Below are 57,671 nucleotides of genomic sequence, written 5' to 3'. Positions count from 1 at the left end.
TGAGTACAAACCAGACAAATAAGCAAGAGTCAAAAGAACAAGAAAAGGATCATATGATTGAAAATTTATCTTTTGAAATCAAAGAATTGATTTTAGAAAATGAGCAACTACAGGAAGAAAAAAATCAGTTAAAAAAACAGCAGAAGGTAGTGGCTCAACAAGAAACAGAGGCAAAAGAATTAAAAGCTTCGCTAGTAGAAGCGAATAAGAAAGTCAAAGACCTAGAAGAGCAGCTTGCAAAAGAAGATACAGAAAAACTTGAAGTAAAAATCCAGCAATTAGAAGCCAAGTTAGCTGTTCAGCAAGAAAAAGAGCAACAAGAGAAACAAACTTACGAAAAGGAACGCGCTGAATGGACCTTGAAGCGGCAAGAAATCCAGCAGCTGCAAGAGGTAATTGCTGATTTGAAACAGCAATTGGCAGAAAAAGAAGAGCTTGCTGCAAATGTATCAGCTAGCGAATCAAATGAAGAAGTCGCAGAGCTTCAGGCGACAATCGAAGCATTAAGGGAAGAAAATGCAGCCCTACAAATCGAAAACGAGCAGTTCCAAACAGAAATCAGTGAGGTCTTAGTCTTTGCTAGAAGAAAAGCGAATCGCACAATTCAGGAAGCGAAAATCGAATCTGAACGAATGATCCGTACAACAGAAATGCGGATCGATGGGATTCATGATCGTGCCAAAGAGATTCTTTTTGAAGTGAACGAGACGAAAGAAAATGTGATTCATTTATTTGACGATCTGCATAATCAAGTTTATCAGCTTTCCGATAAAAAATTGCTGTTTGAAGAGCTTGAAAAGTAAGCTTCTACATTTATATGGCAGGAATTAAAAAAAACAGTAGATCAGATTTTGATCTACTGTTTTTTTGCGATTCTCCATTATTCGACACTATCATCGTTTGGTTCCGGCGGGTCCGGTGGTGAGGAAGGATTTTCTTCGCTGCTGGAAGGTGTTGTTGAACCGGGATCCTGACTAGAAGCAGGAGGCGTAACGACCGATGATGAATCATCCTCATCAGGTGTTGTCACTGGTGGTGTCACTTCGCTTGATGATTCTGTTGTACTTGATGGTGTTGATTCGCTACTTTCTGTAGAAGGTGTCGTTGGTTCAACGTAGGAACTGCTGCTGGACGAACTTGGTGCTGAATAGCTTGGTTGGGTGTACGTCCCTTCAAGATAAAGCTCTCTTCCGATCCGTGTCAATCCGTCAGGCATTGTCCAGTCCGTGTTTTCTACAGAAGCAGAAACATAGCGCATCAATTCACGATAGACATCTGAAGCCACATGGGTACTACTATCAGTGATCGGTGTCATTTTGTCGTTGTAGCCTGTCCAAACCGCCAATGAGTAGGAGGGAGTATAACCGGCAAAGGTAATATCAGGGTAGGCACCATTCGATGTATCCAGTTGTGCTAACTGGTCATCGGTGTAATTGGACGTTCCCGTTTTCCCTGCTTGGTACAAACCATCGATTTGCGCGTTGGTTCCAGTTCCGACAGAAATAACATCTTTTAAGATATCGGTCACCATGTAAGCTGTCGTATCATCCATTGCTTCTTGACCAGAAACTTTAAAGGATTCTTCGTCTTCTGTGCCATCTTGCATGACGATTTTATTGACGTACTGTGGTTCATAATAGGTGCCACCATTTGAAAACGCAGCATAAGCAGCGGCCATTTTCAGACTGGAGATCCCATACTTTGTGCCATCCAATTTATCCGTATTGCTGGAAATCGCATTGGATTGGGTGATCGTATCATATTCGATTCCTAAACCACTGAGAAAGTCTGCGATATTGTCCGCGCCGACTTCATCAAACAGCTTCACTGCCGGCACATTTCTAGACTCTGCTAGAGCGGTCCGCAAGGTGATATTGCCCATATATTGGCGATCCCAGTTGTAAACAGGAATATTCGTCCCTTTATACGTGTATGGTTCATCTAAAATCATTCTACCCGTGGAATCTTGTAGAAATTGAAAGGCAGGGCCATAGTCTGTGATTGGTTTGACGGTCGAACCAAAGTCTCGTGCGACATTGACAGCCAGGTTATTTGCTAGAACATCATCAACATTACGGGCACCGATCTGAGCGGTCACCTTGCCTGTGTTGACATCAACTAAGGTAGCGGCAACTTGCATTTTGTCATCTGGGTAATCAACGTAGTCGTCACTGTTGACGATGTCATATAATCGTTTTTGTGCATCGATATCGACATTAGTATAAATATCTAAGCCGTCAGTATACACATCTTTCCCAGTTTTTTCTTTGACTTCAGCGATCACTTCGTTAAAGTAGTTGTCAAAGTATTTCCACTCTTGGTTTTCACGGGGATTGTCTTGTAAGCCTTCTTGAATATCCTCGGCAACGGCCGCATCATATTCCGCTTGCGTGATTTTTTCATTTTCCAGCATCGCACCTAAAACAACATCTCGCCGACTTTTCGCATTATCAGGATGCGCAAATGGGTCAAAAGCTGAAGGGGCATTTGGTAAACCGGCAATCAATGCGGTTTGCGCAAGGTCTAGTTCAGCTAACGGCTTGCCGTAAAACTTCATTGCGGCCGTTTGCATCCCATATACACCATTGGACATATATACTTTATTGATGTAGTAAGTGAGGATCTCTTGTTTTGATTTCATTTGTTCAAGACGAACCGCCATCCATGCTTCTTGTGCTTTACGACGTAATGTTTGGTCTTCAGCGCTGGTAGAAAAGAAGGACAGCTTGATCAATTGCTGTGTCAAAGTACTTCCGCCTTGCATACCGCCGGTTGTGGCATTGGATAATGCGGAACCGACGATCCGAATCGGATCGACTCCGATATGCTGGTAGAAGCGGCGATCTTCGACAGAGACGATCGCGTCTTCCAGCAGTTGAGGAATCTCACTTGCTGTAATTTTTTCTCTGGTTTCACTACCGAATTCAGTGATCAATTCGCCATTTGACGCATAGAAACGAGAAGAAACCGTTGAATCCAAACGTGTTTCATCAAGTGCAGGCGCATCTTTGGCATACCACCAGAATAGCCCCATCCCGGATAGAATCCCGATACAGCCCAAGAAAAACAGCCCCATAAATACTTTTAAAAGAATACTCCCAATGCTTCGTTTGCCTTTTGCCTTAGGAGGCTTTGGTGCTTTTTTAGCTGTACCTTTTTTAGAATCATGCCGAGAGGTCCTCGATTGTGATCCATTTGCCATACTAATCATTCTCCTTCATCGTTAGAAATTGATCAACTGCTTTTAAATAGGGAATACGCGGCGCAATTGAAGGGATAATTTCAATCCCATTCATTTCAATATAGGCCAGTGTCATTGATTTTTTTCCCGTTTCTTTTTGCAGGTGCCATTGAGAAACTAAGCACTTGCTATCGAGAAAAAAGCAGCGTTGTAGACTAGAAAACCATAAAAGAACAAAACATAAACCCGCTTGTTCCAAACAGTCTTCCATATGCTTGATTTGGTGTGGATGAAAATTTTTAAAGGGAAATGACGTTTTGTTTTGAGTCTCTTTCGCTTCAAAGTCGATATATTGCCCTTGATAAACCCCATTGTAATCAGTGGTGGATGCCTCACGGAAATAGGCTTCTTTGATTACGGCGGCGCTTCTTCTTGGATAATCTACTTTCACGATTTGAATTGGTGTCGGTTTCTTATGAATGACAGCAAGTTTCCGATTCAAATAATAAAGGTTGCTTTCATTGATCGCTTCTTCAAAACGCATCCCACGATTGGCATACGTTTTTGGCTTTATTAGTTTCTCTTGCATTTTTTGTTTTTTGCCGTCATCATAGGTAGTAGATTGTCCATTCGGGTAACGAATAACCATGTTGTTCACACTCCTAGGCAACATTATACCAAAAAGTCGTTTGGAAAGAAAAGAGATGACCAGAGAAACAATGAAAACCTTATACTTTACTGGCTATCGTAATTATGAATTAGGTGTCTTTCAAGCAAAAGATCCCAAGATTGCAGTTATTAAGAAAGTAATAATGTCGACTTTGACCAATTATGTCGAAGAAGGGTTAGAATGGCTCTTGATCAGCGGGAATCTTGGAGCGGAGCTGTGGTGTGCCGAAGCTGTTGAACAATTAAAACAAACATACCCAGAACTGAAACTAGGAATTATTTTTCCTTTTGAAGGGTTTGGTGAAAATTGGAACGAAACAAATCAGCAGGCACTGCAAACAGCGAAGTCATTTGCCGATTATGTCAATGCCACCAGCCATAAGCCTTACCAAGACCCCAGTCAATTAAGAAATCACACGGCATTTTTACTGGAGCATACCGAAGGCGCACTTGTGTTATATGATGACGAATTTCCAGGAAAACCTAATTATTTCTTAAGAGATGCCAAAGCTTATAGTGAGCAAAATCCCTACTTTATTCATCAAATAACAATGGATGACCTACAAAACGCAACATTTGATAGTAATTTACTTTGATTTTCGTATATTTTTTGATAGAATGGTCTAGAAAGTGAAAACCATTTGGAATAAACAATGAGGTGTAAATAATGGCAAATTTAATTTATAGTCCAAAAGATATTCTGCAACAAGAATTCAAAACAAAAATGCGCGGGTATGATCCAGTTGAAGTGGACGAGTTTTTAGATAATATCATTAAAGACTACGAAAGCTACAATAAAGAGATCTTAGCCCTGCAAGAAAAAAATGACCGTCTGACAGCGAAAATCGATCAATTGTCGAAAAACCAAGCGATCGCATCTCGTGTTCAACAAGAAGCGCCGAAAAGCCAAACCGTTACAAACTTTGATATTTTGAAACGTTTGTCTAATCTTGAAAAAGAAGTGTTTGGCAAAAAGCTTGATCGTGAATCAGAACCTGTCACTCGTTCTTCTTCCTACAACAGCAACTATACAAATGCTGATTTTGAAGATGACAACGAAAAAACCCGTCAATTCTAATCTACTGTAGAAAAGATAGTTGTGGTTTTCGGGTAATTGCGGCATAACTCGATTATGCTGAGGAAAGTCCATGCTCGCACAAGCTGAGATGCTTGTAGTGTTCGTGCCTAGCGAAACCATAAGCTAGGGTACTTGAGAAAGTAACGGCAGGAAAAATGGCTAAGGTGTACGCTATGCCAAAGTATCCTTGAAAGTGCCACAGTGACGAAGCAAGGCGGGAAACCGTCTTGGTGGAACGCGGTAAACCCCTCGAGCGAGCAACCCAAACAATGGTAGGGGCACTTTTTGCACGGAAATGAACGGAGCAAGAAGGCAAGTAATTGCAGATAGATAATTACCCAGTGTTTTCTTCTCCCTGAGGAAAATACGGACAAAACATGGCTTATAGAAAATCACAACCTATCAGGGAATCCTTCCAGCAACGGAAGGTTTTTTTATACCAAGAAGGAGAGCGTTATGACTGAAAAAACATTTAATTGTATTGCCACCGCTGCGAGCGGTTTAGAAGCACTAGTGGGCAAAGAATTACGGGATTTAGGGATCGAGTGTGAGGTTGAAAACGGCCGAGCGCGTTTTAAAGGGACGATGGAGACCGTTGCTACCGCGAACTTGTGGCTCCGTACAGCGGACCGTATCAAAATTGTTGTCGGGGAATTTAACGTATTGACTTTCGATCAGCTGTTTGAAGAAGTTAAAGCGTTACCGTGGGAAGACTTTTTACCTTTAGATGCTGAATTTCCGGTAGCTGGAAAATCAATCAAATCAAAATTGTATAGTGTACCTGATTGTCAAGCGATTACCAAAAAAGCAATCGTCAATCGCTTAAGAGAAGTATACCATCGTCCAGCAAGTGTGCCGCTGACTGAAACGGGCGCTTTTTTCCAATTAGAAGTCGCTTTATTGAAAGACCATGCGATGATCACATTGGATACGACTGGCCCTAGTTTGTTTAAACGTGGCTATCGTTTAGAAAAAGGAGGCGCGCCGCTGAAAGAAAACATGGCTGCGGCTTTAGTGATGCTGACAAATTGGTACAAAGACAAGCCGTTTGTCGATCCCGTTTGTGGATCAGGCACGTTGTGCATTGAAGCAGCGTTGATCGGTCACAATATCGCCCCTGGCTTTAATCGGGAATTTGTTTGCGAAACGTGGGATTGGTTCCCAGCAGAAGTATTTGAAAAAGTACGGAAAGAAGCAGATGAAGCAGCAGATTATGATGTCGAATTAGATATTACCGGTTCGGATATCAATGGTCGAATGATTGAGATCGCCCGCAGAAATGCGGAAGAAATCGGTCTAGGAGATTCGATCACCTTCAAACAACAAGCCGTTAAAGACTTTAAAACAGAAAAAGAGTATGGTGTCGTTGTGGCTAACCCTCCTTATGGTGAACGCTTAGGAGAAGAAGCGTCCGTTCAGCGACTGTATCAGGAGATGGGCCAAGTGTTTCGGCCGCTAAAAACCTGGAGCAAGTACTTTTTGACCAGTGACTTGACTTTTGAGACCCATTACGGCGAAAAAGCGACAAAAAAACGCAAATTATACAACGGTGCGATTCGTACCGATCTCTTCCAATACTGGGGACAACGTCCGCCACGCAAAAAGGAGTCTGCTGAATGAAAGAACAAGAATTTCTGAAAGAATTAAAAGAAATCGATCTATTACAACAAGCAATGGGGATCTTAGGCTGGGATAATCAAACAGGGATGCCAGAAAAAGCCAGTGATTACCGTGCGGAAGTTGACAGCTATTTATATGGTCTATACTTTGATAAAAAAGTGGGGGAACCAATCCAAGAAGCGATCAGCTATTTCGGGAAACACCCAGATGAATTATCAGAAGTAGGGAAAGCTGCGTATCAATTAGTCAAAGAAGAATATGAATTGCAAAAAGATGTACCCAATGAGTTGGCGATGGCGGCTTCCGCAGCTACGTCAAAAGCACATACTGCTTGGCTCAAAGCCCGTAAAGAAAAAGATTTTTCTTTATTTAAAGACGCTCTTTCTGAAAACATTCGCTTGACGAAAGAATTGATTCCTTATTGGAAGAAAAATGAGCTGACGAACTATGACGTCTTGTTAAACCAATACGAGCCGAATATGACGGTTGAGATCTTGGATAACGTATTCTCACAAGTGAGAGACGGTATCATGGATATTCGTCGTCAATTGGCTGAAAAAGGAACCGCGCCAGACACTTCGATCCTTTCACGTAAGATGACCGAAGCGCAACAACGTAAATTTATCTCAAAAGTGATCGCCGACTTAGGCTATGACTTTTCTCGCGGCCGTTTGGATAATACGGTCCACCCATTCGCTACGGGGATCAACCACAATGATGTACGGTTGACCACACGCTGGAGCGAAACTGACTTTTCGATGGGACTGTTCGGTGTGATTCATGAAGCTGGTCACGGGATGTACGAGCAAAACATCGATGAGAAATACGAAGGCACGCCTGTTCATGAAGGGGCGTCCATGGGAATCCACGAATCCCAATCGCTGTTTAATGAAATCATTATCGGTAGCAACCGCAATTTCTGGGCAAAGCAATACCCATTTTTCCAAGAATGTGCGGAAGGCACGTTTGATGATGTGTCTTTTGACACTTTCTATGACTCCTTAAAGCACTCAAAAGCTAGCTTGATCCGTATTGAAGCTGATAGTCTGACATATGTCATTCATATTATTATTCGTTACGAGATCGAAAAAATGATCTTTAATGAAACCGTATCGATCGATGAACTGCCAAAAATCTGGAATGACAAATACGAGGAATATTTAGGGATTCGTCCAGAAAATGACTTGGAAGGGATCTTACAAGACGTTCATTGGTCAGGTTCAAGCTTCGGGTATTTCCCATCCTATGCTCTAGGATATATGTATGCAGCGCAATTACTCCATGCCATGGAAAAAGAAATCAATGTCGATGAAGTGTTGGCTTCGGATGATTATTCACCGATTCGTAAATGGTTGACTGAAAATATCCATCAATATGGTGCATCCAAGAAACCAAATGAATTGATTTTAGATGCAACGGATGAATTATTGAATCCTCAATATCTATTAGACTATTTACGCAAGATCTATTTTAGTGTCTATAAAATCAGCGAGACGCAAGATTTCGCTTAAAAGTAACGAGTGGAAAGAAGCTTCGCAAGACGTTGCCGCCCCAATTATTTCATGGGGTGCTCGTCTTGTTGAACTTCTTTTCCTTTTGTATCAATCACCATCGAAAAAAGAAGGCTAGCTGCTTTCATATCGAAAGAAGGAAAAAAATGAAGGAAGAACACAATGTTGCCGATCTTAGCAAAATAATTGCTTATGCCGAAAGTATTCTGGGGAATGATTACACAGGACATGGGTTTGATCATGTCAAACGAGTGGCAAGCTTAAGTCAAGCTATCATCGATGCCGACGAATTGGCAGTTGATCGCTTTGTCGTACAGGCGGCAGCCTATCTTCATGATACGGTGGATGACAAAGTTGTGGCGGATGTCACAGCGGCGTCTAACGAAGTGCGGACTTGTTTGGCCGCAGCGGGAGCCAATGAAACACAAACGAAAGAAATTTTTTCTATTATCGAGAATCTGTCTTTTTCAAAAGAACTTTTGCAAGGCGCGCAAGTTGTCTCAGTAGAAGGCCGCGTCGTTCGTGATGCAGATCGTCTCGATGCTTTAGGTGCGGTCGGTATTTTACGGACGAGTTATTTTGGTGGCAGTCATCAACACCCGATCCATGTCAGTGACTTAGCCCCAAAGACGTTTCAAAATCATGAAGATTACCGAAAAGGAACGACGGTGATCAATCATTTTTATGAGAAACTATTTTTGCTTCCTGAAAAGATGACCACGGCGTATGGCAAAAAAGAAGCCCAACGACGTGTGGCTTTCATGAAGGATTTTTTAGAAGAATTCTATGCAGAGTGGGATGTTTAACTTTGTTTAGAGTTTTTTAAACTGAAATTCGATTATTTCCTTTTTCCTCCATTGTTCTTTATAATAATAAGTACAAAGGAGGGATGGAAATGTACTACCAACAGGCATTACAACCGAATGAACTATTGCCAGCGATTTCCAATTCAGGGGAATGCTTTTTTGTCATTCGGGCTGAGCTACCCATCCGGCAATATCAAATCGCAGTCTATCTTTACGACGATCAATTCTTTTTGTTGCAAGATGATCGCTTGTTTGATCAAATCGACCAAATCTCTAGTGAAACATTAGGGGATGAAGAAGAGATTTTACCATTTATCGAAGAAGCGCTGGAAGAAAACCATTATTTATTAGTGGAAAAAGCGTTTATTCGTTTAGATCTATCTACTTTACAAAAGATGACCGATCTTACTAGTTTCGATATCTTGTTTTATGAATTTTTTGACTCATGGGGGGAAGAAGGATGAAACGGACTGAATACGTAACGCTACAAGACCAAACATTGATCGACCTATTCCAGCAGTTAGGAGAGGATGTTTCGAATCTCGAGCTGATCGATGAAGAAAAGAATATCGATGTGGTGGTTGTGTCGAATAGTGACTGGCAATATTTATTGGAGCAAGTCAATGATGATGTGAAAGAGTCTTTTGCTGATACCTCAGAGACAGACCTGGATGAAGAACTAGCCGACGAATAAACCTTTTTTTAGTTGATAAACTGTTTTACTACGAAAGTGGCGGATGGATCTTTAGAAGGGGTCTAGCATTCTAGGCAGCTTACCAAAAAAATACGAAGCGATCTCATTTCCCGTCAAGAGGAGCAGGATCAATTCGTATTTCTAGGTAAGTTGTTTTTATTTTGTCCGCAGACGAACGTTTTTGACTTTTAAATAGCCGCGAATCAAGTTGACAATCAGTAAAAGAATGCCCACAATCAATGGAATCGCTAATAAGTAAGGCGAGTAAAGGTGGGTTTCTTGCACGTGTTCAAGAGATGTTTTCTCCACTTCATTGATGGCTTGTTGAATGACTTGTAAACTAAATCCTGTCAGAAAACCAGCAATGATGAAAAGGACGAAGCCTAAATAGGGAATATCGGAAGACCGGCGAAAAAGAGCAAAAGCTGCATATAAAACCAAAAGGAATGCCGGTACGCCAAAGGCAAAATAGGGATTTAACATGGTTTTTTAACCTCCTTTTCTTTTATGATACTCCAAAATTTACGTTTTGGGAAATAGCGTGTAAGATAAAAAGAAAACGTGAAGGAGTTCTTTATGTCCGCTTATATTACCCCAATAAAGGTTGCCTTGCTGGTTTTTCCTTTCCTAGCATTGGCGATATCAATGATTTTTTTTGTTATCCAATATCGAAAATACGGTCGTTTTATCTTGTCACGCGCACTGGTTCTGTATTCATTTGTCTTCTATTTATTGTGCGCCTATTTCTTAGTTATCCTACCATTGCCCTCGATCGAAGAGGTAGCACAGATGACTGGTCCTAAGATGGAATTGCAGTTAGGGGCATCGTGGCAACATTTTGTCCAACAGACCGTCTTAAACATTCACGATCCGCAAACCTATCTTCCCGCTATGAAGCAGGGGGTCTTTCTAGAACCTCTCTTTAATTTATTGTTGACCTTACCATTTGGGGTCTATTTGCGTTATTACTTCAAATGTTCCTTTTTAAAAACACTCGTTATTACGTTTTGCCTGACGTTGTTTTTTGAATTAACGCAGTTGACGGGCCTATATTTTATTTATCCTCGTCCGTATCGCTTATTCGATGTCAATGATCTCTTTGTCAATACAGTTGGAGGGATTGTGGGCTGGACGATCGCCCCGCTTTTTACGTTCTTATTGCCATCAAGGGAAGAGATGGATGCCGATTCTTACGCCAAAGGCACTCGGGTGACTGTGACACGAAGGGTGTTTGCTTGGTTGATCGACTGGGCAATACTGAATGTGGTCAGTTATATTGTGGTGATCGCTGTTCGTTTGCTCACTCAACAGACGGTACGGGACTTTAGTGGGGACTATTGGTACTTTGCTCTTGAAGTGTTGCTGTACTTTGTGTTGTTGGCTTACCTTACCAAAGGACAAACGATTGGAAAAAAACTCGTACGAATCAAAATCATGCAAGAAGGCCGTGAGCGTGTCAGCTTGGGGGCTTTATTGAAACGCTATGGCTTGTTTTATCTGATTTATGCCAGCATCAGTCGGGTCAATATCTTTTTCGCACCGTTTCTTGAGTCCAACAATCTGCTGCTTTTAGTCGTTAGTTTGTTGATGGTAGTTATTTTTGGGTTGATCCAGTTTGGTTTTTACTTGAATCTCTTGTGGGCAGCAATAAAAAAAGAAAGCCGCTTTTTCTATGAACTCCGCAGTGCAACGTATACTATCAGTACGATCGATCCTCAATCGATTACAAAAGAAAGTTAGGAAAACAAGGCAACATATGCTATAATCCAAAGGATGCTAAAAGAAAGAAGGTGTTTGAATGTCTTTTGAGTCATTTAAATTTCAACCATTTATTTATGAAGCACTTGCTGATAAAAAGTTCTCTAAACCAACAGAAGTGCAAGAAAAACTGATACCTGTTATCCAAAAAGGACGCAGTGTTGTAGGGCAATCACAGACCGGAAGTGGTAAGACCCACACATTTTTACTGCCGTTGATGGATAAAATCGATGCCGAAAAAGATGAAGTGCAAGTAGTGATCACTGCACCGAGTCGTGAATTAGCCACGCAAATCTATCACGCCGCAAAACAAATCGGCGGATTTCATGATCCTGAAATTCGAGTGTCAAATTTCGTCGGAGGAACGGATAAGCAACGTCAATTAAGCCGTCTGCAAAATCAACAGCCCCATGTCGTGATTGGGACACCTGGTCGTATCTTGGATATGATCAACGAACAAGCGTTAGGGGTTCACACTGCCAATGTATTTGTCGTGGATGAAGCAGACATGACCTTGGATATGGGCTTTTTGGAAGAAGTCGATCAAATTGCGGGGCGTTTGCCTGAGAAACTACAAATGCTGGTTTTCTCCGCAACGATTCCAGAGAAATTGCGCCCATTCTTGAAAAAATACATGGCCAATCCATTGATCGAAGAAATCAAATCGAAAGCAGTCATCTCTGATACGATCGAGAATTGGTTGATTTCTACCAAAGGGAAAAATACCAATAAATTGATCTATCAATTATTGACTACAGGCCATCCCTATCTTGCCATCGTTTTTGCCAATACGAAGAGCCGTGTGGATGAAATTACGGATTACTTAAAGGAACAAGGCCTAAAAGTAGCGAAGATCCACGGCGACATCAGTCCTCGTGAAAGAAAACGGATCATGCGCCAAGTGCAAAATTTGGACTACCAATATGTTGTCGCAACAGATTTAGCTGCGCGAGGAATTGATATTGAAGGGGTTTCTCATGTCATCAATGCTGAGATTCCAGCTGATTTAGACTTCTTTATCCACCGTGTTGGTCGGACCGGTCGAAACCAAATGGATGGGACCGCGATCACTTTATATGATCCAAGCGATGAAGGGGCAATCCAAGCCATCGAAGATCTAGGGGTTGTTTTCCAACCGAAGGAAATCAAAAATGGCGAGATCGTTGCGACTTACGATCGGAATCGTCGGCAAAAGCGGGAAAAATCTCGTGACGAATTAGACCCAACCTTGATTGGCTTAGTCAAGAAAAAGAAGAAAAAAATCAAGCCTGGCTACAAGAAAAAAATTCAATGGGCTGTTGATAAGAAGAACAAAGAAAAACGGAAGATCGAACGTCGTCAAACGACTCGAACCGCCCGCAAAAACAAGAAAAATTCGAATAGCTAATGCTTACCAAAACAGCAGTCAAGGAAGAGAACTACTCTTCCTTGACTGCTGTTTTTAATTGTTTGGTCATTTCTACACACAATACGCCATCTTCAGCATAGGGTTCAGATGTTTTTTGATACCCACAGGATTCATAAAACGCACAAGCGTCGATCTCTGCGGATAACACTGATTGGAGGGCACCCTCTTGGATACCACGCATTTCGAGATAATGCAATAATTTGGTGCCGTATCCTTGGTACCTATAGGCCTTGGCTACGCAAAAGCGATCAGGTTGCAGAGTGTTCGGTGAAGAGAATTGATAGCGAATGGTCGCGATCGGGATGCGTCCATCTAGCCAAAGAAAGTATGGGCAGGTTTGGTCTTTTTCATCAAATTCCCATTCTATAGGGATGTGCTGTTCTTCCACAAAAACGGCTTGCCGCAGGGCGAAAACCGCTTGTAGCATCCACGGACTGCGTCCAAAATAAAGCATCAGTCGTTTTCCTCCTTTTTCGTGGTATACTCGTTATATAGTAATTGTAGCAGATGAGAGGAGAAATGACGTGGATTTTTTTGAGGCGTTACAATGGTCAAATTGGAAGACACTGTCCTTTGAAATCAAAGAACAGCTGATCCAGCAAATTTTAATGTATTTTGTCAGTCCTTTAAAGGAGATCACCGATGTCCATTTTAGTCAGTTGACGTATGCAGGGTTGAAATGTGCTACCTTTGAATTAACGATCGATGGCGAAGACTTTGCCTTTATACCAGGGAACTCTGAGGCGATCTTAGGTTGGGATCTCGGTGTGCAAGGATTACCAGCTACTTGCTGGAGTAAAAATTGGCAGTCACCACCCAACGAGATCATTCGCCAGCTGGAAACAATCTATGAGTTAGAAACCAGCCAGGATTGGGGGATTTTTGTCAATGAGTCTACGAGCCCTTTGCGCAAAGCTGTGATTGATCCTATGCTAGTCCAAAAAAGTTCTCTGCCTGCTGGCGCAAGGTATATCGGGCAGTTAAATACAATCACTGGGGAGTTTCACGGGTTAGTCGATCAATTCAGTGTTTTCGAAAAAGAGCTAAAGGCACAATTCACAGCACCAGCGTCCTTTGAGGAAAGCTTGCGTTGGGAATTACCCGCTTTTTACCACGAAGAGAATCGCTATTTTGCTGCACTCGAGCCGTTATCGGAAACCTATCAGTTATTTACCCACGAATCCGTCAGTCAAACAGAATTGAAACAGCAGTTAGACAAACAAGGCTTTCAGCTGCTATCAGAGGATCAATGGGAATACGTTTGCGGTGCTGCGACTCGGCGACTTTTTCGCTGGGGCAATGAAAAGTCCTGCGACGATGGTGTCTCTTTGTCAACCGCTGAATTGCTTGAACCGAATTTATTTGGCTGCACCTATGGGCTTGCGGATGCGTGGGAGCTGACAGATGGCTTGTCTTTAAAAATGGAGAACTGGCAGATTTGTGGGCATCCTTTATTCGATGCCTTGCCATATGCCAGTTATTACCGTTCACGGAAAATGCTGCAGCCAGATCAAAAGCTTTCTCCCCAGAGCTATCGTTACCGCAAAGCGATTCTGATCAACAAAGAACGGATTTGAGGATTGACTTTTTCGAAACATTTCCTTATACTTTGAATGACGAAGGATATGGTCGGTTTGATGATTCATTACAGAAAGTTTTTCATTGCTGAGAGAAAAACATGAATTCGGACGGATTGCTCCCTTTGGTGCTCAACTGCAGCAGAAATGTTGCCGTCCACTCCGCGTTAACGAGTCTAAGAGGTAATGAGTCACATCATTGCAAGCAAGGTGGTACCGCGTATCGACGTCCTTGCTCTGCAATGGTGTTTTTTTATCGTCAAAATGACTCTACAGGAATAAGAGCGCCTTACCAGCAATTTTGTCAGCCCCTGTATCTTAAGCGAACACAGAAGAAAGTAGGAGAATAACGTGAAACAATTATCCAGTGCAGAAGTACGCCAAATGTTTTTGGACTTCTTTCAATCAAAAGGACATTCCATCGAGCCGAGTGCGTCCCTTGTTCCAGTCAACGATCCAACCTTATTATGGATCAATTCAGGGGTGGCAACGCTAAAAAAATATTTTGATGGCAGTGTTGTTCCTGAAAACCCAAGAATTACCAATGCGCAAAAATCGATTCGGACTAACGACATTGAAAACGTTGGGAAAACAGCAAGACATCATACGATGTTTGAAATGCTAGGCAACTTTTCAATCGGCGATTACTTCAAAAATGAGGCGATCCATTGGGCATGGGAGTTTTTGACCTCACCAGAATGGATGGCTTTTGATCCAGACAAATTATATGTCACGGTTTATCCAAAAGACACAGAAGCAAAACGGATTTGGGCAGAAGAAGTCGGCTTACCACCAGAGCATATCGTTGAGATTGAAGACAACTTTTGGGACATCGGTGCAGGACCTTGTGGACCGGATTCAGAGATTTTCTATGACCGTGGTCCTGAGTTTAATGACGTAGCGGAAGATGATCCCGAAAACTACCCTGGTGGCGAAAATGAACGCTATTTGGAAATCTGGAATCTGGTCTTTTCAGAATTCAATCATCAACCAGATGGCTCCTATGAACCACTACCACATAAAAACATTGATACGGGGATGGGGCTGGAACGAATGGTTTCCATCGTTCAAAATGCACCAACCAATTTTGAAACAGACTTGTTTCTGCCGATCATTAATGCAGTGGCAGATTTAAGCGGTCGTGTGAACTACGGCGACAGCAAAACGACAGATATCTCCTTTAAAGTGATTGCAGACCATATCCGCGCGCTTTCTTTTGCGATCGGCGATGGGGCACTTCCTTCAAATGAAGGCCGTGGCTATGTTTTACGTCGTTTATTACGTCGTGCAGTCATGCATGGGAAAAAATTAGGGATCGATACTGCCTTCTTATACAAATTAGTACCGATCGTTGGCGAGATCATGGAAAGCTACTATCCTGAAGTACTAGAGCAGCAAGAATTTATTGAGAAAGTGATCCGCAACGAGGAAGAACGTTTCCATGAAACGATCAATGAAGGGTTAGATATTTTAAATCAAGTGATCGCCCAAGTAAAAGCAGACGGTCAAGATACGTTAGCTGGTCAAGATATTTTCAAATTGTATGACACTTACGGCTTCCCAGTTGAATTGACAGAAGAAGTGGCGGAAGACGAAGGGTTGAAAGTGGACCACCAAGGGTTTGAACAAGAAATGGATGCACAACGTGCCCGTGCTCGTGCGGCTCGACAAACGGAGCTTTCAATGGGCGTACAATCCGCTTTATTGACAGATATCAAAGTAGACAGCCGTTTCGTTGGCTATGATTCACTTGAAGCAAACAGCGAATTATTAGTGATCATCCAAGACGAAGCGTTACATGATTCTGTTTCGACAGGTGAAGCAAAACTGATTTTTGCCGAAACACCATTTTACGCAGAAATGGGTGGACAAGTTGCGGATACAGGCACGATCGTAGCAGAAGATGGTACGATTGTAGCGGAAGTGACGGATGTCAAAAAAGCACCGAACGGTCAGTTCTTGCATACTGCTACAATCAAAGCGCCAATAAAAGAAGGCGTGAACTATTTCTTACAAGTGGATCAGCATCGTCGCAATAAGATCATTAAAAATCATACGGCGACTCACTTATTGCATAAAGCCTTAAAAGAAGTATTAGGCAGCCATGCGAACCAAGCAGGTTCATTAGTTGCTCCAGGACATTTGCGCTTTGACTTTAGTCATTTTGGGCAAGTGACCAGCGAAGAGCTGAGCCAAATGGAACAAATCGTCAACCAGAAAATTTGGGAAGCTCTTCCTGTTGTGACGATCGAAACGGATATCGATACCGCAAAAGGCATGGGAGCGATGGCACTCTTTGGTGAAAAATATGGGCATGACGTTCGCGTCGTCAATGTTGCCGATTGGTCGATCGAATTATGTGGGGGAACCCATGTAGCAAATACGGAGGATATCGGTATTTTCAAAATCGTTTCTGAATCAGGGATCGGTGCTGGTGTTCGTCGGATCGAAGCAGTGACTAGTCAAGAAGCTTATACGTTATTGCATGAAGAAGAAGCGCAATTAAAAGCAATTGCAGGGATCGTTAAATCCGCCCAATTAAAAGAAGTCGTTGCGAAAACAGAACAACTGCAAGCGCAGCTGCGTGAATTGCAAAAAGAAAACGAAGCTCTTGCCAGCAAGTTAGCAAACCAGCAAGCAGGGGATGTTTTCAAGGATGTCAAAGAAGTAAATGGTCTGCGTCTGATCACAGCAAAAGTGACTGTAAAGGACATGAACCAATTACGTCAACTAGCTGACCAATGGAAACAAAAAGACCATTCTGATATTTTAGTGTTAGCTACCGCGAATGATGGCAAAGTGAATCTTTTAGCTGCCATGAACAAAGCAGCCAACGAAAAAGGATTGAAAGCAGGCGATTTGATCAAAGAGATCGCACCTAAAGTTGGCGGCGGCGGTGGCGGCCGTCCTGATATGGCACAAGCCGGCGGGAAGAATCCAGAAGGAATCGCAGCAGCACTTGAGACAGCAGCAGCGTGGTTAGCTGCCAAGTAAGCACACTATGGTTGAATCTGTACCCGCGAGTTCCTTTCCTTCTAAGAAGATAGGTGAAAGAGGAGCGTAGGTCTTTAACACATTCCTTTTTTGAACGAAGATGACGGAGGGGGAGACCCTTCCGTTATCTTTTTCCTTTTTTCCTACGTGTTATCTGAAAATGCGTTTGATAATTGAAGGGAATTCGCTTTTTTTTCGAAAAAACGATACGAATAGTTGTTTAATTGAATTCCTTCGGGGTAAAATAAGAAAGATGGTTTTTTGAGAGGGTGATGATTTGCTAAACTTTTTTTTAGATCGTAGCAAAAAAAATGGTGTCTACGAACGTACAGCCATCGGGAAGTTAGCAGGCAGCCTCGGGTTGCTTTCCAACCTACTATTATTTGCTGGGAAATTTATCATTGGCTTATCTGCCCAGTCTGTTTCGATTATGGCAGATGCCATCAACAGTCTTTCAGATACCGCTTCGTCTATTTTAACATTGATCGGTTTTCGGATCTCTGCGAAACCAGCCGACAGTGAACATCCATATGGTCATGAGCGATTTGAAGCCATCAGTGGGTTTGTAGTATCTTTGATCATCACGTTTGTTGGCGGCCAATTTCTCATCAGCTCTGTGCAACGCATCATGGAACCGACGAGTATCCGTCTTTCCCCACTATTGTTTATCGTTTTGGTCTTATCGATTTTGATCAAAATCTGGCAGGGAGCGATGTACCGCAAACTGGCGAACCTGATCGGCTCTCAAACACTTAAAGCCAGCGGACAAGACAGTCTCAACGATGTGTATACAACGGGGGCAGTTTTGTTTTCAGCGACGATCGAGTGGTTGACTGGCCTACGTATCGATGGCTTTGTCGGCTGTTTGATTGCCTTGTATATTTTGATTAGCGGAATCAAAATGATTCGTTCCTTTATCAACGAATTATTAGGGGCACGCCCAACGCAAGAAGAAGTAGCTGCCATGGAGCAACGCTTGGATCACTATCCGACGATTCTCGGTTACCATGATTTACTGGTTCATAATTACGGACCGAAAAATCGCTTTGCCAGTGTGCATATCGAAGTGGATGAAACGTGGTCTTTACGAGAAGCGCATGAGGTGATTGATGCGATTGAACAAGATTTTCGCCAATCTTTAAAGGTCGACCTGGTCTGTCATCTTGATCCAGTACCAATTCAAGATCAGCAGTATCGACATTTAAAAAAAGAAGTGTCAAAGATCATTCGCTTCGTTGACCCACAGTTACGGATGCATGATTTTCAGGTCAAAGGAGATCTGTTGGCTTTTGATTTAGTGATTCCCGCAAAATCGGCGTATAGTGATCAAGAAATCGAAGAAATGCTGAAACAAAATATCAAAGAAACACTAGGGGACTATGAATTGAAGCTTGCTTTCGATCACAGTTACCTATTATAGGGTTACAGGATATAGGAGGAAACTATGATAAAAATGGATATGAGCATGATTTCCACGGTATTATTGGCACTATTGTTTATTAATACGATCGCTGCCTTTATTACTGTTTTTCGGAAACCACGCTCGATTGCAAGTGTCTTTGCTTGGATGATGACGTTGGTATTCATCCCCGGCATCGGGTTCTTGTTGTACTTGTTTTGTGGTCGGGGGATCGACGGAGAAATTATTTATAAATTTAGTGAGCACCACCAAAGTAGGATCAATGAGTTGAATCAAATCATCAAAGTGCACAATTATTCTTTTCCTGAACATCCTTACTCAGATGACAATCATCTATTAGAGCGCTATTTTAAGAACCTTGATGAATCGCCCTTGACGAAAGGAAACAAAGTAGAATTTTATACAGATGGAAAAGAAAAATTTGTCGCATTGTTTGAGGATATGAAGCAAGCAGAAGATAATCTGCATGTGGAGTATTATTCGTTTTTTAATGATGAGATCGGTGGCCAATTCTTGTCAATCTTGATCGATAAAGCCCGTGAAGGTGTTGAAGTGCGTTTGGTCTATGATCCATGGGGGTCACCGAAGGCCAATCGGAAATTCTTTCAACCGTTGATTGATGCCGGTGGAAAAGTCGTGCCTTTTATCACTTCGAAGAACCTGATCCGCAACACACGATTGAACTACCATCTACATCGAAAAATCGTTGTGATCGACGGTCAAATCGGTTGGACTGGCGGCTTTAATGTCGGCGATCAATATTTAGGAAAAAAGGCCAAATTTGGCTATTGGCGAGACACCCATGCGAGAATCGTAGGTACTGCCAGTTTTACACTACAAGAGATTTTTATTCGTGACTGGAACGCATCTGTAAAAAGAGAAGAGGATCAGCTGGAATACGAGGATCGCTACTTTATTCTACCGCCGAAAGAGCGCTCTGGAAATGTTGATTTGCAGATCGTCGCTGATGGGCCTGAAAGTGAGACCCAAATTCTCAAAGGCGGTTTTGTAAAAATGATCTTAGCTGCCAAAGAATCGATTTGGATCCAAACGCCTTATTTGATTCCTGATGACAGTATGATGAACGCATTGGAAATTGCCATCCACTCAGGTGTAGACGTTCGAATCATGATTCCATGTATGCCTGACCACCCATTCATTTATCGGGCAACACAGCATTATGCCAATTACTTGCATCGCCGTGGTGCAAAAATCTACATCTATAACAATGGTTTCCTCCATGCGAAGACGGTCATGATGGATGATACCATTAGTTCCTTTGGGACGACGAATCAAGACATTCGGAGTTATGCCTTGAATTTTGAAGTCAATGCCTTCGCCTACGATCACGATGTCACGCAAACGTTGAAAGGCTTCTTTGAAGAGGATATGGCACAATCAACATTACTGACGGATGAAATTTTGGCGAAGCAATCTTACTGGTTGCGCTTCAAACAAAACTTCTCTCGGTTATTGTCTCCGATCCTTTAATTTCATCGCTTTTGCTAATCCTTGGCGTGCCAAATGGTCGGCACCTTTGTTTTGACTCTCAGGGACCCATTGGATGATTGCTAAAGCGAACTGTTTCAACAAGTATTGAATTTCTGTTAAATAATCAGAAAAAGCAGGGTTTTTGGTATAATTCTTGTCGATGGTCTGCGCAACGACTTTGCTGTCGGTATAGAGCATAATTGTCTGTTCCTGTAAACCTTTGTCAATCAGCAGCTGCAACGCGTTGACCATCACAGCGAACTCTGCTTGGTGGTTGGTTGAATCAGGTAGCGGAAACGCAATTTGTTCATGCAGATCAGTACCGACAATGACGATTCCACCGCCACTAGGGCCGGGGTTGCCTTTCGTGGAAGCATCAAGATAAACTTTTAACATTGTCTCACCCTTTTTTGATATGATAAAGATAGTATACTAGAAATTTTATGTTGTGAGGAACTTTTATGAAGCGTAAATTGTATTGGCAACCGGAAGCTGCTACAGCGATCATTTATTGGTCGTTTACTATGATGATATTATTTATCAGTTTGATTCTTTCGTTAGAAAATACCAGACCTTATTGGAAAAGCAACCTCGTTTTAGCCGTCTTTTTCTTTTTTGTATGGTTAGGGATTCACCGAAGCATGCTCATCAGGAATGATTTGCTCCTGATTCGCTATGCTCGCTTATGGAAGAAAAGCCTTATTTCTTTACCTGAGATAGAAAAATGGCAAATTATAAACCGTTTAATAAGCATTACCGATCATCAAAAAACGTATACCTTCACGTTGCGTAAAAAAGATGTGGCATGGTTAGAAACTTTTTTTCAAGAAAAAATCCCTGAAAAAAGGGTGCAGGTCAAAACCAACGAGTAATTCATAGGAATCTAGAAAGCAGCGATCGCTCCTTTTGGCGTTACAGCCTTAGGAGGGACGTTGTTTTTTTTACATAAAGGATTCGTGAAACTTCTTGTAAAAGTGTGAAAAATCTCTCTTTCTTTCTGAATAAAATCAAGTATAATAAGAGCATAGCAAACAAAACACATTTTAAAGTGCTAAATAGTTCGTGAATTGAGGGTAAAAATGAAATCAGATATCGAAATTGCACAAGAATCAATGCCTAAACCGATTATTGAAATTGCTGAACCACTTGGTTTAACAGGCGATGACCTGGAACTTTATGGCAAGTATAAAGCAAAAATCGAATGGTCGGCAATCACCGAAAAAGCAAACAATCCGCTGGGTAAACTCATTTTAGTCACAGCGATCAGTCCGACACCCGCTGGAGAAGGCAAGTCAACCGTGACCATTGGACTTGCAGATGCGTTAAATCAAATCGGCAAGCAAACCGTCATCGCCTTACGTGAGCCATCTTTAGGACCAGTAATGGGCATCAAAGGCGGCGCCACCGGCGGCGGCAAAGCACAAGTGTTGCCGATGGAGGACATCAACTTACACTTCACTGGCGATATGCATGCGATCACAGCAGCAAACAATGCCTTGTCTGCATTGATCGACAATCATATCCAGCAAGGCAATGAGTTGAGGATCGACGGACGTCGGGTCACATGGAAACGGGTTGTCGATTTGAATGATCGAGCGTTACGACAAGTGATTGTCGGTCTAGGGGGACCGTTACAAGGCGTACCCCGAGAAGACGGTTTTGACATCACCGTTGCTAGTGAAATCATGGCGATTTTGTGCTTGGCAACAAGCATTGATAATTTAAAAGAGCGATTAGGAAAGATTTTAATTGGTTATTCTTTTGAGAAACAACCGATTTACGTAAAAGATCTGGCGGTCCAAGGTGCTTTAGCCTTACTTTTAAAAGATGCCCTCAAACCGAATCTTGTTCAAACGATTGAAGGAACCCCTGCGCTGATCCATGGCGGACCTTTTGCAAATATCGCCCATGGGTGTAATAGTGTCATCGCAACCGAGACGGCTTTGCACTTAGGCGAATACACGGTGACCGAAGCTGGGTTTGGTGCTGACTTAGGGGCAGAGAAATTTCTTGATATCAAAACACCGAACTTATCAAAGGCACCAGATGCGATCGTAGTAGTAGCGACGATCAGAGCACTGAAGATGCATGGTGGGGTCGCTGTGGCTGATTTAGGGACAGAAAACTTAAAAGCATTAGAGTTAGGCTTCAGTAATTTAAAGCGACATGTTGAAAACATGCGTAAATACGGGATTCCAGTTGTCGTTGCGCTTAATGAGTTCTCACAAGACACCGAAGCAGAGCGAACACTAGTCGAAACCATGTGCCAGCAAATCGACGTCACCATCGCACGGACAGCCGTTTGGGCAGACGGTGGTGCAGGTGGAACGGATCTAGCAAAAGCAGTGGTTCAAGTAATCGAGGAAAAACCTGCCAACTATCAACGCTTGTATACCGACGATTTGCCTTTAGCGGATAAAGCTTCTTTGATCGTGCGGGAGATCTATGGCGGGGCAGAGGTTGAGTTTGCGCCGAAAGCCAAGGCACAGTTGCAAAGCTTCAAAGAACAAGGCTGGGATCAGCTGCCGATCTGTATGGCAAAAACCCAGTATTCCTTCAGTGATGATCCAAAGCGATTGGGCGCACCAGATGACTTTACAGTAACGATTCGCGAATTCGTGCCAAAATTAGGGGCTGGCTTTATCGTAGCCTTGACAGGTGCCGTGATGACGATGCCAGGATTACCGAAGAAACCTGCCGCCATCAATATGGACGTGACTTCTGATGGCCAAGCGATCGGTCTTTTCTAAAAGAGCACTCACAAACAAAGAAGGCATTCGCGGCATTTGAAACGGAAAAACGGAAAGAGATGATTTGAAAGGACGGATGCAAGCGGCATTCGTCTTTTTCTCGTTCATTAGACGTGATGGAAGATAAAAGTAGGGATTCTTGTTATAATAATCAAGGAAGCAAGCAAAAGTCTATTTTCTTTCTTTTGATAATCAAGTATACTTAACCAATTGAGGTGATCTTTGTCAATGGAGCTACAACTAACTAGGAGGACTGGTTTTTATGGAATGGGCAGTCCCTTGGAGGTCATGCAAGGAAAAAAAGAATCGCTGCCATCAATCATCAGCAAACGATTTTTTTGGCGCTGGCTGAGCAGACGCCGATTCGTGTGCGCATGTTTTTTTTAGAAAGTCAGCCTTTTCAGTTACCAAAAGGCCAATCAGCGCTCAAGCTGGAGGTCGTGATGAATCCTGCGCTTAAAAGAATATATATCGGCTTTTATTTAAGCCTTTTTCTCATGATGGGGGTATTGGGCTTATTATCCATCTCCCTTTACTCGTTGCTTTTTGTCGGTGTGTATTTAGTGGCATATTTTGTCTTTGTTTTGATTTATTTAAAAAAAGCGTATCTTATCAAGGAGGTTCCTCATGGCTAGTGGTGCAGATCAATTTTTGAGCAGTTTTAATCGAATCGAAAAGCGGCTTCGTGACGAATTGGATAATCCGCGGAATATGGGTTTTTCTGAAATGGTTCGTCGCTTGTCAAAAAGCAAAAATATCAATGTCAGAAGAGCAGAAGATGATCTATTACAAATGGCTCAGCTGCGCAATGCCATCGTACATGAAAAAATCGGAGAAAACTTTGTCATTGCAGAACCGAATGAATGGGTTGTCAATCGCATCCAAGAAATTGAACGCTCCTTACTGGCACCTGAAAAAGTCATGCCGCGTTTTGCGAAACGAGTGACTGGTTTTGAAAAGCACCTGCCATTACCAGAGTTATTGAAAATCGTTGCCCAAAAGCGCTATTCACAATTTCCGATCTATGATAATGGTCGATTTTTGGGCTTGATCACCTTGCGGATGCTGGGTTACTGGTTAGCGAAAGAAAGCCTCCATGGTGAAATCAAGTTGGCAGGCAGAACGGCAGATGAATTATTAGCAGGAGATGGGAAACGATCAAATTATTGTTTCGTGTCGGCTGAAACGACCATCGTAGAAGTGGAAGAATTGTTTCAAAAAAATGCCCTGCTTGAGGCGGTTTTGATCACCAAGGATAAAAATCCGAATGGAAATCTCTTGGGCATCATCCGTCCACGAGATATTTTTAAAGAAGAAAGAGTGGAAAATTTATGATCGCGTTGTTTTTTTTGTTAAGTGCTGTTGTCATTGGCTTGGATCAATGGCTGAAAATTTGGATCGTTGCCAATTATCAACTGGGTGAAACACATTCTCTGATCGACAATGTGTTGTCCCTGACCTATCTTCAGAATACGGGCGCAGCTTGGAGTATTCTAGAAGGAAAAATCACCTTTTTTGCGATCATCACCGTTATCGCGGTTGCTGTTGTTGTTTACCTATTGTTTCGCTACCAAAAAAGCAGTCTATGGTTTCGTTTCGGACTGGCGTTTGTTCTAGGTGGGGCGATCGGTAATTTTATCGATCGATTGCAGCATGGCTTTGTGGTCGATATGTTCCAGCTTGATTTTATCAATTTCCCAATTTTCAATATCGCTGATATGTCATTAGTGTTCGGGGTGATCTTGATTTTTATTTATGCACTGGTAGATGACGAAGCAAAAGGGAAACAAGGAGAATCAAATGGAAAAGCAAATTGAAGTAATCATTAAAGAAGAAAAAGGGCGGGTCGACAAAGTGTTGGCTGAACGCTTGCCAAATCATAGTCGGTCACAAATCCAGCAGTGGCTAAAAGAAGCTGCGGTCACATTGAAGGGCGAAACGGTTCGGGCAAATTATAAGGTAAAAGCAGGTGATCACTTGATCATCCAAGTACCAGAACCTGAAGTTGTAGACTTACAACCAGAAAATATTCCTTTGACGATCGTCTATCAAGATGCTGATGTGGCAGTCATCAACAAACCGCAAGGGATGGTGGTTCATCCATCCGCTGGGCATCCAAATGGCACCTTGGTTAATGCGTTATTGTACCATATGGATGATTTATCCACGATCAATGATGTTGTTCGGCCAGGAATCGTTCATCGAATCGACAAAGATACGTCGGGTCTGTTAATGATCGCCAAAAATGATCAGGCACATGAGTCGTTAGCGAAACAATTGAAAGACAAAACATCGTTACGCAAGTACGTAGCATTGGTTCATGGTACGATCAGCCACGAAAAAGGCACCATCAATGCACCAATCGGTCGCTCAAAAGTCAATCGCAAAATGCAAGCCGTGATCGAAAATGGCAAACCCGCTGTCACTCACTTCACCGTGTTGGAGCGCTTCGAGCAGTTCACCTTAGTAGAACTACAGCTGGAAACAGGAAGAACCCATCAAATAAGAGTCCACATGCAGTACATCGGTTTTCCGCTAGCTGGCGATCCGCTATATGGACCTAAACGCACGCTAAAAGGCAATGGGCAGTTTTTACATGCCAAGCTTCTAGGCTTCACCCACCCAACAACAGGCGAGTCGCTGGTCTTTGAAGCGCCATTACCAGAGCTGTTCGCGGACACGTTAAAAAAATTGCGAAAAAATGATTGATTTTTTTGTGTGAGAACTGTATAGTAATTGTAACAACTAAATAGCTCCTTTAAATGTAGTCCAGTGAGGCTAAGAAGGAATGAGTAAGCAGACGACTCCCGCGTTGGAGATTCGAACCCTTACTAGATGATAACGTGTACCCAAAATCCACAGAATGGGATTTTAGGCAACGATCGGAAAACATGACTCCTACCTCAAGCAGGTAGGAGTTTTTTTATGTTCAAAATTAGGAGGGAATAACATATGGCAGCGAAAGAAGTAGTAGATGCAGTAACAATGAAACGAGCGTTAACGCGGATCACCTATGAAATTATAGAAAGAAATCGCGGCATTGATAACTTGGTGCTGGTAGGGATCAAAACCCGCGGCATCTATATCGCGCAACGAATAGCAGAACGTTTAAAACAACTAGAAGGCGTAGAAGTACCTGTCGGTGAATTGGACATCACCTTGTACCGAGATGACAAAAAGACAGAAGATGATCCAGAGATCCATTCATCAGACATCCCGACTGCCATTGATGGCAAAGAAGTCATCTTGATCGATGATGTCTTGTTTACAGGACGGACGATTCGGGCAGCTTTGGATGCCATCATGGATATTGGTCGACCAAAAAGAATCTCACTCGCCGTTTTAGTTGACCGCGGTCATCGTGAACTGCCGATTCGGGCAGATTTTGTTGGAAAAAATATTCCAACTGCTTTAAGTGAAGAAATTATCGTGGAGATGGAAGAATCAGATGGTTCTGACCGGATCATGATCAATAAAGAAAACGACTAGGAAGAAGAGTGACAGCAACATGCAGAAGCAAGAATTTCGTAATCCAGACGCAGTTTTAGACATCAAAGATCGGCCCAAAGCACTGCCTTGGTTAGGCCTAAGCTTACAACATCTTTTCACGATGTTTGGGGCAACCGTTTTAGTTCCGATCCTCGTTGGGATCAACCCCAGCATCGCTTTAGTTAGTTCAGGTATTGGAACATTGGTTTACTTGGTTACGACGAAAGGGAAGATTCCAGCGTATCTAGGCAGCAGCTTTGCGTTTATCGCAGCGATGCAGATGCTGATGAAATCTGACGGCTACCCAGCTATTGCACTAGGCGCCATCACGACTGGGTTGGTCTACGTGATCGTTTCGATGATCATAAAACGTGCAGGTGCTGCTTGGTTGGATAAGATCTTACCACCGATCATTGTCGGTCCTGTGATTATGGTGATTGGATTAGGGTTAGCCGCTAACGCAGCTCAGAATGCGATGTACAATGACTCAGTCTACGATTTCAAGTACATTCTGGTAGCCTTGGCTACCTTAGGATTAACGATTTTCTTCAATATGTTTCTGCGAGGGTTCTTAGGACTGATTCCGATCCTTCTGGGGATCGTGGGCGGATACTTGATCGCCTTAGCAGCGGGAATCGTCGATGTACAGCCCATCATTGACGCCAACTGGTTTGGCATGCCGAGCTTCGAGATTCCCTTCATTAACTATGAACCAAAACTGTATCTGAATGCGATCACGACGATGGCGCCGATCGCTTTTGTTACCATGACCGAACACATCGGTCATCTGATGGTCTTGAACAAATTAACGAAGCGGAACTTTTTTGAAGAGCCAGGCTTGAACCGAACACTTTTGGGCGATGGTTTTGCTCAAATCGCAGCCGGTCTCGTTGGGGGACCCCCAGTGACAAGTTACGGAGAAAACATCGGGGTTTTAGCAATTACACGGGTCCACAGTGTGTTCGTCATCGGTGGTGCGGCAATTCTAGCCATCGTACTAGGCTTCGTTGGAAAACTAAGCGCATTGATCTTAAGTATTCCTGGTCCAGTCATCTCAGGGATCAGCTTCCTGCTCTTTGGCGTCATCGCTGCCAGCGGGTTGAAAATTTTGATCGACAATAAAATCGATTTTGATCGTAAGAAGAATTTGATCATTGCGTCAGTGATCCTTGTGGTAGGAATCGGCGGGCTTGTCTTCACGGTCGGTACCTTCACCTTATCCGCAATGGCGTTAGCAACTGTCCTAGGAATCTTCTTGAATCTTATTTTACCTGACAGCTCTCGCAGCGAAGAAAAATAACTTGTGACAACTCATCGTTTAAACAGAATCAAAGGAGGAATTCATTCATGATTATTCAATCCGAAAGAATCAGCTTAAAGCATCTTTTGACGGTCGAAGCATTGACAGACCGTGAAGTGATGGGACTCATCCGCAGAGGACAAGAATTCAAAAGAGGGGCGAAATGGATGCCCCAAAAAGAACAATATTTCGCAACAAATCTCTTTTTTGAGAACAGTACCAGAACCCACAAAAGCTTCGATGTTGCTGAGAAAAAACTAGGGATCGAAGTCATCGAATTTGAAGCCTCCACCAGTTCTGTTCAAAAAGGCGAGACCTTGTATGACACGGTCTTGACGATGTCGGCTTTAGGTGTAGACGTTGCGGTCATTCGCCACGGCGATGAAAACTACTACGACTCTTTGATCCAAAGCAAAACGATCCAGTGCAGTATCATCAATGGCGGGGACGGCAGCGGCCAACACCCAACGCAATGTTTGCTAGATCTGATGACAATCTATGAAGAGTTCGGGCACTTTGACGACTTGAAAGTCGCAATCGTAGGCGACATCACCCACTCGCGGGTCGCAAAATCAAACATGCAAATGTTGAAGCGTCTCGGCGCGAAAGTCTTCTTCTCAGGTCCAAAGGAATGGTATGACGAAGAATTTGAAGTATACGGTCACTGGATGCCACTCGACGAATTGGTCGCAGAAGTCGATGTCATGATGATGCTTCGTGTCCAGCACGAGCGCCATGATGGAACGGAAAGCTTTTCAAAAGAAGAATACTTAAAAAATCACGGGTTGACCGTCGAACGCGCCGCAAGAATGAAAGAGCATGCGATCATTATGCACCCAGCACCAGTCAATCGTGATGTGGAGTTAGCTGATGCCTTAGTTGAAAGCTTACGCTCGCGAATCATCACCCAGATGTCCAATGGCGTCTTTGTTCGAATGGCAATTCTTGAAGCGGTGTTGAACGGTAAGGCCTAATAGGCAAAAAGGAATGAATTAGAGGAGGAAGTTTACATGAAAACGCTCATTAAAAACGGTAAAATCATCAAAAAAGACAATCACTGTGTTCCTGCAGCAATTTGGATCGAAGACGGAATCATTCGCGGGATCGGTACAGCATTTCCCGAAACAGATTTTGACGAAGTCATCGATGCCAAAGAGCAATTGATCACACCAGGTTTAGTGGATGTTCATGTACACTTCAGAGAACCGGGCTTTGAATACAAAGAAACAATCGAAACGGGCAGCATGGCAGCCGCTCGTGGCGGGTTTACGACAGTTTGCGCAATGCCAAACCTTGACCCAGTTCCTGATACACCAGAAAAATTAGCAGCTGTTTACGAAAAAATCAACGCAGATGCATCAATCAATGTCTTACAATACGCCCCGATCACCGAAAACTTGCGCAGCGAAACGTTGACGGATGCAGCTGGAATGAAAGCCGCGGGGGCATTTGCCTTAACAAATGACGGTGTCGGGGTTCAGACTGCTGGCACAATGTATTTGGCAATGAAGCAAGCCGCCGAAAATGACTTGGCATTGGTTGCCCATACAGAAGATGATTCCTTACTCTTTGGCGGCGTGATGCATGCTGGTAAAAAAGCGGAAGAACTTGGATTGCCAGGGATCTTGAGTGTAACAGAAGCATCTCAAATCGCTCGGGATGTGCTTTTAGCGGAAGCAACAGGAGCCCATTACCATGTCTGCCATGTCTCTACGAAAGAAAGTGTTCGAGTGATTCGAGATGCCAAAAAAGCTGGGATCCATGTGACAGCCGAAGTTTCTCCCCACCATTTGCTTCTCATCGATGAAGATATTCCTGCCGATGAAGGCTTTTGGAAAATGAACCCACCGTTACGTGGGCAAGAAGACCGTGAAGCGTTGATCGAAGGTCTGTTGGATGGCACGATCGATTGTATCGCGACGGATCATGCCCCACATGGCTATGAAGAAAAAATGCAAAGCTTTTTAAAAGCACCATTTGGCATCGTCGGATCAGAATATGCCTTCCAATTGTTGTACACTCATTTTGTGAAAACAGGACGCTTTACCTTGCAGCAGCTAGTGGATTGGATGACCGTGAAACCAGCGTCGCTCTTTGGTCTAAGTGCTGGAACGATGATGGTCGGAGACAAAGCCGACCTGGCAATTTTTGACTTAGAATCAGCTTATAACGTGGATCCTAAGCAATTCCTATCAAAAGGAGTCAATACGCCTTTCGGTGGATGGACGTTATATGGGGATACGAGTTATACATTTGTAAATGGTAAAACAGTATGGCAAAAAGGTGGGCAATAATATGAAGCGTTGGCTTATTTTAGAAGATGGAACATACTTTGAAGGCGAAGGGTTTGGTGCCAGTGTCAATGTTTTTGGTGAGATCGTTTTTACCACAAGCATGACAGGGTACCAAGAAGCCATTACGGATCAAAGCTTTAACGGACAAATCATTACGTTTACGTATCCGATGGTTGGCAATTACGGCGTCAACCGAGACGATTACGAATCAATTTCACCAACTTGTAAAGGGGTTGTTGTGAAAGAACACGCGCGTCTAGCGAGCAATTGGCGGAAACAGCTGACGTTAGACGAATTTTTAAAACGCAAAAATATTCCAGGGATCGCAGGAATCGATACACGAGCGCTGACGAGAAAGATTCGTCAACACGGAACCATGAAAGCGAGTATCGTTGATGCAGGCGATGTCTTTGATCATGCCTTTGATCAATTAAAAGCGGCGGTTTTACCAATCAATCAAGTGGCACAAGTTTCTACCTCAAAACCTTATCCAAGTCCTGGAACGGGTCGCAATATCGTGGTCATCGACTTCGGCTTGAAGCACAGTATTTTACGGGAGTTGTCACGCCGCAACTGCAATTTAACGATTTTGCCATACAATACGACAGCCCAAGAAATTTTAGACCTCGCACCAGATGGTGTAATGCTGACGAATGGACCAGGAGATCCCAAAAGCTTGCCAGAAGCAATTAAAATGATACAAGGGATTCAAGGCAAGGTACCAATCTTCGGGATTTGTTTAGGCCATCAGCTCTTCTCATTAGCGAATGGGGCAGATACCTATAAAATGAAATTCGGTCATCGCGGATTAAACCATCCGGTAAGAGAGATCGCCACTGGTCGGATCGATTTTACCTCACAAAACCATGGCTTTGCTGTGGATGAAGCATCCATCGATCCAGAAAAACTAATGGTAACCCACGTCGAAGTAAACGATGGCACGATCGAAGGGGTTCGTCATCGCCGTTACCCAGCATTCAGTGTCCAGTACCACCCAGATGCGGCACCGGGCCCGCATGATGCAGTCCACTTATTTGACGAATTTTTAGAGATGATCGATGCATGGAAGGAGCAGAACTAATATGCCAAAACGTACAGATATCAAGAAAATCATGGTTATCGGTTCTGGACCGATTATTATAGGACAAGCGGCAGAGTTTGATTATGCCGGTACCCAAGCTTGCTTAGCTTTACGAGAAGAAGGCTACGAAGTGGTGTTAGTCAATTCGAATCCCGCAACGATCATGACGGACAAAGAAATTGCTGACAAAGTCTACATTGAACCAATCACATTTGAGTTTGTCTCACGGATTTTACGTAAAGAACAGCCTGATGCAATTTTACCGACATTAGGCGGACAAACGGGCTTGAATATGGCGATGGAATTAGCCAACTCAGGTATTTTGGATGAATTAGGAATTGAGTTGCTAGGAACCAAATTAGCAGCAATCGACCAGGCAGAAGACAGAGATCTATTCAAACAATTAATGGAAGAATTGGACCAACCGATCCCAGAATCAGAAATCGTGTCAACGGTGGAAGCAGCAGTTGAATTTGCGAAAAAAATCGGCTTTCCAATCATTGTTCGTCCAGCATTTACGCTAGGGGGAACAGGCGGCGGCATGTGTAACAATGAAGAAGAACTTCGCCAAATCGCTGAAAACGGCTTGAAGCTCTCGCCAGTGACCCAATGCTTGATTGAACGGAGTATTGCTGGATATAAAGAGATTGAATATGAAGTGATGCGAGATTCTGCTGACAACGCGATCGTCGTTTGTAATATGGAAAACTTCGATCCAGTCGGTATCCACACCGGCGATTCCATCGTCTTTGCGCCGAGCCAAACTTTGTCAGACCATGAATACCAAATGTTACGGGATGCCTCATTAAAAATCATCCGCGCGTTAAAAATCGAAGGTGGCTGTAACGTTCAATTGGCGCTTGATCCTCATAGCTTCAACTACTATGTCATTGAAGTAAATCCACGGGTCTCACGTTCCTCTGCGTTAGCAAGTAAAGCTACAGGGTACCCGATTGCCAAACTGGCAGCGAAAATTGCCGTCGGTTTAACATTGGACGAAATGAAAAACCCAGTCACAGAAACCACCTATGCAGAATTTGAACCCGCCCTTGACTATGTCGTCGCAAAAATTCCTCGCTGGCCGTTTGACAAGTTTGAAACTGGGGAACGTCGATTAGGAACACAAATGAAAGCGACTGGTGAAGTGATGGCGATCGGTCGTAATATTGAAGAGTCATTATTAAAAGCCGTTCGTTCATTGGAGATCGGCACACACCATATCGAAATGAAAGAATTAGAAGCTCTTTCTGACAATGATCTGATGGAAAAAGTCATCAAGGCGCAAGATGATCGCCTATTCTACGTCATGGAAGCCATCCGAAGAGGGTACACCATCGAAGATTTGAACGAAATGACGAAAATCGACTTGTTCTTCTTGGATAAGATGCTTCACATCTTTGAGATCGAACAAGCATTAGCAAACGAACCACAATCCCTTGATGTGTTGAAAAAAGCCAAGCAAAACGGCTTTACGGATAAAAAGATTGCTGAGCTGTGGGAAACCACGGAAGCTGAGATCCGCACGCTGCGTCATGAGCAAAAGATTTTGCCCGTCTACAAAATGGTAGATACATGTGCCGCAGAATTTGAATCAGCAACACCTTATTTCTACAGCACCTATGAGTATGAGAATGAAAGCAAGCGCAGTGAAAAAGAATCTGTTCTTGTCCTAGGTTCTGGACCGATCCGAATCGGACAAGGGGTGGAGTTCGACTATGCAACAGTGCACTCGGTGAAAGCGATCCAAGCTGCTGGCTATGAAGCGATCATCATGAACAGTAATCCTGAAACGGTTTCGACTGACTTTTCTATCTCCGACAAGCTGTACTTTGAACCATTGACCTTAGAGGATGTCTTACACGTGATCGACTTGGAACAACCCATTGGGGTCATCGTCCAATTTGGCGGGCAAACGGCGATCAACTTAGCAGAGCCTTTAGTAAAAGCTGGGGTCAAAATCTTAGGCACCAGCATTGAAGATCTTGATCGTGCCGAAAATCGTGATCTCTTTGAGCAAGCATTACAAGCGCTAGATATTCCGCAACCACCAGGGGATACAGCGACGAATGAACAAGAAGCGATCGCCATCGCTCAAGAAATCGGCTATCCTGTTTTAGTCCGCCCAAGTTATGTCTTAGGGGGACGTGCGATGGAAATCGTGGAAAACCAAGCCGATTTAGAAGATTATATGCGTCATGCAGTGAAAGCATCACCAGAACATCCTGTTTTGGTCGATCGTTACTTGGTCGGTAAAGAATGTGAAGTCGATGCTATCTGTGACGGCAAAACTGTTTTGATACCTGGAATCATGGAACATATCGAGCGTGCAGGGGTCCATTCAGGAGATTCAATGGCGGTCTATCCACCGCAAAATCTTTCGGATGAACTAATTGCTACGATCGAAGAATATACCAAACGCTTGGCATTAGGTTTAAATTGTATCGGTATGATGAATATTCAATTTGTCATCCATGAGAACAAAGTGTATGTCATTGAAGTAAATCCTCGTGCTAGCCGAACCGTACCATTTTTAAGCAAGGTAACAGAGATCCCAATGGCCCAAATTGCCACGAAGGCGATTCTCGGGGAAGAGATCGCAGCGTTAGGTTATCAAGACGGACTTGCGCCAACGCCAAATGAAGTACACATCAAAGCACCTGTCTTCTCCTTTACAAAACTTTTAAAAGTCGATACTTACTTAGGCCCTGAAATGAAATCAACGGGTGAAGTAATGGGATCAGACAAAGATTTGGCAAAAGCACTTTATAAAGCTTTTGAGGCATCAGGCCTGCATATTCCTGAATTTGGAAAAGCACTTTTCACCGTTGCAGACGAAAGCAAAGAAGAGGCAGCAGCACTGGCAGCGCGTTTCGTAGAGGTCGGCTTCACCTTATTGGCTACCAATGGAACCGCCGATTACTTTGAAGAAAAAGGACTACAAGTGACTCGGGTTGCCAAGATTTCCGAACAGCAAGCAGAAGAAACGGTTGTTGATTTGATCCGTAAAGGAACGACCCAAGTTGTAGTCAATACCATGGACAAAGATCGCCAAAATGCAACGGAAGACGGATTTATCATCCGCCGAGAAGCGGTGGAACATGGTGTACCGACCTTTACTTCTCTTGATACAGCGGATGCGATTCTAAAAGTGATGGAATCCCGCAGTTTTTCAACAAAAGCAATTTAACGCAGATAAAGGAGTTTTTTGATGAAGCAAGAAATCATGACCATCAGCAAACAGCGTCAACTGGCACCGCGGATTTTTGAAATGACATTGACGGGTGAATTAGTCAATGAGATGAGGACCCCAGGGCAATTTCTACACCTGCGGGTTCCTCAAAATGCCTTTCTTCTTCGCCGACCGATCAGTATCAATCATATTGATGCTGAGAAAAAAGAATGCCGAATCATTTATCGGGTCGAAGGAGATGGCACAAGAATTTTTTCAGAAATGACTGTTGGTGATCCAATCGATGTGATGGGGCCGTTAGGAAATGGGTTTCGCTATCATCATTTAAACCAGGGGGACACTGCATTTATCGTAGGTGGCGGTATCGGTGTACCGCCGCTCTATGAATTATCGAAACGCCTGACACAACAAGGCGTCCACGTCATTCACTTTTTGGGCTTTGCCAGCAAAGACGTCATGTATTATGAAGAGGAATTTCGCGCACTGGGAGATACGAGGATCGCTACCGATGATGGCAGCGCGGGTTTACAAGGAAATGTTGGCAACCTGTTATTAGCTGCAGAGCAAACACCTGCGGCGGTCTTTGCTTGCGGAAATAACGGTCTTTTAAAAACCACCGCCCAGCTTTTCGAAGACCTTCCAGATGTTCAATTATCAATGGAGGCGCGAATGGCTTGCGGGATGGGTGCCTGTTATGCCTGTGTTTGCCATACGAAAGATAATGAACAAGGCACAAAAAGTGTCAAAGTTTGTGACGAAGGGCCTGTATTTCAGGCGAGAAAGGTGGTCATTTAATGTCGATCAATGTCGAGCTACCCGGATTGAGTCTAAAAAATCCGATCATGCCTGCCAGCGGCTGTTTTGGGTTTGGTGCAGAATATGATAAATATTATGACATCAGTCAATTAGGTGCGGTGATGATCAAAGCGACCACACCTGAACCACGTTTCGGCAATCCGACCCCAAGGGTAGCAGAAACGCCTAGCGGTATGTTAAATGCCATCGGGTTGCAAAATCCTGGGTTAGAAGCGGTCATGAATCAAATTTTGCCCGACTTGGCTCAAAAACACCCCGATTTGCCAATCATCGCGAATGTTGCCGGTTCGACCGTCGAAGATTATGTTCTTGTGTGTCAGGAAATCAGTCAGGCAGAAAATGTCAAAGCGATCGAATTGAATATCTCTTGCCCGAACGTCAAGCATGGCGGTATCACGTTCGGAACCGATCCTACGGTTGCTGGTGCATTGACTGAAGCGGTCAAAAAAGTCTCGCAAGTGCCGATCTATGTCAAACTTTCGCCGAATGTGACGGATATCGTCCCAATTGCGCAAGCGATCGAAGCAGGCGGCGCCGACGGGTTTACGATGATCAATACACTTTTAGGCATGCGGATCGATCTAAAAACACGGAAACCAATTTTAGCTAACCAAACGGGGGGCTTGTCTGGTCCGTCAATCAAACCAGTGGCGATTCGCCTGATCAAACAAGTGGCGCAAGTTTCTCAATTACCAATTATTGGCATGGGGGGCGTGATGTCAGTGGATGATGTCCTTGAAATGTATCTGGCAGGTGCTAGTGCTGTTGCAGTCGGAACCGCAAACTTTACCGATCCTTACATTTGCCCAAAGTTGATTGAAGAATTGCCTATACGAATGGCAGAATTAGGAATCCCTTCTTTGGAACAGCTGATAAAAGAAGTGAGAGAGGAGCACATGTGATGAGTGAACGGCCAATTATTGCCTTAGATTTTCCTAACATACAGGCTATTGAAACTTTTTTAGCGCATTTTCCTAAAGAGGAAAAGTTGTTTGTGAAAGTGGGAATGGAGATTTTCTACCAAGAAGGACCAGCGATCGTTACTTGGTTAAAAGACTGTGGTCATGATATTTTTTTAGATTTAAAACTACATGATATTCCCAATACAGTAGGACGAGCAATGGAACGCTTAGCTTCTTTAGGTGTGGCTTTGACGAATGTTCATGCAGCCGGTGGGATCGAAATGATGACTGCTGCTAAAAAAGGCCTGCAGCAAGGAACCCCCGCAGGGCACAAAGTTCCTGATTTGATTGCAGTTACCCAATTGACCTCCACTAGTGAGGCACAAATGCATCATGATCAGCAGATCATGACGTCACTGCAAGAAAGTGTCATGCATTACGCCACTTGTGCCCAAAAAGCTGGGTTAGACGGTGTTGTTTGCTCCGCTCACGAAGCAAAGCAGATCAAACAAAAGACAACGGATGCCTTCATACGCTTGACCCCTGGTATCCGACCAGCCGGCAGTGAAGTTGGTGATCAAAAACGGATCATGACACCTGCACAAGCTCGTAAAGCAGGGGCTACCATGATCGTTGTGGGACGTCCAATCACCCAATCTAAGGCACCGTATGAAAGTTATCTGCAAATAAAACAAGAATGGAAGGAAGCTAGCCAATGAAAGAACAATCCAATCAAATCGCCAAAGATCTTTTAGACATCGAGGCGATTTTCTTACGACCGAATGAACCATTTACTTGGGCAAGCGGCATCAAAAGCCCTATTTACTGCGACAATCGAATTACTATGAGTTATCCACATGTACGTCGCGCCATTGCGAAAGGCTTAGCTGCAGTCATCAAAACGACTTACCCAGAAGCAGAAGTGATTGCAGGGACCGCAACAGCTGGGATTCCCCATGCTGCATGGGTCGCTGAATTGTTAGATTTGCCAATGGTTTATATTCGCAGCAAAGCAAAAGAACACGGTAAAGGCAATCAAATTGAAGGGCGTATTCAACCAAATCAAAAAATGGTCGTCATTGAAGATTTATTGTCAACAGGTGGCAGTGTCTTAGAAGCTTGTGAAGCAGCCAAAAGAGAAGGAGCCGATGTATTAGGCGTCGCTGCGATCTTTACTTACGAGCTGCCTCAAGTCCAAGAAAATTTTGATCAAGCAGGTTTATCCTATGTGACTTTGACAAACTATACAGCGTTGATCGAGTCGGCTTTAGAAACGGGTGCTATTCAAGAATCTGATGTTGCCCTGTTACAAGAGTGGCGTAAAGATCCTGCTGCTTGGTTGAGTGAATAAGGAATTGAAATAAGAAACGGATATGTGAGGAAATGACCAAGCATATTCGTTTTATTTTTACCTATTTTCTGATAGCATTGGGAGAAAGTTTTTTGATAGGAAGGGCTATACCTTGCTGTCAACTTGAATTAGGAGGCTGTTTTTTTTGAAAAGAAATATGGACGTTCCCTGGAGTTATTCCGGAGACAATGGACCTGAACATTGGCACACTTTATGCGACTGGTATGCACAAGGCGCCGAATTTCCTTACCAATCCCCAATCGCTTTAATCCACGATGAGACCGAAGAACCCATCGATCAGGACTTGGCTTTTCACTATAAACGAGAGCGGTTCACGGAAAAAGAATTCAAAAATACGATTCACTTCGTTCCTTATAACAAAGAAAGCTATGTCACATTTAAAGGGATCAACTACTATTTGACGGATATTCATTTTCACATGCCGTCTGAACACATTATCGATGACGAGCAGCAAGAGTTAGAGTTTCATCTCGTTCATATGAATGATGACGGAGAAAACTTGGTGGTGGGTATCTTATTCAAACTGACGGATAAACTCAACTGGATCTGCAATCAGCAAGACGACAGCATCTGGGACTTTGAGAACCACACCCAATGGTTTGATCCGAGCATGTTCTTGCCAGAGCGCACCCACCATTTTCATTATGTTGGTTCCTTGACGACCCCACCAACGAAAGGGCCAATCAACTGGTTTGTCTTTGACTGGATTGGGGAGATGAGCCGTCGCTTCATTTTAGAATTCCGCGAAGAAGTATTAGAAAATAATAATCGCCCATTACAAGACCGCAAAGATCGGCCTATTTATTTCTATTGATTTATAAAAATGGTTCCTTTTACGTATTTTTTTCGGACTTCTCTTCTGATTATCCTATAAAACCCGACGTAGTGGGAACCTTCTAGCAATACAATAGTTTAAAAACGAACGGAAAAAAGACGAAAATCCTCGTCTTTTTTTTATTTTCATAGCCATCGAGCACAAAGACTATGCTAAACTAATCAACAAGCAGGTTTTAAGTATTCGTTTTATTGTGAAATAAAACACAATTGAATCAATTGAAAAAGAGCAGACACGGTAAAGCTTTTTTAGCGAATTATTTTATAGTAAAAGAAAGGAAATTCATATGCATGCATGGGAGGCAATCCAAAAATCAATCGATTATATTGAAGACAATCTTACCGAGCCGTTAGAGATCGAAACGTTGGCGCAAGTTGCATCATTGTCCGTTTTTTATTATCAGCGCTTATTCACTCGTTTGGTTAAAATTTCTGTTAGGGAATATATAAAACTGCGTCGTTTGGCAAGAGGTGCGCTTTTATTGAAAAACCAAAAGAAGCGAGTCATTGATGTCGCTTTTGAAGTCGGCTTTAGCAGTCATGCCGTTTTTTCAAGAACGTTTAAAACGGTCTATAGAATTTCACCCTCGCTTTATCAGAAAAAGCCCATTGGCTTACAAAACTTTGATAAGCCAGATCTTTCATTAGGCTATATTGTGACGGAAGAGGGTATCCCATTGATCAGTGAAGGGGTTGTTTTAGAAATCCAGAAAAAAAGCAATCCGCATCCGCTGGTCTTCTATGGGATCGTCGGTTACTACCCATTCAACTATGGGAAAATGCTAGGGCAACGGACAGGGATCGACCCGATTGAAGAAATTTGGCATGAATTTCTTCAAAAGATTGCCAATCAACCGGGAAATGCCAACTACCAGATCGGTGTTTCGTTTCCAGGAGATGCGCCAGAAGGCTATTCGAGTTACTTTGTTGGCCAAGTAGGTTATGACTCACAGGGATCGACCTTCAGTGAATGGACGCTACCGGCTCGGGATTACGTTGTTTGCAGTTTTGATACGATTTCAGAGCAACTGATCATCAATATGGGGAAGGCGATGCGCTATACCCGTTTCTGGTTAAAGAAAAATGGGTGGATTGCTGAGGATTTTTTCCCTGAGCTATATCAAAAAAAAGAAAATCAGGTCGTTCATGTTGAATTATGGATTCCTTTTAAAAAAAGAAGTGAGATGTAAGGAGGAACAGTACAATGACTCAGTTTGAAGAAGGAGTAAAACTACTTGAAGAAAAATTCGGACATTTTAAAGACAATGTGATCGCCCTTGCCACGGCTGCTTGTAACGAGAATGACAAGGGAGGAACACAGCCAGTCGTCCGAGAAGTAGATGCTTTTTATGAAGACGGCGTTTTTTACGTGACAACTCATGAGCAATCAAACAAAATGAAGCAAATCAGTAAGAATTCAGCAGTTGCGATTGCTGTCAGTGGTGAATGGTTTACTGCGATCGGTCAAGGAGAGAATTTAGGGTGGGTACTAGACCCTAAAAATGCAGAATTAAGAAGCAAAATTCGCAAAGCCTTTGTCTGGTACGACGAAGTCAACAATGAGAATGATAAAGGCTGTTGTTTTCTAGCGATCCGTTTGACCAAAGGAACGTTGAATATCAATCACTGGGAAAAGCTGTATCATTTTGATTTTGAGAAGAAAGTCACTATGGAGGATGGCGGGATTTATTAGCCAGCAGAACCTATTATCCGCAGGTGCTGTTCAATTGCCATTCTAGCGGATCTAGCAGATATGTCGATGGCTGAATTCTGAGAAGGCTTGCCTTTTGTGATTCAAGCTAAGGAAAATTGTTGCTGAAAGAGCAGTAGAGAAAACGAAAAGCATAAAAACCGATCACAAACGCGTGCCTCTTCGCAGCGCTTGTGATCGGTTTTTTGATTGATTACTTTATGATTTGTTGATCCGAATAAACTTAGAAACAGCTAGGACTGTTTTAATCTTAAAATACCCTCATCAGGTGTCACAAAAAGTGTTTTTTGATTCTCATAAATGACGAATCCAGGTTTGGCACCATTCGGTTTCCGAATATGTTTGACTTGCACGTAGTCCACCGGTACTTGGGCAGATTGACGATATTTTGAGAAATATGCGGCAAGCTCTGCAGCTTCCATTAAGGTTGTCTCACTAGGATCATCCGAACGAATGATGACATGAGAGCCAGGAATATTTTTGGTATGCAGCCAGATATCACTCTTACGAGCTGTTTTTAAGGTCAGTTGGTCATTTTGTAAATTGTTTTTTCCGACGAAAATTTCAGTTCCGTCTGAAGAAAGAAATCGTTCTGGTTGCGAAGGAGCAGCTTTTTTACGCTGTTTCGCCCGATTTTTGACATAGCCTTGTGCGATCAGTTCTTCCCGAATAACCGCCAGATCCATGGGAGAGGCGATTTCTAATTGGGCTAACACGGATTCGAGATACGCGATTTCTTCTTTCGTTTCGGCAATCTGCTGATGGATCAGTTTGACTGCATTTTTAAATTTCTGGTAACGTTGAAAATATTTCTGAGCATTTTGATTGGGAGAAAGAGCAGGATCGAGTTTGATCGTCAAAAGCCGATTCTCATCATAGTAATTTTCCAAATCAACTGAAGCAGCACCACGGGGGACTTGATTCATAAAGGTCGTCAAAAGCTCACCTTTTTGACGGAATTCTTCGGCGTTTTCTGAATCGATCAACGTTTGTTGGCGTTTCTTTAACTTCAACTGGTTCCGTTTCAGTTCATTCTCAATTTTTTTCAGTAATTCGCCACCTTGTTGTTTGACCCGATCTCTTTCCGCCTTGTCGTGATAAAACGCATCTAAGAGCTCACTCAGACTCTGATAATGGGTGACAGTGGTGGTCGCATCGATCAATGATGGATAGGGAATTGGTGTAAAATATTCCTTTTTCTCTGACTGGAGATAACTTGGTACTAGCTCCTGGGTAAGCTCTGTAAAGAAAGCTTCCCACTGACGCAGTTTTTCATTGGGATTGGCATTGATTCGAGCGATTAATTCTTCTGCTGTATCGCGGCCTAAGCCTTGGAATCGTTGTTGAAGTTCTTTTGCCGTCAATGGATCAAGAGTAGATAATTCTTCAAAAATCTTGGTGCGAGAGGCTGTGAAAGGATTAAGCGTCGATTGCTTTGGTGGTGCAACATAGACAGCACCTGGCAATAAGGTACGATACGTATTTTGTGAATGACCAATGTGTTTGATCGTATCGACGATTTTTCCGCTCGTCTTATTCATTAATAAAATCGTACTGTGACGGCCCATTAGTTCGACGATCAAGACGAGGGCTTGCAAATCACCTAATTCATCTCGTCGCGTGAAATGAAAATGGATCACACGGTCATTGTCGATTTGTTCGATTGATTCTAAGATCGCCCCTTCTAAATATTTCCGTAGCATCATCAAGAAATTCGGTGGGGTTTCTGGATTGCTATAGGCGATCGTTGTGCATTGTACACGAGCATAGGTGGGGTGTGCGGATAGCAAAAGTTTGTGATTTTTCCCTTGGGAACGAATCACAAATACGACCTCATTTTCATAAGGTTGATGAATTTTGTTTACACGTCCACTGGTTAATTGATTTTGTAATTCTTGGACCATTAAATGGGTAAAGACACCATCAAAAGACATATTGTTTCCCTCTTTTCTTTTAAGAATAGTTTGACTGAGGGATTGATCCTTCCAATGTCAAATATTCCTATCTATTATACCGAAGAATCCAAAGAAAAGCCATGGCAGCTAGCTTTCCTTTTTCTTGGTAGGTTGGTGATCGGTGGTTTGCAGTGCACGCTCGATTTCCTTATTCAAGAAATAAGAGATAACTGTCCGAATAATAACGACGGCAGCTAGACGTACGATGTCTTCGAAAGTAGGGTGGATGATCGTCTCAATAATATCTGCTGCAATCAAGATCTCCAGACCTAATAAGACATAGCTCCCTAAATAATTGCGGATAAAATTATTCTCTCTGGCTGCCACCAATCGATCCTTTTCTGTTAATTCGTAGCGCACAAAGTCAATGCCTGCGATCAATACACCCCAAACGATGACAAAAATGGAGAGAAAGTTCAAACAGACAACGATGAAATCGAAGATTGGATTGGCTCCAGACATCAATGAATCAGCTAGATTATGCATAATGACTCCTTTACCGTTTTCTTTTATCTTACCGAATTATCGAAGAAATGTGAAGTTTCTTGACGTTCTAGGAGGGAATTGATAGTATGAATTAATAGTAGGATTTTTAAAAAAGGTGGGCAAATTATGGAACAAGTTAGGAACTTTGTTCATTACACGAAAGAAAAAATAGTTGAAAGCTGGCAAGCTTTTTTAGATGATCTTTATCGAGATCAGAAAAAAACGATTTTCACGCTGATCGGGGGAATTCTTTTCGCACTGGTCTTCGCAGGTTTGATCGTCTTTTCTCAAAATCGTATCAATGCTTCTTTAGTGGATCGGATCGCTTTTGACAAGCTGCCGTCAGAAAAAGTACAGCCATTGCCTTATCTGACTGCAGACAAGACGATTCGTGAAACACGAGCGATCTCGGTGATGTTTAGTAAGCCCAACGGACCTCAACTCGATCAAGTATTTGATCTGATCCAAGCGCAAGAAGATGAGCTGAATCGGACTTTTTTTTATTATCCAATCGTCTATGATGCGGCTTTTTTCTCCAATGAATACAGCGTTGATCCTGATAAAGTGACGTTTGTTTTTTATGAAGAAGGGGTTGAGAAAAATCGCTTTACCTTTGATTCATTTGGGCAGCCAACGACGGAATTCATCCCAGAATTGAATCGTTTACCGATGTGGACGATTCGTTCTTCTGCCAATGATCGATAAAAAAATCTGACAATTTGACAGAAAATTGTTGACGTTTTTTTATCAATAAGCTAAACTGAATTCAATCAAGAAAGAAAACAAGTTGAGAAGGAGGAACAATCATGAAACTATTTATTCCATTGCAAGTGAAATCATGGCAAAACTGGCGTAGATAGTTGTATTGATGGGACCTCATTCCATAGATACAACTTTTTAGAGAACCTTCTAAAGTGCTGTATCTATGCTGGTAGTTGAATTTATCGCCGCATAGGACAAGCTTCTATGCGGCTTTTGCTTACTTGCAATTGCCGTCACATAGGCAGTTGCTTTTTTTGTTCTCAAAAACCATAAAATGAAAAACACGAAAAACGTAAGCAGAAAAAGGAGAATGAAAAATGAAAAACAAGGGATTAATTGCATCGGTTGCCGTTATTTTATTATTTTTAGGAGCGACATTTGTCTATCAGTTAGGAATGAGAAGTGGGACCAATCAAGCTAGTGAGACTTCGGAACCAGTAGAAAAAGCTGAGAAAACAGTCGGGATCCTGCAATTTGTCAGTCATGAAGCATTGGATGCGATCACCGAGGGGATCAAAGAAGGCCTTAAAGAATCAGGCTATACCGAAGGGGACAACTTGACGATCGAATTCCAGAACGGTCAAGCGGATCAAAGCAAATTGGCAACGATGAGTCAGCAGCTGCTAAATAAAGATGCCGACGTTTTGGTGGGGGTAGCAACACCCGCAGCACAAGCGTTGGCGAATGTCACTCAGGATGTACCGATCGTTTTAGGAGCGGTCACTGATCCAGTTGGGGCAAATCTGGTGGCAGATATGGATCAACCCGGCGGCAATATCACTGGTGTTTCCGATAAAGCACCAGTTGCTGCACAAATCAAACTAGCAAAAGATTTGCTGCCAGAGGCAAAAACAGTCGGTATTTTGTATTCTTCGACCGAAGACAATTCGAAATACCAAGTGGCAGAAGCAGAAGCTGCTGCCGAAGAAAATGGCTTGACCAGCAAATCCTATGCCGTTCCTTCAAGTAATGAAATTGCGCAAATGGTGCAAGTGATGGCACGGGAAGTCGATTTTATCTATATTCCGTTAGACAATACGATCGCAAATGCTATGCAGACCGTGGTTCAAGAAGCCAATAAATCAAAAACACCAATCATTACTTCCGTAGACACGATGGTGGAACAAGGCGGTTTGGCAACGGTCGGACAAGATCAATTTACGATAGGCGTGGAAACTGGGAAGATGGTGGCAGCAATTCTTGATGGGACAGCAGAACCTGCGACAACACCAATCTATACATTCAGCGATGGCGAAACGATCATCAATGAAACCCAGGCGCAGTTATTGGGCATCACTATCCCAGAAAACCTTAAAGACGAGGCGAAACTGATTACAACGACGCCAGAAAGCGAAGCAAGTGATGAGTAACTACCAAGAACAGCGACCACCTGCGATCATCGAGAGGGTCTTGAAAGAGAAAACTTGTAAGAATATGGAGGAAGAATGATGATTGTTTCAGCAATAGGGCAAGGACTACTTTGGGGAATCCTGGGATTAGGGATTTTTATGACCTATCGAATTTTGAATTTCCCGGATATGACGACGGAAGGGTCCTTTCCGTTAGGCGGTGCTGTCTGTGTGACAGCGATCACCCATGGGGTGTCGCCCGTCTTAGCGACTTGTTTAGGAGTATTGGCTGGGATGTGTGCGGGCTGTGTGACAGGACTTCTTTATACAAAAGGCAAAATTCCCGTGATTTTAGCTGGAATCTTGGTGATGTCTTCATTGAACTCGGTCATGCTGTTTGTGATGCGCTCACCCAACCTCTCTTTATTAAACCAACCGAAAATTCAAGATTTTTTTACTAGAATGAATTTACCGAATTATTATGATACGGTGATCATTGGATTGATCATGGTCTTGTTGATCGGGGGCGTCTTGGTTTACTTTTTCCATACGAATTTGGGTCAAGCTTACATCGCTACAGGTGATAATGAGCATATGGCAAAATCGATGGGGATCAATACCGATCGAATGAAAATCATTGGATTGATCGTCTCCAATGGCGTGATCGCACTCTCAGGCGCATTGATTGCGCAAAATGACGGCTATGCCGACATAAGCAAAGGTATCGGTGTGATCGTTATCGGACTGGCGTCAATCATCATTGGTGAAGTGTTATATGGGGAACTGACCTTGCTGGAACGTTTGATCGCTATTGTGATCGGCAGCATTATTTACCAATTATTGATCCTATTTGTGATCAAAGCTGGATTTGATACGACCTACTTGAAGATCTTCTCTGCAATCGTCTTGACGATCTGCTTGTTGATCCCTCAATTTAAACAAGCCTTGCATCTACGCACTGGTTTTGAAACGGAGGACGAATAATGTTAGCCTTAAAAAAAGCCTTTAAAGTTGTCGGCAACGGACCGAATGAGAAAAAAGTACTCTTGAATAAAATCGATCTTTCTTTAAAGCCAGGAGAGTTTGTTACGGTCGTTGGAGGAAACGGCGCCGGCAAAAGCACGTTATTCAACTGCATCTCAGGCACCATGCCCTTGACGAGTGGGCAAGTGATGATTGATGATCAAAATGTGACTACACTTTCGGAAGAAAAACGCGCACGCTTTTTGGCGCGGGTTTTCCAAGATCCGAAAATGGGCACTGCTCCCCGTATGACAGTGGCAGAAAATCTGCTGTTAGCCCAAAAAAGAGGACAAAAACGGTCACTTGGTCTTCGACAACTCCAAGGACAAAGGGAAATGTTCTTTGCGCTTTGTAAAGAAATCGGCAACGGGTTGGAAAATCATTTGGATACGCCAACGGGCAGTTTATCTGGTGGTCAACGACAGGCACTAAGTTTATTGATGGCAACGATTCAAACACCAAAACTGTTGTTGCTAGATGAACATACGGCTGCGTTAGATCCAAAGACCTCCAAACAGCTGATGCAAATCACTGCAAAACGCGTGGAAGAACAAAACCTGACCTGTCTAATGATCACCCATCGGATGGAAGATGCATTAAAATACGGGGACCGCTTGATCCTGCTCAGAAAAGGGGAGATCGTAAAAGATCTTTCGGCGGAGGAAAAAGCGCAATTAAGCTTACCAGAACTATTACTGTTCTTTGAGGATGACTTATAAACCCTTGATAGAACAGTGTTTTCAAAAAAAACAATCAAATAAATGAAAAAAATAAGAAAAAATCATTGACATCTTTCAAAGTTAAACCTATACTTAGGTCAATCTTACATCAGTTTGGAGCGAACGACTATGCAAAAATTATTGCTAACGAACCCCACACAACTGAATAAATATTACTTTAGCTATTTTAGATAGGTTTGTATTCATGAAGGCATGGGTACAAACGCTAAGTTTGTATCTATGATGGCTAGAGCATTTCGTAATGAATTCGCAGCCACGTAGATCGTAAAATCTATAGTGGCTATTTTTTATATTCACATATCGGCTCTGTCGTTATGTAATGTTTGAAGGTGTTCACTGTAGATTCTTAAATTTACGGTGGACATCTTTTTTTGTTGAAAGGAATGAACCAGATGAAACAAATGATAACCGGTCACACACGGTTGGCGGCACTATTTGCCAAACCAGCCAAACACAGCATCTCTCCAGCGATGCACAATCTTTCTTTTGAAGAACAAGGGATCGACGCCGTGTATCTGGCCTTTGATGTTGAGCCGGACGATTTAGCCGCTAGTATCCAAAGCATCCGTCAGTTGGACCTCTTAGGTGTCAATTTATCGATGCCTCACAAAATGGCGGCTGTAGCGCTGATGGATGAATGTTCACCCGCAGCCGAGTTGATCGGCGCAATCAATACGATCGTCAATCAAGAAGGTCGCTTGATTGGGCACAATACAGACGGCATCGGCTTTATGCGAGCTCTTGATGACATTCAAGTATCCATCATTGGCGACACCATGACGGTGATCGGAGCTGGCGGAGCGGCGACAGCGATCATTAGCCAAGCCGCACTAGACGGCGTCAAAACGATCCATGTCTTTAACCGCAAGGATGAGTTTTATCCAATCATCCAAGAAAAATTAACACAGATTGCACAAAAAACAGCTTGTGAAATCACCTTAACCGACTTAGAAGATCAGATGGCTTTAAAAACAGCCATCGATCAAAGCAGCTTATTGGTAAATGCCACGGGCGTGGGAATGAAACCAAATGATACCGTAAGTCCTCTGAAAGATAAAACACTCCTACGGGAATCATTAGCTGTCTATGATGTCATCTATAATCCAAGAGAAACGCAGCTTTTGAAAGATGCGAAAGCAGTCGGCGCCAAAACTGCAAACGGCTTAAGCATGTTACTCTATCAAGGTGCAGCCGCATTTGAACTTTGGACTGGCAAAGCGATGCCTGTTGAAAAAGTCAAAGCACTCATCGAATCCATTTAAAAAATAAAAAACAGAAAAAAACGAAAGTAGGAAGAAAAAATGATCGTAATTATGAAACCAGGCGCTACGCCAGAACAAGTTGAAGTTGTTGTAACAAGAATCAAAAAAGAAGGCTTAGATGTTCAAGTCAACCAAGGAAAAGAACAGGTCGTTATCGGCTTAAAAGGGGATACCCGCCGCATCCAAGATGTTGCTTTTCGCAGCTACGAGGGTGTCGAAGATGCCATTCGGATCTCAAATACCTACAAATTGACCTCTCGTGAGTTCCATCCGCAAGATACGGTTGTGGATGTAGATGGCGTGAAAATCGGTGACGGCAACTTTGTTACGATGGCTGGTCCATGTTCGATTGAAGGCTTAGACCAAATTCGTGAATGTGCCCGAATCGCTAAAGCTGGTGGAGCCCAAATCTTACGTGGTGGTGCCTTCAAACCACGCACGTCGCCATACGCATTCCAAGGGCTGGAAGAAGAAGGGCTAAAATACATTCGTCAAGCAGCGGATGAAACGGGAATGAAAGTCATCACAGAAGTCATGGACGAAGGACATATCGATATGGTTGCGGAATACAGTGACATTTTGCAGATTGGCGCTCGGAACATGCAAAACTTCAAATTGCTAGCTGCCGTTGGGAAAACTGGGAAACCAATTGGCCTTAAACGAGGCATCTCTGGCACGATCGACGAATGGTTGAATGCAGCGGAATACATCGCCGTTCAAGATAAAAGTGAAGTGATTTTCATTGAACGTGGGATCCGAACTTACGAAACAGCAACCCGTAATACCTTTGATTTAAGCGCGGTACCAATCATCAAAAAACTGAGCCACTTCCCAATCATCGTTGATCCTAGTCATGGAACAGGTATCTGGGATCTCGTACCGCCTATGGCTAGAGCGGGTGTTGCTGCTGGCGCCGATGGGATGATCGTTGAGATCCATCCAGATCCAGCCAATGCTTGGTCTGATGGTCCTCAATCACTTAATGAAAAAACGTACATGAACATGATGAAAGAAGTCCATATCATGGAAAAAGCGATGAAAGAAATCAAAGCATTGCAAGACTAAGCGTCAAGACAACCAATAAAAGAGGTGCAAAAATCAATGTTACACATTCATTTAGAAGAACATTCCTATGATATCCTCATCAAACGAGGGGCGTTTCAAAACGTCGGAATCTGGGTGCAACAATTGTGGGACAAACAGCGTATTGCCGTCATTACAGACAGCAACGTCGCACCCCTGTATGGCGGACAAATCGTCGATTCCTTGACCGCTGCAGGGTTTGAGGCAACACTGTTAGTCGTACCAGCTGGCGAAAAAAGCAAATCACTAGAGCAAGCAGCTAATTTATATGATGGTCTTGCCCAACTCGGAATGACCAGAAGCGATGGGATCATTGCCCTTGGTGGCGGTGTGATTGGTGATCTTGGAGGATTTGTTGCTTCTACTTATATGCGCGGCATTGATTTCTTGCAGATTCCAACGACGTTATTGGCACAGGTCGATTCAAGTATCGGCGGAAAAACAGCTGTAAATACTGGCAGTGCCAAGAATCTCGTCGGGACATTTGCACAACCAGCCGGTGTGATGATCGATCCAGATTTACTTACAAGTTTGCCCCTCAAACGCGTCCAAGAAGGCATTGCTGAAATCATCAAGTCAGCCGCTATTGCAGATCCTGAGCTTTGGCAAACGTTAGCAGGTTTGAAAGATGAAGTCGATCTTTTGGCACATGCTGAGAAAGTAATCACTGCTTCTTTAAAGGTAAAACAAAAAGTAGTAGAAGAAGATCCTTTTGATCATGGCAGTCGTCTGACACTGAACTTCGGTCATACGATCGGGCATGGCTTAGAAAGAACAGCTGCGTTTGACACCAGTCACGGCGAAGGGGTTGCAATGGGGATGATCATGATCACCCGTCATGCAGAAGCCATCGGATTAACACCAAAAGGTACGACCCAGCAGCTTACAGAAATGGTTGAGAAGTTTCATTTGCCGATCACACCAAGTGAAATAGATAAAGAGCAATTATACCAAGCAATCACTCATGATAAAAAAGCCCGTGGGCAACAATTGAAGATTATTCTATTAGAAGCGATCGGACAGGCGAAAATCGTGACGATCCCGACTGAAAAAATCAAAGACTACCTATTATAAGAAAGGAAGGTAACGGATCATGCGTTATATTACAGCAGGCGAATCACATGGACCAGAGTTGACCGCCATTATCGAAGGTTTACCGGCAGGATTGCCATTAACAGCAGAAGACATTAATTTTGAATTAGCGAGACGACAAACCGGCTATGGCCGTGGGGGACGGATGCTGATTGAAAAAGACCAAGTCCGTATCACTTCGGGTATCCGTCATGGAAAAACACTAGGCTCTCCTGTGACTTTAGTGGTTGAGAACAAAGATTGGAAAAACTGGACCAAGGTCATGGCGATCGAAGAGGTACCAGAAAAAGACCGCAAACTACGACGAGTGGCACGACCAAGACCTGGTCATGCTGACTTAGTCGGCGGCATGAAATACCATCATCAAGATTTACGAAACGTTTTGGAACGCTCATCTGCTCGTGAAACGACCATGCGGGTAGCCATCGGAGCAATCGCGAAGAAAATTTTAAAGGAGCTTGGCATCGATGTGGCGGGTCATGTAACAATGTTAGGCGGCATCAAAGCGGAAATTCCTGAAGGGTTGACCGTCAAAGAAATCGCAGAACGCTCTGAAGCTTCAGAAGTAAGGGTGTTAGATCCGTCAGTCGAAGAAGAAATCAAGCAGCTGATCGATCAAACGAAGAAAAATGGCGATACGATCGGCGGTGTAGTGGAAGTACTTGTTGGCGGCGTTCCTGCTGGTTTAGGCAGTTACGTGCAATGGGACAAAAAACTTGATGCGAAAATCGCCCAAGCCGTGGTCAGCATCAATGCCTTTAAAGGTGCTGAGTTCGGCGTTGGCTTTGAGGCTGGTGTTTTGCCCGGCTCCAAAGTCATGGATGAGATTTTATGGGACGAACAACGAGGCTATACCCGTCGCAGCAACAACCTTGGTGGGTTTGAAGGCGGCATGACGAACGGTGAACCAATCGTGGTTCGTGGTGTTATGAAGCCGATCCCGACCTTGTACAAGCCATTGCAAAGTGTGGATATCGACAGCAAAGAACCATATAAAGCAAGCGTCGAACGCTCAGATAGCACCGCTGTACCAGCAGCCAGTGTTGTTTGTGAGAGTGTGGTGGCGACAGTGGTGGCCAATGAACTATTAGAAAAGTTCCCAAGTGATTCATTCGCAGAATTGACTGCATCTGTTCAAGCGTATCGAGAATACTTGTTAACCTACTGATTAAAGAACCAACAAAAATTCCAGTAGAAATGAGGATTCTTTTCATGAACCAAAATATCTTTGTCGCCGGTCTAGGATTGATCGGCGCTTCCTTAGCAAAATGTATCAAAAAGGCACATCCGCAAGTGCATTTGATGGGCTGGGATTGTCAGGAAACCAATGAGATCGCATTAGCAACAAGTTTAGTAGACGAAGTGCCCCCTTCATTTTCTGAAGGTGCTGTCCGTGCCGACGTGATTTTGTTAGCATTGCCGGTAGAGATCACCAAAAAATATCTTGCCGAACTGGGGGCACTTTCATTAAAGCCTTCGGTGCTGGTAACAGACACCGGCAGTACCAAAGCGGAAATCACCCATTTCGCCGAGTCCTTTTCCTTTGATTTTATTGGGGGCCATCCGATGGCTGGCTCTCATAAATCAGGGATCACAGCAGCCGATGAGAACCTTTTCGAGAATGCTTACTATATCTTCACACCGACGAAAAGTCAGCGGATGGAAGAACTGCAAGAGCTTTTTCGCGGCACCAGAGCCAAATATGTGGCGCTTGCGCCAAAAGAGCATGATCAAATCACAGGGATGTTGAGCCATTTGCCCCATATTATTGCTTCTGGATTAGTCAATCAGGCAGACGCTTTCAACCAAGCCCACCCCAGAGCGCAACAACTTGCAGCAGGCGGTTTTCGCGATATCACTCGCATCGCTTCTTCAGATCCTCGCATGTGGACCGATATCTTATTGAGTAATCGACAGGAACTGCTGCAGCTGATCGAGGAGTGGCAAAAACAAATGACGACCATGGCTCACTGGTTGCAGGAAAAAGACGAACGGGCGATCTTTCGGTTCTTTGAATCCGCGAAGGAAACACGGGATCAATTGCCGGTTCATCAAAATGGCGCGATCCCGGCATTCTATGATCTATTCATCGATGTACCGGATCATCCCGGTGTTGTCGCTGAAGTGACGGGCCTATTGAGCGAACATCAGCTCTCTTTGATCAACTTAAAAATTCTTGAAACTCGAGAAGACATCATTGGTGTTTTACAGATTTCATTCAAAACGCAAAATGATTTGCTGCAAGCAGAGCAGCTGATCCAAAACAAGACGACCTATTCGTGTCGAAAAAAATAGGAGGCTGGGATGAAACTAAAAAAAGCAACACATTTAAAAGGGACGATAGCGGTCCCTGCTGACAAATCGATCTCGCATCGCAGTATCATGTTCGGGGCGTTAGCTGAAGGAACAACGACTGTCCGAAATTTCTTACGTGGAGAAGACTGCTATAGCACCCTTCATGCATTTCAATCATTAGGGGTTCCGATCCATGATGACGGTCAGACGATCACGATTGAAGGACAGGGCTTTAATGGTCTTAAGCCTGCTGACGAACCAATCGATATCGGTAATTCTGGCACAACGATTCGTCTAATGATGGGGATTTTGGCTGGACAGCCATTTACAACTACCTTATTCGGTGATGACTCATTGAATAGACGACCAATGAATCGCGTGATGCTGCCATTAAGAGAAATGGGTGCCAATGTGAGAGGGCATGAACAGACGGAATTCCCACCGATCACCATCAATGGCACGGCTTCATTACATCCCATCAATTATCAGATGCCCGTAGCAAGTGCTCAAGTAAAATCAGCGCTGATTTTTGCGGCACTACAAGCACAAGGTACATCTACGATCATTGAAAAAGAAACAAGCCGCAACCACACCGAAGAAATGATCCGTCAATTCGGTGGTGTCATCACAACACAAGACAAAACGATCACTGTGACGGGACCTCAAACACTCCAAGGACAAGAAGTAGTTGTTCCCGGTGATATTTCCTCTGCTGCCTTTTTCTTAACAGCTGGCGCGATTATGCCAGAAAGTGAGATCGTTTTAAAAAATGTCGGGATCAACCCCACTCGTACAGGAATTCTTGACGTGTTAGAGGAGATGGGTGCTTCGATTGCTTTTTCTAATCAAGATGATCAGAATCAATCAGCTGACCTTACCGTTCAAAGTTCTACCTTGCAGGCAGTAACCATCGCTGGTGATATTATCCCACGCTTGATCGATGAATTGCCGATCATTGCGTTGTTAGCCACGCAGGCGCATGGCAAAACGGTGATCAAAGATGCGGAAGAACTAAAAGTAAAAGAAACCAACCGAATTGATGCAACTGCCGAAGAGTTGACAAAACTAGGAGCGGACATCACTCCCACCGAGGACGGGTTGATCATCAACGGTCCAACCCCTTTGCATGGCGGACGTGTGTCAAGTCGGGGGGACCATCGCATCGGCATGATGCTGCAAATTGCCGCCTTATTGACAGATGAAGAGGTAGAATTAGAAAAAGCCGAAGCCGTAGCAGTTTCTTATCCTGATTTTTTTGAGGATGTCGCACGTTTGGCTAAAGGAGGAAACAGCGAGTGAAAAAAGTGATATTAATTGGCTTTATGGGTGCTGGAAAAACCACGATTGGTCGTCTTTTGGCTGAAGAAACGAAACAGTCTCATGTGGATTTTGATGACTTGATCGTTGCTGAGATCGGCATGACCATTCAAGACTTTTTCGATCAACACGGTGAGGAAGCCTTTCGCAAAATCGAAACGGATATTTTAGCTAAAACTTTGGCAAAGGAACAAATTATTTCCACTGGTGGGGGCATCGTATTAAAAGAAGAAAATCGTCAGCTTTTAAAAGAGATGCCGCTCGTCGTGTATTTAAAAACAGATCCCGAGGAACTGATCCATCGCTTAAAGGCGGATACTGGCAGCATTCGTCCCTTAGTCGTCTCAAAATCACCAGAAGAAATATTGGCTGTTTACCGTCCTCGGATTCCTCTTTATGAAGAAACTGCTTCATTGATCGTTGAAACGACGAACAAAACACCAGAAGAAATCGTACAGGAAATTTTGATCAAAGCAGGTGCATAAAATGAAGATTGGTTATTTAGGACCGAAAAGTTCCTTTACGCATTTAGCTGCGCAAGAAGCGTATCCAGAAAATGCCTGTATCCCTTATGGATCGATTCCACTTTGTATTCAAGCGCTAGCTAACGGTGTGATCGATCGTGCGGTCGTTCCGAACGAGAACTCATTAGAAGGGTCCGTTCATGCCACTATTGATACACTGTTTCGTCAAAATCAATTGAGCATCGAACAGGAAATTATTTTACCGATCAATCATCAATTGTTAGTTTCTCAGCAAACAGCAAAAGACAACCGTCCTATCACTAAGATAATTTCTCATCCGCAAGCCTTGGCTCAATGTGCCGACTTCATCGAAGCCCGATTTGCTGGAGCTACTGTTGAGGCGGTTGCTTCCACAACGACTGCAGCAGCGTACGTAGCAAAACATCCAGAAGAAGCAGTTGCGGCGATTGCTTCCAAAGAAGCCGCTTTGGCTTATCAGTTAACGATCAAAGAAACCAATATTCAAGATGTTGCCTTTAATCAAACCCGGTTTTGGGTTTTGACGAAGAAAGCAGCAAACACCCAATTACCAGAGCAGACCGTCGAGAAAGCAACGATTTTTGTGACGCTGCCAGCAAATCGCCCGGGAATCTTGCACAAAATCTTAGCAACCTTTGGCTGGCGAGAAATTGATTTAAGCAAAATTGAATCGCGGCCGTCAAAAACCTCCTTAGGGGAATACTTTTTCGTGATCGATCTGGTGATGGACAAACCGTGGCAACTGATTGTAAATGCCTTTGAAGAGATTCAGTTGTTGGGTGGACACGTCCATCTTCTCGGCGTGTATTCGGTAAATGTTGTTGAGGAAGTGACAAAAAATGACTCAAGTCAAAATAAGAATTAGCCAAGATGAAACACTTTTAGCAACGTTTCATAAAGAGATCCAAACACAGCACCATCAATGGTACCCAACGATTTTTAAGCCCTTTGATCAACCAAGATTTGAACAAGCAATCACACAGCAGCTGCAAGAGCCAAGCCACCACTTTTTTATCGCTTGGTTGGCGGAACAGCCTTGTGGCTTTGTGCATCTTCAAGAGGTCCGTTTGCCACAAAATGCGATGATGCATGAACGAAAGTGGCTGGAAATTGCAGCGATCGCTGTTGACCCTCGGTACCAAGGGATGCATATTGGAAAACAATTGTTGGCATTTGCTGAAAACGTTGCGCTGGAAAAAGGCTTCGATGATCTCTCGCTAAACTTTTGGTCGGCAAATCAAGTGAAATCATTTTATGAGCAAGCAGGATTTGTGAGCACACGACAAGGAGCATCAAAGCATCTAAGGTAGAAAAATGAAGAAATTTCCTAGAAAAAGGTTAAAATTTCAAAAAATAGCTTTCTTTCTATAAGGTCTAGGGTATCCTTATAGACAGAGAGCTATTTTTTAGTTGGAGGATCAGAAGCAATGAGCAGGATGGAAAAAAATAAAAAACTGCATGAACGGCTAGAAAAGGAATCCAGTCAGGCAGCCAAAGAAAGTATCTTTGCCCGCCGAGAAGCCAAAAGAAGAAACCAGCGCGTCAGACCGAGTGATTCTACTTCGTCTGCTGATGAGCCAGTAAGAGACATTTTGTATCAAAACACCGAGCATCCTAGGGCAAGCGACCCTCGTGCGGCTCAAAGTTCCCGAGAACAGTCACAAGTAGGAATAAAAAAATCTGAGGGACGAAAAAGCGCAATCCCCCCGCTATCTGCTCAGGGACCTGCGATGCATCAAGGCCCGGAACAAAGCAAACAAAAACCGCAAAAGCTTAAGAAGAGCAAGCAACCCAAACAAAAGAAAAAGCGGAAGCACCCAGTTCTGCGTATTGTGGTTCGGGTACTATTGGTGCTTTTTGCCTATTCATTAATTGCGTTTCTTGTCGGTCAGCAAGTCGCAAGAAGTGACGCTGCTTTTGCTACGACTGATGAAGAGACCTTTAATGGTACGGCCGCTGCTAATGGTGCTCGTAATATATTACTCATTGGTAGTGATAGTCGTGAAGGAGAAGCTGGACGCGCAGACACTATTATGGTTTTGCAATTAGATGGTCCCAGTAAGCAACCGAAGCTGCTTTCCTTTATGCGGGATACTTTAGTTACGATTCCCGGTTATGGCGAAAACAAGATCAATGCGGCGTATGCCTTTGGTGGTGCTGATTTAGTCAGACAAACATTAGCGGAGAATTTCGGGCTAGAAACCAACTATTATGCAAAAGTTGACTTTCGTTCCTTTGAAAAAGTGATCGACACACTGTTTCCCTCAGGTGTTGCTATCAACGCGGAAAAAGATATGAGTAAAAATCTTGAAGTTGCCATCAAACAAGGGCAACAACAAATGAATGGGCTTGAGCTGTTGCAATACGCACGCTTTCGGATGGACGAAGAAGGTGACTTCGGTCGTGTAAGACGACAGCAGCAAGTAATGGATGCGATCTTTAGCGAAATGAAAAATCCTTTAGCTATTTTAAAATTGCCTTATGCAGCAGGAAAAGTCTTAGGCTATGCTTCCACCAACCTGCCAATGTCTTTCCTATTAAAAAATACCTTCTCGATTGCTCGAGGGGTGGGAGGAGTCGACAGCTTGACTGTCCCAGTCGCTGACTCTTGGCAATACGGTTCAAGTGCGAGTGCTGGAAGTGTGTTAGTCGTCAATCTTGAAACCAATCAACAAGCGATCAGGAATTTTCTTAATGAGTAAGCAGAATGAAAAGTTCTGAAAACCATTTGAAAGTAAGTAAATTTATGCTATATTATTAATGACGTTTGAAATTTGTTGAAACGAGGAAAAAGAATGAAATTAGCCGTTGTTACTGACAGTACAGCTTATCTGCCGGAACGGATCAAAAACCATAAAGATTTGTTTATCATACCGATTCCTGTTATTTTAGATGGAAAAGTCTACAATGAGGGTATCGACATTGAAGCTGATGAGTATTACGCTTTGCTGAAAAACAGCAAAGAATTCCCAACCACTTCTCAACCGGTATTAGGGGAAGTGTTAGCCTTATATGAGTCATTGAAAGATCGCGGTTACGACACGATCATTAGTATCCACTTATCAAGCGGGATCTCTGGATTTATCGGAACGCTGTATGGAATCACCGATGAAATCGAAGGCGTTCAAATCATTCCTTACGATTCGAAAATCACAAGTATGCCGATGGGTCACATGGTAGAAACCGCTCTTGATCTATCAAGTCAGGGCAAAACCGTCGAAGAGATTATTTCCCATCTGGACACTATCAGAGACAATACCTATGCCTATCTAATCGTGGACGATTTGAATAACTTGGTTCGCGGCGGTCGCTTAACCAATGGGGCAGCATTGATTGGCGGATTATTAAAAATCAAACCGATCTTGACCTTTGATCAAGGAAAAATTGTGCTTTACGAGCGCATTCGTTCCAGTAAAAAAGCATTCAATCGCGCAGAAGATATCATTGGTCAACGGGAGCAAGAAATCGCATTGCCTGTTAAATTTTATGTAATCCACGCCAATAATTTAGAAGTAGCGAAAGAAGAAAAAGCGAAGCTACAAGCGAAATACCCAAATGCAGAAATTGAGATTGGTCACTTCGGACCAGTTATCGGCACGCATTTAGGCGAAAAAGCCATTGGGATCGCTATTTCAGCGCAATAATTATTATTTTTTCTATGTTCATTCACGCCTTTATCTTTTCAAGACATTGTATGTAAAAACCGGCTCTTTGTCAATAAGGACTGATGAGTTGTGTAAAATCAAATCTGGGTCAGAATGAACCACATTCTGGCTCAGATTTTTTTGTTATCTTACATTGATTAATTGATTGATCAAAAAGATTCTAATTCTCATGTTCTCGAATGATTTAAATCCG

55 protein-coding genes and 1 other RNA gene (1 of these 56 running past the window's edge) are annotated in these 57,671 nt (G+C 43.3%); 49 read left to right on the top strand and 7 right to left on the bottom strand.

Annotated features, from left to right (window positions below):
- Nucleotides 1-803: the 3' portion of a hypothetical protein gene (locus tag ACI3E5_RS09440; protein WP_498855866.1), read on the top strand. Its footprint begins 394 nt before the window's first position; only the last 803 of its 1,197 coding nucleotides appear in the window; its start codon lies off the left edge, out of view; it ends in the stop codon at nucleotides 801-803.
- Between the two features lie 77 nt (nucleotides 804-880).
- Here the strand turns inward: ACI3E5_RS09440 and ACI3E5_RS09435 are convergent, their stop codons facing one another.
- Both ACI3E5_RS09435 and recU read right to left on the bottom strand, forming a co-directional pair.
- Complete coding sequence (locus ACI3E5_RS09435; RefSeq protein WP_375806509.1) at nucleotides 881-3,202, bottom strand: PBP1A family penicillin-binding protein; 2,322 nt, start codon at nucleotides 3,200-3,202, stop codon at nucleotides 881-883.
- A gap of 1 nt (nucleotide 3,203) precedes the next feature.
- Nucleotides 3,204-3,830: a Holliday junction resolvase RecU gene (recU, locus tag ACI3E5_RS09430; RefSeq protein ID WP_142964943.1), complete on the bottom strand. Its 627-nt coding sequence runs from the start codon at nucleotides 3,828-3,830 to the stop codon at nucleotides 3,204-3,206.
- Between the two features lie 70 nt (nucleotides 3,831-3,900).
- On the opposite strand from recU, the gene ACI3E5_RS09425 reads away from it, so the two are divergent.
- From ACI3E5_RS09425 to ACI3E5_RS09390, 8 genes are all read left to right on the top strand, one after another.
- Complete coding sequence (locus tag ACI3E5_RS09425; protein WP_005226143.1) at nucleotides 3,901-4,446, top strand: SLOG family protein; 546 nt, start codon at nucleotides 3,901-3,903, stop codon at nucleotides 4,444-4,446.
- Nucleotides 4,447-4,517: 71 nt separating this feature from the next.
- Nucleotides 4,518-4,928, top strand: coding sequence for a cell division regulator GpsB (gene gpsB, locus ACI3E5_RS09420; RefSeq protein ID WP_498821564.1), 411 nt, complete (start codon nucleotides 4,518-4,520; stop codon nucleotides 4,926-4,928).
- Between the two features lie 24 nt (nucleotides 4,929-4,952).
- An RNA gene (gene rnpB, locus ACI3E5_RS09415) (RNase P RNA component class B) lies at nucleotides 4,953-5,318 on the top strand.
- A gap of 66 nt (nucleotides 5,319-5,384) precedes the next feature.
- Nucleotides 5,385-6,548 carry a THUMP domain-containing class I SAM-dependent RNA methyltransferase gene (locus ACI3E5_RS09410; protein ID WP_498821562.1) on the top strand — a complete coding sequence of 388 codons (1,164 nt, stop codon included), beginning with the start codon at nucleotides 5,385-5,387 and terminating at the stop codon, nucleotides 6,546-6,548.
- A complete protein-coding gene (locus ACI3E5_RS09405; protein ID WP_015509741.1) occupies nucleotides 6,545-8,059 on the top strand; it encodes a carboxypeptidase M32 in 1,515 nt (504 codons plus the stop codon). Before ACI3E5_RS09410 ends, ACI3E5_RS09405 begins: the two co-directional genes overlap by 4 nt.
- A gap of 146 nt (nucleotides 8,060-8,205) precedes the next feature.
- Nucleotides 8,206-8,865, top strand: coding sequence for an HD domain-containing protein (locus tag ACI3E5_RS09400; protein ID WP_498821560.1), 660 nt, complete (start codon nucleotides 8,206-8,208; stop codon nucleotides 8,863-8,865).
- Between the two features lie 83 nt (nucleotides 8,866-8,948).
- Nucleotides 8,949-9,329, top strand: coding sequence for a hypothetical protein (locus ACI3E5_RS09395; RefSeq protein ID WP_005226138.1), 381 nt, complete (start codon nucleotides 8,949-8,951; stop codon nucleotides 9,327-9,329).
- Nucleotides 9,326-9,559: a hypothetical protein gene (locus tag ACI3E5_RS09390; protein ID WP_010748385.1), complete on the top strand. Its 234-nt coding sequence runs from the start codon at nucleotides 9,326-9,328 to the stop codon at nucleotides 9,557-9,559. Before ACI3E5_RS09395 ends, ACI3E5_RS09390 begins: the two co-directional genes overlap by 4 nt.
- A gap of 156 nt (nucleotides 9,560-9,715) precedes the next feature.
- On the opposite strand, the gene ACI3E5_RS09385 is transcribed toward ACI3E5_RS09390, so the two are convergent.
- A complete protein-coding gene (locus tag ACI3E5_RS09385) occupies nucleotides 9,716-10,042 on the bottom strand; it encodes a hypothetical protein (protein WP_010748384.1) in 327 nt (108 codons plus the stop codon).
- 93 nt (nucleotides 10,043-10,135) lie between these two features.
- Between ACI3E5_RS09385 and ACI3E5_RS09380 the strand changes: the two genes are divergently transcribed.
- A complete protein-coding gene (locus tag ACI3E5_RS09380) occupies nucleotides 10,136-11,299 on the top strand; it encodes a VanZ family protein (RefSeq protein ID WP_498821557.1) in 1,164 nt (387 codons plus the stop codon).
- Nucleotides 11,300-11,357: 58 nt separating this feature from the next.
- On the top strand, nucleotides 11,358-12,704 hold the full coding sequence (locus ACI3E5_RS09375; protein WP_005226134.1) for a DEAD/DEAH box helicase: 1,347 nt from the start codon (nucleotides 11,358-11,360) through the stop codon (nucleotides 12,702-12,704).
- A gap of 31 nt (nucleotides 12,705-12,735) precedes the next feature.
- Here ACI3E5_RS09375 and ACI3E5_RS09370 read toward each other — a convergent pair whose 3' ends face one another.
- Nucleotides 12,736-13,179 (bottom strand): GNAT family N-acetyltransferase, encoded by a 444-nt coding sequence (locus tag ACI3E5_RS09370; protein WP_074933791.1) that lies wholly within the window; start codon nucleotides 13,177-13,179, stop codon nucleotides 12,736-12,738.
- Between the two features lie 70 nt (nucleotides 13,180-13,249).
- Between ACI3E5_RS09370 and ACI3E5_RS09365 the strand changes: the two genes are divergently transcribed.
- The 4 genes from ACI3E5_RS09365 to cls all read left to right on the top strand — a co-directional run bounded on the left by ACI3E5_RS09365 (nucleotide 13,250) and on the right by cls (nucleotide 20,207).
- A complete protein-coding gene (locus ACI3E5_RS09365; RefSeq protein ID WP_498821554.1) occupies nucleotides 13,250-14,302 on the top strand; it encodes a DUF7278 family profilin-like fold-containing protein in 1,053 nt (350 codons plus the stop codon).
- Nucleotides 14,303-14,653: 351 nt separating this feature from the next.
- The gene (alaS, locus tag ACI3E5_RS09360) at nucleotides 14,654-17,296 is read left to right on the top strand and encodes an alanine--tRNA ligase (RefSeq protein ID WP_375806504.1); all 2,643 of its coding nucleotides are present in this window, start codon (nucleotides 14,654-14,656) and stop codon (nucleotides 17,294-17,296) included.
- A gap of 277 nt (nucleotides 17,297-17,573) precedes the next feature.
- Nucleotides 17,574-18,716: a cation diffusion facilitator family transporter gene (locus ACI3E5_RS09355; protein ID WP_498821553.1), complete on the top strand. Its 1,143-nt coding sequence runs from the start codon at nucleotides 17,574-17,576 to the stop codon at nucleotides 18,714-18,716.
- A 24-nt stretch (nucleotides 18,717-18,740) separates the two neighbouring features.
- The gene (gene cls / locus ACI3E5_RS09350; RefSeq protein ID WP_375806502.1) at nucleotides 18,741-20,207 is read left to right on the top strand and encodes a cardiolipin synthase; all 1,467 of its coding nucleotides are present in this window, start codon (nucleotides 18,741-18,743) and stop codon (nucleotides 20,205-20,207) included.
- On the opposite strand, the gene ACI3E5_RS09345 is transcribed toward cls, so the two are convergent.
- Nucleotides 20,187-20,603: a ribonuclease HI family protein gene (locus ACI3E5_RS09345; protein ID WP_005226128.1), complete on the bottom strand. Its 417-nt coding sequence runs from the start codon at nucleotides 20,601-20,603 to the stop codon at nucleotides 20,187-20,189. The two genes, cls and ACI3E5_RS09345, sit on opposite strands and share 21 nt — an antisense overlap.
- A 65-nt stretch (nucleotides 20,604-20,668) precedes the next feature.
- Here ACI3E5_RS09345 and ACI3E5_RS09340 point away from each other — a divergent pair, with 65 nt between their 5' ends.
- The 19 genes from ACI3E5_RS09340 (at nucleotide 20,669) to ACI3E5_RS09250 (ending at nucleotide 39,928) form a co-directional block, all read left to right on the top strand.
- A complete protein-coding gene (locus ACI3E5_RS09340) occupies nucleotides 20,669-21,079 on the top strand; it encodes an EbsA family protein (RefSeq protein ID WP_005231379.1) in 411 nt (136 codons plus the stop codon).
- A 207-nt stretch (nucleotides 21,080-21,286) separates the two neighbouring features.
- Nucleotides 21,287-22,957 carry a formate--tetrahydrofolate ligase gene (locus ACI3E5_RS09335; protein ID WP_144808717.1) on the top strand — a complete coding sequence of 557 codons (1,671 nt, stop codon included), beginning with the start codon at nucleotides 21,287-21,289 and terminating at the stop codon, nucleotides 22,955-22,957.
- A 443-nt stretch (nucleotides 22,958-23,400) separates the two neighbouring features.
- A complete protein-coding gene (locus tag ACI3E5_RS09330) occupies nucleotides 23,401-23,592 on the top strand; it encodes a hypothetical protein (RefSeq protein ID WP_241761356.1) in 192 nt (63 codons plus the stop codon).
- The gene (locus ACI3E5_RS09325; RefSeq protein ID WP_005226123.1) at nucleotides 23,585-24,292 is read left to right on the top strand and encodes a CBS domain-containing protein; all 708 of its coding nucleotides are present in this window, start codon (nucleotides 23,585-23,587) and stop codon (nucleotides 24,290-24,292) included. The genes ACI3E5_RS09330 and ACI3E5_RS09325 overlap by 8 nt, the downstream gene beginning before the upstream one ends.
- Nucleotides 24,289-24,774, top strand: coding sequence for a signal peptidase II (gene lspA, locus ACI3E5_RS09320; RefSeq protein WP_005226122.1), 486 nt, complete (start codon nucleotides 24,289-24,291; stop codon nucleotides 24,772-24,774). Before ACI3E5_RS09325 ends, lspA begins: the two co-directional genes overlap by 4 nt.
- On the top strand, nucleotides 24,758-25,666 hold the full coding sequence (locus ACI3E5_RS09315) for an RluA family pseudouridine synthase (protein ID WP_218213390.1): 909 nt from the start codon (nucleotides 24,758-24,760) through the stop codon (nucleotides 25,664-25,666). Before lspA ends, ACI3E5_RS09315 begins: the two co-directional genes overlap by 17 nt.
- A 243-nt stretch (nucleotides 25,667-25,909) precedes the next feature.
- Nucleotides 25,910-26,446: a bifunctional pyr operon transcriptional regulator/uracil phosphoribosyltransferase PyrR gene (gene pyrR / locus ACI3E5_RS09310; RefSeq protein WP_005231374.1), complete on the top strand. Its 537-nt coding sequence runs from the start codon at nucleotides 25,910-25,912 to the stop codon at nucleotides 26,444-26,446.
- Between the two features lie 19 nt (nucleotides 26,447-26,465).
- Complete coding sequence (locus tag ACI3E5_RS09305; protein ID WP_375806500.1) at nucleotides 26,466-27,746, top strand: solute carrier family 23 protein; 1,281 nt, start codon at nucleotides 26,466-26,468, stop codon at nucleotides 27,744-27,746.
- A 47-nt stretch (nucleotides 27,747-27,793) separates the two neighbouring features.
- On the top strand, nucleotides 27,794-28,720 hold the full coding sequence (locus ACI3E5_RS09300) for an aspartate carbamoyltransferase catalytic subunit (protein WP_005226118.1): 927 nt from the start codon (nucleotides 27,794-27,796) through the stop codon (nucleotides 28,718-28,720).
- 36 nt (nucleotides 28,721-28,756) lie between these two features.
- Nucleotides 28,757-30,040, top strand: a complete 1,284-nt coding sequence (pyrC, locus tag ACI3E5_RS09295) for a dihydroorotase (RefSeq protein ID WP_005226117.1) — start codon at nucleotides 28,757-28,759, stop codon at nucleotides 30,038-30,040.
- 1 nt (nucleotide 30,041) lies between these two features.
- The gene (locus ACI3E5_RS09290; RefSeq protein ID WP_375806499.1) at nucleotides 30,042-31,121 is read left to right on the top strand and encodes a carbamoyl phosphate synthase small subunit; all 1,080 of its coding nucleotides are present in this window, start codon (nucleotides 30,042-30,044) and stop codon (nucleotides 31,119-31,121) included.
- Between the two features lies 1 nt (nucleotide 31,122).
- Entirely contained in the window at nucleotides 31,123-34,308 is a 3,186-nt protein-coding gene (gene carB / locus ACI3E5_RS09285; protein ID WP_498821546.1) for a carbamoyl-phosphate synthase large subunit, read from the top strand.
- A gap of 21 nt (nucleotides 34,309-34,329) precedes the next feature.
- Nucleotides 34,330-35,106: a dihydroorotate dehydrogenase electron transfer subunit gene (locus ACI3E5_RS09280; RefSeq protein ID WP_498821544.1), complete on the top strand. Its 777-nt coding sequence runs from the start codon at nucleotides 34,330-34,332 to the stop codon at nucleotides 35,104-35,106.
- A complete protein-coding gene (locus tag ACI3E5_RS09275) occupies nucleotides 35,106-36,029 on the top strand; it encodes a dihydroorotate dehydrogenase (protein WP_010748370.1) in 924 nt (307 codons plus the stop codon). Before ACI3E5_RS09280 ends, ACI3E5_RS09275 begins: the two co-directional genes overlap by 1 nt.
- Entirely contained in the window at nucleotides 36,029-36,748 is a 720-nt protein-coding gene (pyrF, locus tag ACI3E5_RS09270) for an orotidine-5'-phosphate decarboxylase (RefSeq protein WP_010748369.1), read from the top strand. Before ACI3E5_RS09275 ends, pyrF begins: the two co-directional genes overlap by 1 nt.
- The gene (pyrE, locus tag ACI3E5_RS09265) at nucleotides 36,745-37,380 is read left to right on the top strand and encodes an orotate phosphoribosyltransferase (RefSeq protein WP_005226111.1); all 636 of its coding nucleotides are present in this window, start codon (nucleotides 36,745-36,747) and stop codon (nucleotides 37,378-37,380) included. Before pyrF ends, pyrE begins: the two co-directional genes overlap by 4 nt.
- A gap of 157 nt (nucleotides 37,381-37,537) precedes the next feature.
- Nucleotides 37,538-38,215: a carbonic anhydrase family protein gene (locus tag ACI3E5_RS09260; RefSeq protein WP_034695625.1), complete on the top strand. Its 678-nt coding sequence runs from the start codon at nucleotides 37,538-37,540 to the stop codon at nucleotides 38,213-38,215.
- A gap of 307 nt (nucleotides 38,216-38,522) precedes the next feature.
- Nucleotides 38,523-39,425, top strand: a complete 903-nt coding sequence (locus tag ACI3E5_RS09255; RefSeq protein WP_498821541.1) for a helix-turn-helix domain-containing protein — start codon at nucleotides 38,523-38,525, stop codon at nucleotides 39,423-39,425.
- Between the two features lie 14 nt (nucleotides 39,426-39,439).
- Nucleotides 39,440-39,928: a pyridoxamine 5'-phosphate oxidase family protein gene (locus ACI3E5_RS09250; protein WP_430616343.1), complete on the top strand. Its 489-nt coding sequence runs from the start codon at nucleotides 39,440-39,442 to the stop codon at nucleotides 39,926-39,928.
- A 251-nt stretch (nucleotides 39,929-40,179) separates the two neighbouring features.
- On the opposite strand, the gene efbA is transcribed toward ACI3E5_RS09250, so the two are convergent.
- Together efbA and ACI3E5_RS09240 are read right to left on the bottom strand one after the other, a co-directional pair.
- Nucleotides 40,180-41,880: a fibronectin-binding protein EfbA gene (gene efbA, locus ACI3E5_RS09245; protein WP_498821539.1), complete on the bottom strand. Its 1,701-nt coding sequence runs from the start codon at nucleotides 41,878-41,880 to the stop codon at nucleotides 40,180-40,182.
- A 108-nt stretch (nucleotides 41,881-41,988) separates the two neighbouring features.
- Nucleotides 41,989-42,387, bottom strand: coding sequence for a DUF1622 domain-containing protein (locus ACI3E5_RS09240; protein ID WP_010748365.1), 399 nt, complete (start codon nucleotides 42,385-42,387; stop codon nucleotides 41,989-41,991).
- Between the two features lie 126 nt (nucleotides 42,388-42,513).
- On the opposite strand from ACI3E5_RS09240, the gene ACI3E5_RS09235 reads away from it, so the two are divergent.
- The 15 genes from ACI3E5_RS09235 (at nucleotide 42,514) to ACI3E5_RS09165 (ending at nucleotide 57,457) form a co-directional block, all read left to right on the top strand.
- A complete protein-coding gene (locus ACI3E5_RS09235) occupies nucleotides 42,514-43,092 on the top strand; it encodes a hypothetical protein (protein ID WP_074933828.1) in 579 nt (192 codons plus the stop codon).
- 374 nt (nucleotides 43,093-43,466) lie between these two features.
- A complete protein-coding gene (trpX, locus tag ACI3E5_RS09230; RefSeq protein ID WP_010748363.1) occupies nucleotides 43,467-44,519 on the top strand; it encodes a tryptophan ABC transporter substrate-binding protein in 1,053 nt (350 codons plus the stop codon).
- Nucleotides 44,520-44,597: 78 nt separating this feature from the next.
- Nucleotides 44,598-45,482: an ABC transporter permease gene (locus tag ACI3E5_RS09225; protein ID WP_010748362.1), complete on the top strand. Its 885-nt coding sequence runs from the start codon at nucleotides 44,598-44,600 to the stop codon at nucleotides 45,480-45,482.
- Nucleotides 45,482-46,240, top strand: coding sequence for an ABC transporter ATP-binding protein (locus tag ACI3E5_RS09220; RefSeq protein ID WP_005226102.1), 759 nt, complete (start codon nucleotides 45,482-45,484; stop codon nucleotides 46,238-46,240). The genes ACI3E5_RS09225 and ACI3E5_RS09220 overlap by 1 nt, the downstream gene beginning before the upstream one ends.
- A gap of 413 nt (nucleotides 46,241-46,653) precedes the next feature.
- Nucleotides 46,654-47,523: a shikimate dehydrogenase gene (locus ACI3E5_RS09215; protein WP_498821537.1), complete on the top strand. Its 870-nt coding sequence runs from the start codon at nucleotides 46,654-46,656 to the stop codon at nucleotides 47,521-47,523.
- 39 nt (nucleotides 47,524-47,562) lie between these two features.
- The gene (gene aroF, locus ACI3E5_RS09210; RefSeq protein ID WP_005226100.1) at nucleotides 47,563-48,588 is read left to right on the top strand and encodes a 3-deoxy-7-phosphoheptulonate synthase; all 1,026 of its coding nucleotides are present in this window, start codon (nucleotides 47,563-47,565) and stop codon (nucleotides 48,586-48,588) included.
- Nucleotides 48,589-48,624: 36 nt separating this feature from the next.
- Nucleotides 48,625-49,680, top strand: coding sequence for a 3-dehydroquinate synthase (gene aroB, locus ACI3E5_RS09205; RefSeq protein ID WP_142967388.1), 1,056 nt, complete (start codon nucleotides 48,625-48,627; stop codon nucleotides 49,678-49,680).
- A gap of 19 nt (nucleotides 49,681-49,699) precedes the next feature.
- On the top strand, nucleotides 49,700-50,866 hold the full coding sequence (aroC, locus tag ACI3E5_RS09200) for a chorismate synthase (RefSeq protein ID WP_005226098.1): 1,167 nt from the start codon (nucleotides 49,700-49,702) through the stop codon (nucleotides 50,864-50,866).
- A gap of 44 nt (nucleotides 50,867-50,910) precedes the next feature.
- Complete coding sequence (locus ACI3E5_RS09195; RefSeq protein ID WP_260262529.1) at nucleotides 50,911-51,993, top strand: prephenate dehydrogenase; 1,083 nt, start codon at nucleotides 50,911-50,913, stop codon at nucleotides 51,991-51,993.
- Between the two features lie 9 nt (nucleotides 51,994-52,002).
- Nucleotides 52,003-53,292, top strand: coding sequence for a 3-phosphoshikimate 1-carboxyvinyltransferase (aroA, locus tag ACI3E5_RS09190; RefSeq protein ID WP_498821534.1), 1,290 nt, complete (start codon nucleotides 52,003-52,005; stop codon nucleotides 53,290-53,292).
- Complete coding sequence (locus ACI3E5_RS09185) at nucleotides 53,289-53,795, top strand: shikimate kinase (RefSeq protein ID WP_005226095.1); 507 nt, start codon at nucleotides 53,289-53,291, stop codon at nucleotides 53,793-53,795. The genes aroA and ACI3E5_RS09185 overlap by 4 nt, the downstream gene beginning before the upstream one ends.
- A gap of 1 nt (nucleotide 53,796) precedes the next feature.
- Complete coding sequence (gene pheA, locus ACI3E5_RS09180) at nucleotides 53,797-54,678, top strand: prephenate dehydratase (RefSeq protein ID WP_498821531.1); 882 nt, start codon at nucleotides 53,797-53,799, stop codon at nucleotides 54,676-54,678.
- Nucleotides 54,653-55,123: a GNAT family N-acetyltransferase gene (locus ACI3E5_RS09175; RefSeq protein WP_016609329.1), complete on the top strand. Its 471-nt coding sequence runs from the start codon at nucleotides 54,653-54,655 to the stop codon at nucleotides 55,121-55,123. The genes pheA and ACI3E5_RS09175 overlap by 26 nt, the downstream gene beginning before the upstream one ends.
- A 117-nt stretch (nucleotides 55,124-55,240) precedes the next feature.
- A complete protein-coding gene (locus ACI3E5_RS09170) occupies nucleotides 55,241-56,515 on the top strand; it encodes an LCP family protein (protein ID WP_498821529.1) in 1,275 nt (424 codons plus the stop codon).
- 93 nt (nucleotides 56,516-56,608) lie between these two features.
- Nucleotides 56,609-57,457, top strand: a complete 849-nt coding sequence (locus ACI3E5_RS09165; RefSeq protein WP_144808695.1) for a DegV family protein — start codon at nucleotides 56,609-56,611, stop codon at nucleotides 57,455-57,457.
- The last annotated feature ends 214 nt before the right edge of the window (nucleotides 57,458-57,671 follow it).

This window comes from Candidatus Enterococcus avicola, from assembly GCF_047470845.1.
GTDB lineage: Bacteria > Bacillota > Bacilli > Lactobacillales > Enterococcaceae > Enterococcus_D > Enterococcus_D casseliflavus.
The sequence above is the reverse complement of the archived record's forward strand: the minus strand, read 5'-3'. Positions and strand labels throughout refer to the sequence as shown.

Excerpts from the sequence above, each read along its gene's own strand:
- ACI3E5_RS09435 (WP_375806509.1), bottom strand. The coding sequence starts at position 3,202 with ATGGCAAATGGATCACAATCGAGGACCTCTCGGCATGATTCTAAAAAA.
- recU (WP_142964943.1), bottom strand. The coding sequence starts at position 3,830 with ATGGTTATTCGTTACCCGAATGGACAATCTACTACCTATGATGACGGC.
- ACI3E5_RS09425 (WP_005226143.1), top strand. The coding sequence starts at position 3,901 with ATGAAAACCTTATACTTTACTGGCTATCGTAATTATGAATTAGGTGTC.
- gpsB (WP_498821564.1), top strand. The coding sequence starts at position 4,518 with ATGGCAAATTTAATTTATAGTCCAAAAGATATTCTGCAACAAGAATTC.
- ACI3E5_RS09410 (WP_498821562.1), top strand. The coding sequence starts at position 5,385 with ATGACTGAAAAAACATTTAATTGTATTGCCACCGCTGCGAGCGGTTTA.
- ACI3E5_RS09405 (WP_015509741.1), top strand. The coding sequence starts at position 6,545 with ATGAAAGAACAAGAATTTCTGAAAGAATTAAAAGAAATCGATCTATTA.
- ACI3E5_RS09400 (WP_498821560.1), top strand. The coding sequence starts at position 8,206 with ATGAAGGAAGAACACAATGTTGCCGATCTTAGCAAAATAATTGCTTAT.
- ACI3E5_RS09395 (WP_005226138.1), top strand. The coding sequence starts at position 8,949 with ATGGAAATGTACTACCAACAGGCATTACAACCGAATGAACTATTGCCA.
- ACI3E5_RS09390 (WP_010748385.1), top strand. The coding sequence starts at position 9,326 with ATGAAACGGACTGAATACGTAACGCTACAAGACCAAACATTGATCGAC.
- ACI3E5_RS09385 (WP_010748384.1), bottom strand. The coding sequence starts at position 10,042 with ATGTTAAATCCCTATTTTGCCTTTGGCGTACCGGCATTCCTTTTGGTT.
- ACI3E5_RS09380 (WP_498821557.1), top strand. The coding sequence starts at position 10,136 with ATGTCCGCTTATATTACCCCAATAAAGGTTGCCTTGCTGGTTTTTCCT.
- ACI3E5_RS09375 (WP_005226134.1), top strand. The coding sequence starts at position 11,358 with ATGTCTTTTGAGTCATTTAAATTTCAACCATTTATTTATGAAGCACTT.
- ACI3E5_RS09370 (WP_074933791.1), bottom strand. The coding sequence starts at position 13,179 with ATGCTTTATTTTGGACGCAGTCCGTGGATGCTACAAGCGGTTTTCGCC.
- cls (WP_375806502.1), top strand. The coding sequence starts at position 18,741 with ATGATAAAAATGGATATGAGCATGATTTCCACGGTATTATTGGCACTA.
- ACI3E5_RS09345 (WP_005226128.1), bottom strand. The coding sequence starts at position 20,603 with ATGTTAAAAGTTTATCTTGATGCTTCCACGAAAGGCAACCCCGGCCCT.
- ACI3E5_RS09340 (WP_005231379.1), top strand. The coding sequence starts at position 20,669 with ATGAAGCGTAAATTGTATTGGCAACCGGAAGCTGCTACAGCGATCATT.
- ACI3E5_RS09335 (WP_144808717.1), top strand. The coding sequence starts at position 21,287 with ATGAAATCAGATATCGAAATTGCACAAGAATCAATGCCTAAACCGATT.
- ACI3E5_RS09330 (WP_241761356.1), top strand. The coding sequence starts at position 23,401 with ATGAATCCTGCGCTTAAAAGAATATATATCGGCTTTTATTTAAGCCTT.
- ACI3E5_RS09325 (WP_005226123.1), top strand. The coding sequence starts at position 23,585 with ATGGCTAGTGGTGCAGATCAATTTTTGAGCAGTTTTAATCGAATCGAA.
- lspA (WP_005226122.1), top strand. The coding sequence starts at position 24,289 with ATGATCGCGTTGTTTTTTTTGTTAAGTGCTGTTGTCATTGGCTTGGAT.
- ACI3E5_RS09315 (WP_218213390.1), top strand. The coding sequence starts at position 24,758 with ATGGAAAAGCAAATTGAAGTAATCATTAAAGAAGAAAAAGGGCGGGTC.
- pyrR (WP_005231374.1), top strand. The coding sequence starts at position 25,910 with ATGGCAGCGAAAGAAGTAGTAGATGCAGTAACAATGAAACGAGCGTTA.
- ACI3E5_RS09305 (WP_375806500.1), top strand. The coding sequence starts at position 26,466 with ATGCAGAAGCAAGAATTTCGTAATCCAGACGCAGTTTTAGACATCAAA.
- ACI3E5_RS09300 (WP_005226118.1), top strand. The coding sequence starts at position 27,794 with ATGATTATTCAATCCGAAAGAATCAGCTTAAAGCATCTTTTGACGGTC.
- pyrC (WP_005226117.1), top strand. The coding sequence starts at position 28,757 with ATGAAAACGCTCATTAAAAACGGTAAAATCATCAAAAAAGACAATCAC.
- ACI3E5_RS09290 (WP_375806499.1), top strand. The coding sequence starts at position 30,042 with ATGAAGCGTTGGCTTATTTTAGAAGATGGAACATACTTTGAAGGCGAA.
- carB (WP_498821546.1), top strand. The coding sequence starts at position 31,123 with ATGCCAAAACGTACAGATATCAAGAAAATCATGGTTATCGGTTCTGGA.
- ACI3E5_RS09280 (WP_498821544.1), top strand. The coding sequence starts at position 34,330 with ATGAAGCAAGAAATCATGACCATCAGCAAACAGCGTCAACTGGCACCG.
- ACI3E5_RS09275 (WP_010748370.1), top strand. The coding sequence starts at position 35,106 with ATGTCGATCAATGTCGAGCTACCCGGATTGAGTCTAAAAAATCCGATC.
- pyrF (WP_010748369.1), top strand. The coding sequence starts at position 36,029 with ATGAGTGAACGGCCAATTATTGCCTTAGATTTTCCTAACATACAGGCT.
- pyrE (WP_005226111.1), top strand. The coding sequence starts at position 36,745 with ATGAAAGAACAATCCAATCAAATCGCCAAAGATCTTTTAGACATCGAG.
- ACI3E5_RS09260 (WP_034695625.1), top strand. The coding sequence starts at position 37,538 with ATGGACGTTCCCTGGAGTTATTCCGGAGACAATGGACCTGAACATTGG.
- ACI3E5_RS09255 (WP_498821541.1), top strand. The coding sequence starts at position 38,523 with ATGCATGCATGGGAGGCAATCCAAAAATCAATCGATTATATTGAAGAC.
- ACI3E5_RS09250 (WP_430616343.1), top strand. The coding sequence starts at position 39,440 with ATGACTCAGTTTGAAGAAGGAGTAAAACTACTTGAAGAAAAATTCGGA.
- efbA (WP_498821539.1), bottom strand. The coding sequence starts at position 41,880 with ATGTCTTTTGATGGTGTCTTTACCCATTTAATGGTCCAAGAATTACAA.
- ACI3E5_RS09240 (WP_010748365.1), bottom strand. The coding sequence starts at position 42,387 with ATGCATAATCTAGCTGATTCATTGATGTCTGGAGCCAATCCAATCTTC.
- ACI3E5_RS09235 (WP_074933828.1), top strand. The coding sequence starts at position 42,514 with ATGGAACAAGTTAGGAACTTTGTTCATTACACGAAAGAAAAAATAGTT.
- trpX (WP_010748363.1), top strand. The coding sequence starts at position 43,467 with ATGAAAAACAAGGGATTAATTGCATCGGTTGCCGTTATTTTATTATTT.
- ACI3E5_RS09225 (WP_010748362.1), top strand. The coding sequence starts at position 44,598 with ATGATTGTTTCAGCAATAGGGCAAGGACTACTTTGGGGAATCCTGGGA.
- ACI3E5_RS09220 (WP_005226102.1), top strand. The coding sequence starts at position 45,482 with ATGTTAGCCTTAAAAAAAGCCTTTAAAGTTGTCGGCAACGGACCGAAT.
- ACI3E5_RS09215 (WP_498821537.1), top strand. The coding sequence starts at position 46,654 with ATGAAACAAATGATAACCGGTCACACACGGTTGGCGGCACTATTTGCC.
- aroF (WP_005226100.1), top strand. The coding sequence starts at position 47,563 with ATGATCGTAATTATGAAACCAGGCGCTACGCCAGAACAAGTTGAAGTT.
- aroB (WP_142967388.1), top strand. The coding sequence starts at position 48,625 with ATGTTACACATTCATTTAGAAGAACATTCCTATGATATCCTCATCAAA.
- aroC (WP_005226098.1), top strand. The coding sequence starts at position 49,700 with ATGCGTTATATTACAGCAGGCGAATCACATGGACCAGAGTTGACCGCC.
- ACI3E5_RS09195 (WP_260262529.1), top strand. The coding sequence starts at position 50,911 with ATGAACCAAAATATCTTTGTCGCCGGTCTAGGATTGATCGGCGCTTCC.
- aroA (WP_498821534.1), top strand. The coding sequence starts at position 52,003 with ATGAAACTAAAAAAAGCAACACATTTAAAAGGGACGATAGCGGTCCCT.
- pheA (WP_498821531.1), top strand. The coding sequence starts at position 53,797 with ATGAAGATTGGTTATTTAGGACCGAAAAGTTCCTTTACGCATTTAGCT.
- ACI3E5_RS09175 (WP_016609329.1), top strand. The coding sequence starts at position 54,653 with ATGACTCAAGTCAAAATAAGAATTAGCCAAGATGAAACACTTTTAGCA.
- ACI3E5_RS09170 (WP_498821529.1), top strand. The coding sequence starts at position 55,241 with ATGAGCAGGATGGAAAAAAATAAAAAACTGCATGAACGGCTAGAAAAG.
- ACI3E5_RS09165 (WP_144808695.1), top strand. The coding sequence starts at position 56,609 with ATGAAATTAGCCGTTGTTACTGACAGTACAGCTTATCTGCCGGAACGG.